Raw genomic sequence first — 55957 nt, forward strand, 5'->3', positions numbered from 1 at the left:
TTACATCTTTGATTTCTCGCGGAGTAACTTGTGATGCTGATAATCTGTTGACTAGCAGTCTGACTCCACAAGCACCCACACGAATTGCTTGATTCAGTTGTTAAAGAGCGGTTGGCTGAGCCTTTCGTCTCAACCGAGGCGCGCATTCTACAGCGCCCCGTGTATCTGTCAAGCGGTTATTTTCAGAAGTTTTCAAAGTTTCCTTTTCAACTTCAACCACTTGCGCTTCCGATCTCTCGTTAGCGGGAGGCGAATTCTACAGCGTTACTCGCTGCTGTCAACACCTCTTTTTCACCGCTTTCGACCGAGAGGATCGAACCGCATATAGAGCCAAACAACACTGCTCTACCTGCGCCTTCCGGGCTTCGATGAACTGAAGCCCCGCACCATCGAAACCTACTTAACTCATTGAATATCAAGGAGTTTTCCGTTTCGACTGCGCCGGAAGTGGGGCGAATTATAGACTTCCAGAATCTGCCGTCAACCCTTAATTTCGCTTTTCTATCAATAAGTTGCGCAGCACTGGTAAACCCTGTCGCTTTTGCCCTTTTACACGCTCCTTTATATAGAAGAGAAGACTCACAGCACCCCAGCCTCTCTGAACGCCATGACCTCAGCTTCGTCCAACCCCAACACTCGCTGCAGCACCTCCAACGTATGCTCCCCTAATAAAGGAGGCGCATGGCGATACTCCACCGGCGTCTCGGACAGTCGAATCGGACTGGCCACCTGCGGCACTTTACCGGCCAGCAGGTGAGGCAGCTCCATCGCCAGCCCACGTGCCTGCACCTGAGGATCGGCAAACACCTGGGCCAGGTCGTTGATAGGCCCACACGGCACACCGGCCTGCTCCAACTGGGTCACCCATTCGGCGGTGGTCTTGAACACCGTCGCCTGGCGAATCAACGGAATCAACACCGCCCGGTTCGCCACCCGCACCTTGTTAGTGGCAAAACGCGGATCATCAGCCCACTGCGGTTGACCGGCAACCTCAGCGAACTTTCGGAACTGGCCGTCATTACCCACCGTCAGGATAAAATCGCCATCAGCCGTAGGAAAATCCTGATAAGGCACGATGTTCGGATGAGCATTACCCAGCCGCTTCGGCGCGCTGCCCGTGGTCAGGTAGTTCATCGCCTGGTTGGCCAGGCAAGCCACTTGAACATCCAGCAGGGCCATATCGATGTGCTGCCCGCCGCCGGCATGATCACGATGGGCCAACGCCGCCAGAATGGCAGCGGTCGAATACAGCCCCGTGAGGATATCCGTCAACGCGACCCCTACCTTCACCGGCCCCGCACCCTCATCGCCTTCAGGGCGACCGGTCAGGCTCATCAAGCCCCCCAATCCCTGGATCATGAAGTCATACCCGGCGCGCTTGGCGTAAGGGCCGGTCTGGCCAAACCCGGTTATCGAGCAATAGATCAATTGCGGATTGATCGCCTTTAGCGAGTCATAATCCAAGCCATACGCCGCCAGGCCGCCCACCTTGAAGTTCTCGATCAGGATGTCGGACTTGGCCGCCAGCTCTCGCACCAGCCGCTGCCCCTCTGGTCGCGTGAAGTCGATGGTCACCGACTGTTTGTTGCGATTGGCTGAAAGATAATAAGCGGCTTCGGTCGTGTTCTCGCCTCGGGCATCCTTCAGGAAGGGCGGCCCCCAGGCGCGCGTATCGTCACCATTGCCGGGACGCTCGACCTTGATGACATCAGCCCCCAGGTCCGCCAGGATCTGTCCGGCCCACGGCCCGGCCAATACCCTCGATAAATCCAATACCCGCAGATGCGAAAGCGCGCCCATGACCGTTCTCCTATTAGTAGAACGCCTGGATACCGGTTTGCGCACGCCCCAAAATCAGCGCATGCACATCGTGCGTGCCTTCATAGGTGTTTACGACTTCCAGGTTCACCAGATGACGCGCGATGCCGAACTCATCGGAAATACCGTTGCCGCCCAGCATGTCCCGCGCCATGCGGGCGATATCTAGGGACTTGCCGCAGGAGTTGCGCTTCATGATCGAGGTAATCTCGACCGCCGCCGTGCCCTCGTCTTTCATACGCCCCAGACGCAGGCATCCCTGCAGGGCCAGCGTGATTTCAGTCTGCATATCGGCCAGTTTCTTCTGGATCAACTGATTCGCAGCGAGCGGGCGACCAAACTGCTGCCGGTCCAGCGTGTACTGGCGAGCGGTATGCCAGCAGAACTCAGCCGCCCCCAAGGCGCCCCAGGAGATGCCGTAGCGCGCCGAGTTCAGGCAAGTAAAGGGGCCCTTCAGGCCACGGACATCCGGGAAGATGTTCTCTTCTGGAACGAATACGTTATCCATGACGATTTCGCCAGTGATCGAGGCGCGCAGCCCGACCTTGCCATGGATGGCCGGCGCACTCAGCCCCTTCCAGCCTTTTTCGAGAACGAAGCCGCGGATGTCACCGGCGTCGTCCTTGCCCCAGACGACAAATACGTCAGCGATCGGGCTGTTGGTGATCCACATCTTGCTGCCCGTCAGGCTGTAGCCGCCTTCCACTTTGCGCGCACGAGTGATCATCGAACCCGGGTCGGAACCATGGTTCGGCTCAGTCAGACCAAAGCAGCCGATCCATTCACCCGACGCCAGCTTCGGCAAATACTTCTGTTTCTGCGCCTCAGTCCCGAATTCGTTGATCGGCACCATGACCAGCGAGGATTGCACGCTCATCATCGAGCGGTAACCGGAATCGACCCGCTCTACTTCACGAGCGATCAGGCCATAGCTGACGTAGTTCAACCCACTGCCGCCGTACTGTTCAGGAATGGTAGCCCCCAGTAGGCCGACTTCACCCATCTCGCGGAAAATCGCCGGGTCGGTTTTTTCATGACGGAACGCTTCCAGCACTCGTGGTGCGAGCTTCTGCTGGGCGAACTGCTCGGCAGTGTCGCGGATCATGCGTTCTTCTTCGGTGAGCTGCTGATCCAGCAACAACGGATCGATCCAGTTGAAGCTCGCTTTACCGGCCATGAAAGAGTCCTCGCAATTGAATGAAAATCGTGGATTGATCCTAGGCGCGGTTTCCTACAAGGGCAAACGAGGATTACGCACTAACCTGTGCTAATTTCTCACTCCGTAAACGCTAAGAACCCCATTTATATAGGTCTTGAGTGAGGCTTACGTACATGCGCCGTAAAATCCCCAGTACCGCCGCCCTGGTCAGTTTCGAGGCTGCCGCGCGCCATGAAAGCTTCACCAAGGCAGCGCAGGAGCTTTCTCTCACGCAAGGCGCTATCTGCCGACAGATCGCCAGCCTGGAGGACTTCCTCAGCGTGGAGCTTTTCCGACGCTCGCGCCGCGGCGTCAAACTGACCGAAGCCGGTCTTTCCTACAGCCGACGCGTTGCCACCCAACTGGATGCCGTCGAGCGCGACACACTTTCAGTGATGGGGCACACCGGTGCGAACGTGATCGAGCTGGCCGTGGTGCCGACCTTCGGCACCCAATGGTTACTGCCACGCCTCAAGGACTTCCAGCAGCAGCATCCGGAAGTCACCGTCAACCTGACCAACCGCACGCGTCCCTTTCTCTTTGCCGATACGGAGTTTGACGCCGCCATCTATTTTGGCGATGCGGACTGGTCCGGTACCGAATCCCACAAGCTGATGGGCGAAAACCCGATGCCGGTATGCAGCCCCGCCTTGCTAGACGGTCGCAAGGGCTTGACCGCAGAGGAGATTGCCGAACTGCCCTTGCTGCAGCAGACCACGCGTCCATATGCGTGGCGCCAGTGGTTCAACGCCCAGAACCTGAATATCGCACGAGACCTTACAGGACCGCGTTATGAACTATTCTCCATGCTCGCCCAAGCGGCTATGCACGACATGGGTATCGCGCTGATTCCGCCCTTTTTGATTCAACGCGAACTGGCAGAGAAACGACTGGTCGTGGCCAACCGTAACGCGCTGTTAAGCATCAAGGCCTACTACCTGATGATTCCGGAGCGAAAAGTCGAGTCCGCCTCCCTTCGAGCTTTTCGTGACTGGCTCGTGAACCAAGCAAATAATTATCTTATTGATTAATAAGGAAAAAATAAAAATAGACTCAGGTAGTAAACCAACAGAAGTCGCTACAGATATAAGTTTATGTCGCATTCAGTCAATCTGTTATCCAGCCCGTGCAGTAGTCTCCAAAGCGTCTAAATACATGGCTTCGAGCCATATCACCCAACACATCAGCGCTTATTCATCTGGCCGATGGGGAAAATTGTCAATTTGAACCTGAATCCTTGGAAAGCACGGCCCACAAGGGCTGCCGATCGATAATCGCGACATTCGGTCACAGGGTGACTTGTAGTTAATTTTCCGTCACCTGTCATAATCTCTTGAAGGGCTGAATTTTCGCCTGCAAAATGCCGCGCCCCGCCTGGTTTGGCGGGACCGTGCTGATCGGCCGCCCCAGCCGCACCATCCGAAGTGCCTGGGTTTACTCAATAAGATCACGCAGGAGATTTGACGTGCACATTGGTGTTCCCCTCGAAACCCAAACGGGTGAAACACGGGTTGCTGCTACCCCGGAAACCATCAAGAAGTTGATCGGCCAAGGCCATAAAGTCACTGTTCAAAGCGGCGCCGGTATCAAGGCCAGCGTTATCGACAGTGCCTATGAGGCAGCGGGCGCAACCATTGGCAGCGCCAGTGATGCATTCGGGGCCGAGCTGATCCTCAAGGTGGTGGCGCCCAGCGACAGCGAACTGACGCTGATCAAGAGCGGCACCGTTCTGGTGGGCATGCTCAATCCGTTCAACAACGAAACCATCGCCAAGCTGGCCGAGTGCGGCATTACCGCTTTCGCCCTTGAGGCCGCGCCACGTACTTCCCGAGCCCAGAGCCTGGATGTGCTGTCGTCTCAAGCGAACATCGCCGGTTACAAAGCCGTGTTGCTGGCCGCCCATTACTATCCGCGCTTCATGCCGATGCTGATGACTGCCGCGGGCACCGTGAAAGCGGCGCGCGTGCTGATTCTCGGCGCGGGCGTCGCCGGATTGCAGGCGATCGCCACGGCCAAGCGCCTGGGCGCGGTGATCGAGGCTTCGGATGTGCGCCCGGCGGTCAAGGAGCAAATCGAGTCCCTCGGCGCGAAGTTCGTCGATGTGCCTTACGAGACCGACGAAGAGCGTGAGTGCGCCGTCGGCGTCGGCGGTTATGCCCGGCCGATGCCGGCCAGCTGGATGCAGCGCCAGGCCCAAGCCGTGCACGAGCGCGCCAAACAGGCTGACATCGTCATCACCACCGCATTGATTCCGGGCCGCAAGGCACCGACGTTGCTGAGTGCCGAAACCGTCGCGCAGATGAAACCCGGCTCGGTGGTCATCGACCTCGCGGCAGCCCAGGGTGGTAACTGCCCGCTGACCGTGGCCGATCAGGTCGTGATCGAGAATGGTGTGACCATTTGCGGCCCGACCAACCTGGCCGGTGAAGTCGCGGCGGACGCTTCGGCGCTGTATGCCCGTAACCTGCTGGACTTCCTGAAGCTGGTCTTCACCAAGGAAGGTCAGTTCGACGTGAACCTGGAAGACGACATCGTCGCCGCGTGCCTGATGTGCCGCGACGGCCAAGTCATCCGCAAAAACGCCTAAGCAGGGATTCAGACAATGGAAGAGCTTATCTCCCCCGGTATCTACAACCTGATCATCTTCGTGCTGGCGATTTATGTCGGTTACCACGTGGTCTGGAACGTAACGCCCGCGCTGCACACACCGTTGATGGCGGTGACCAACGCCATTTCGGCGATCGTGATCGTCGGCGCCATGCTCGCCGCCGCGCTGACCGTGACTCCTTTGGGCAAGACCATGGGCACCCTCGCCGTGGCCCTGGCCGCGGTGAACGTCTTCGGTGGCTTCCTCGTGACGCGCCGCATGCTCGAGATGTTCAAGAAAAAAGCCCCGAAAGCCGTAAAAGAAGAGGCGCCCAAGTAATGAGCATGAACCTGGTAACGACGCTTTACCTGATCGCGTCGATCTGCTTCATCCAGGCCCTCAAAGGCCTGTCGCACCCCACCACCTCCCGCCGAGGCAACCTGTTCGGCATGCTCGGCATGGCATTGGCGGTGCTCACTACCGTAGGCCTCATTTATAAGCTCGGCGCTGAGCTGGCTACCGCCGGTATCGGCTACGTCATCGTCGGCCTGCTGGTTGGCGGTACCGCCGGCTCGATCATGGCCAAGCGCGTCGAAATGACCAAGATGCCGGAGCTGGTGGCGTTCATGCACAGCATGATCGGCCTGGCGGCGGTGTTCATTGCCATCGCGGCTGTCGTCGAGCCGCAATCCCTGGGCATCGTCAAGCAACTGGGGGATTCGATTCCGACCGGCAACCGTCTGGAGCTGTTCCTCGGCGCAGCCATTGGTGCAATCACCTTCTCCGGTTCGGTGATCGCGTTCGGCAAGCTTTCGGGCAAGTACAAGTTCCGCCTGTTCCAAGGCGCACCGGTACAGTTTGGTGGCCAGCACAAGCTCAACCTGATCCTGGGTCTGGCGACGCTGGGCCTGGGCCTGACCTTCATGTTCACCGGCAACCTCGGCGCGTTCGCCTTGATGCTGGCCCTGGCCTTTGTCCTGGGCGTGCTGATCATCATCCCGATCGGCGGCGCGGACATGCCGGTGGTGGTGTCGATGCTCAACAGTTATTCCGGTTGGGCCGCAGCGGGCATCGGCTTCTCGCTGAACAACTCGATGCTGATCATTGCCGGTTCGCTGGTGGGCTCGAGCGGTGCGATCCTCTCGTACATCATGTGCAAGGCGATGAACCGTTCGTTCTTCAACGTGCTGCTCGGCGGTTTCGGCAACAGCGCGGATGCGGCTGGCCCGGCCGGTTCGAAAGAAGCCCGCCCGGTGAAATCCGGCTCGGCTGACGACGCCACCTTCCTGCTGACCAACGCCGATACCGTGATCATCGTGCCGGGCTATGGCCTGGCGGTGGCCCGGGCGCAGCACGCGCTGAAAGAACTGACCGAGAAGCTGACCCACCACGGCGTGACCGTCAAATACGCGATCCACCCGGTGGCCGGTCGCATGCCCGGGCACATGAACGTCCTGCTGGCCGAAGCCGAAGTGCCTTACGACCAGGTGTTCGAAATGGAAGACATCAACTCCGAGTTCGGCCAGGCCGACGTGGTACTGGTGCTGGGCGCCAACGACGTGGTCAACCCGGCGGCGAAGAACGATCCGAAGTCGCCGATTGCCGGCATGCCGATCCTCGAAGCGTTCAAGGCCAAGACCATCATTGTCAACAAACGCTCAATGGCCAGCGGCTATGCGGGCCTGGACAACGAGCTGTTCTATCTCGACAAGACCATGATGGTGTTCGGTGACGCCAAGAAGGTCATCGAAGACATGGTCAAAGCGGTGGAATAACCCTCGCCGCTTTACCAAGACGCCCCGACCTGTCGGGGCGTTTTGATTTGTATCAAGGCAAAATATTACCGATCCGGTAATGATGTTTTGTCCGAAACGCCCGTAATAGACGCCTGAAATGCGACCTTTGTAGCGGGTCGGGCACAGCGCTAATTCACTAGACTGCGCATCTTGCTTTCCAGCCCGAGATAACCACCTATGTACCGTGATCGCATCCGCTTGCCTTCGTTATTGAATAAAGTGATGAGCGCTGCCGAAGCAGCCTTGTTGATTCAGGACGGCATGACCGTCGGCATGAGCGGCTTTACCCGCGCCGGAGAAGCGAAAGCGGTGCCCCACGCCCTGGCTGAACGCGCCAAGGTCACCCCGCTGAAAATCAGCCTGATGACCGGTGCGAGCCTGGGCAATGACCTCGACAAGGAGCTCACCGAAGCCGGTGTACTGGCGCGCCGCATGCCGTTCCAGGTCGACAGCACGCTGCGCAAGGCAATCAACGCAGGCGAGGTGATGTTCATTGATCAGCATCTCTCGGAAACTGTCGAGCAACTGCGCAACGGCCAGCTCAAGCTGCCCGATATTGCCGTGATCGAAGCCGTGGCCATTACCGAGCAAGGACATATCGTACCCACCACATCGGTGGGTAATTCAGCCAGCTTCGCCATTTTCGCCCGCCAAGTGATCGTCGAGATCAACCTGGCTCACAATCCGAATCTGGAAGGGCTGCACGACATCTATATCCCGACCTATCGCCCCACCCGTACACCCATCCCCCTGGTGAAAGTCGACGACCGTATTGGCAGCCCCGCCATTGTGATCCCGCCGGAAAAAATCGCCGCCATTGTTATTACCAACCAAGGCGACTCGCCTTCGACCGTCGCGTCACCGGACAGCGACACCCAGGCCATTGCCGATCACCTGATCGATTTCTTCAAGCAGGAGGTTTCGGCCGGACGCATGACCAACAAGCTCGGGCCGTTGCAGGCCGGGATCGGCAACATCGCCAATGCCGTGATGTGCGGGCTGATCGATTCCCCGTTCGAAGACCTGACCATGTATTCCGAGGTTTTGCAGGACTCGACATTTGACCTGATCGACGCCGGCAAGCTGAGTTTCGCCTCCGGCAGTTCGATCACGCTGTCGGGTCGACGTAATGCCGATGTGTTTGGAAACCTGGAAAGGTACAAGGACAAGCTGGTCCTGCGCCCACAAGAGATCTCCAACCATCCCGAGGTCGTACGTCGCCTGGGCATCATCGCTATCAACACCGCGCTGGAGTTCGACTTGTACGGCAACGTCAATTCCACCCATGTCTGCGGCACGCGGATGATGAATGGCATCGGCGGCTCAGGGGATTTCGCCCGCAATGCCCACCTGGCGATTTTCGTCACGAAATCGATTGCCAAAGGTGGGGCCATTTCCAGCGTCGTGCCGATGGTCAGCCATGTGGACCATACCGAACATGACGTCGACATCCTGGTGACCGAGATCGGCCTGGCCGACCTGCGGGGTCTGGCACCCAGGGAGCGCGCGCGAGTGATCATCGACAATTGCGTACACCCCAATTACCACCAGGCCTTGAACAAGTATTTCGACGCCGCGTGCGCCTTGGGCGGGCATACCCCGCATATCCTGCGCGATGCACTGAGTTGGCACCTGAACCTCGAAGAAACCGGACGCATGTTGGCCGTCTGATACAGCTGGATCACCGTTATCGCAAATACAGTTTTGGTTGAAGACCGTCATTCGAGCCATGACCGACAAAAACTGTACTGCTGTACCGGTGTTTTCTTACAGTCTTTTCCCATGAAACAACGACGAACGCACTAAATTGCACCAATATCGTGCAGATAGGTACAGTTGCCTCAATATCGACCAGTACACCACTCTTTAACAGTTAACTGGTCTCTCACAATACAGGTGAACTGTATCTAGAGAGACTGGCCAAACGAGAGGATCATGGGCACCAGTCAAACCACTACCTAATCCCGCCACAAGCGGAAGGATGTCAACCATGGAACGTACACTCAGTTCCGAGCTGTTTTTCGAAGACAAAGCTGAAAAAAACCAGGCTTCCCTGCCTCTTCGCGTTATCGCCAACCTGATGTTGTGGCAGCGCCGCATCGCCAGCCGTCACCAACTGGCTCGTCTGGATTCGCGCCTGCTGGCTGATGCCGGTATCAGCGAAGCACAACGCTACGAAGAGCTGAGCAAGCCGTTCTGGCGCTAACTCAGCGTCGCTGGCCCTGACCCACCGGGTCCACCGCCAGCACCGAATTGAACAAACAAGACCCGTCGCGGGTAACCGCGACGGGTCTTGTCGTTTCCGGGCCCGATTTGACAAAAGCGCTGGAGACATAACACTTTTAGAAATGTATAAAACACACCAGTACAGTAAGCCGCCCCTCTGCCGTCAATGACTGTCGCAAGGGCTGTCAGCCAACGCGTTCCTGTCCTAATATCGAGCCGAACGTGGCGAAGCGAGTCGAACATGCGTCTCCTCTTCCAGCTACACGCACCGGCATCACCTCATCATTCAAGGAGTTTCATCATGATCCGTCTTCGCCTGCTCAGCGCAGCTGCCCTGCTGGCCGTAGCCGCCCACTCCAACGCCAGCAGCTTCATCGTCACCACCGACTCCATCGTCGGAGCACTCAAGGCCACTTCCGACGCGACCTCCGATGCAACCTCATCCCTGCGTGACAACAAGATCGTTCAAGCCGCCCGTGATGACGCCGCCAGCTTCGTCGCCAGCGAAGGCGCCATCCGTGGTGTGAAACTGGAAAGCGCCCTGGATTACATCCGCCAGCAGGCCCCACAGCTCAACGCCACCGATGCGCAATTGGCCCAGGCCATCCTGGTGATCTGATGCAACATGAAACATCGGGCACCAAATGGTGTTCCGATGTTTCAGTGCTGGCTCTGGCCCGCGGGTTTGCGCTAGCCTTCAAACTCGCCATCAACCGTCGAGTCCCATGCGTTTCTACTCAGATCTGTTCATCGCGTCGTTCTTCATCGTTTCTTGCTGGTCTGTTCCGGCCCATGCCTTCGATGTGTCCACCCAGCAAGTGGTGGTCAGCGGCTATGCCACGAGCATGGTGACCTCTGCGCCCTTCGACCATAAACTGATCGTCGCCGCTCACGATGACGCTGCGGCATTCGTCGCCAGCGACGGGCAACTGCGAGGTGCACAACTGGAATCGGCCCTGGATTACCTGCGCCGGACCCAGCCAAAACTTCACGTCAGCGACCTTGAACTGGCACAGGCAATTCTCGTCCAATAGCTATCCTTATTTTTCCGGAGTCGTTCCATGCGTAGCCCGCTGATTGCTGCCGCCCTAGGCCTGCTGGTGTTGGCCGATGTGGCCCAGGCACATACCCTGGTAGCCACCAGTAACATCATCGTTCGCGCTTCCCAGCGCACGATCGATTTCACTTCCGACACCACCACGTCCATCCGTGATTCGAAAATCGTCCGCGAAGCCCATGACGATGCAGCCAGTTTTGTCGCCAGCAATGGTGAAATTCGTGGCGCTCATCTCGAGGCCGCCTTCGACACCTTGCGCACCCGCGTGCCGGAAGCCCGCGACGCCAGTGACCAGGTTCTCGCCGAAGCCATCCTCGCATTGTGAGGCGGTTCGCCGCCTGGCTGGCGGCCGGGGTCTTGCTGCTCACGGGCAGCATGGCCCAGGCCGGCCTGCGATTGCACCTCAACGTCGAAGGCCTGAGCCCGGCGCAACAGCAGGCCAGCCAGGCGCTGCTCGACGAAGCCATGCAGGCCCTGCCGCCGCGCTTCATCGAGAGGCTGGACCGGCGCATCGATGTCGGCTGGACCGACCAGATGCCCGTCAATGCCTACGGCCAGGCCTCGCTGGTGTCGCAACTGGACCTCAATAGCAACCTGCTTGACAGCCTTGTCGACGGCAGCGCCGCGACACAAAAGACCCATCGCCCCCACGGCACCGTGCGCCGGGAAATGCTCGCCACGGTCCTGCACGAACTGACCCACATCTATGACCGCTCGCGTCTATGGCCAGAGACCGAACGCGCACTGATCCAGCGTTGCACTCGACGCCACAGCAGCGCCGGGTTGATTGGTCTTCCCGATGAATGCCGGGGCCAGAACGACCGCCGTTTCACCCTCAGCGATGATCCTCGCTTGCTGGACCTCGCCGGCTGGCCACAATACGTCGGCCGTCGCGGTGAACGGGAACAGCACAACCGCCAGGTCGCCCGCAGCCCGGATCTCTATGAAACGAGCAGCCCCAAGGAGTTCGTCGCGGTCAACATGGAGTACTTTCTCCTGGACTCCAGCTATGCCTGCCGACGCCCCGCCCTGTATCGCTATTACCAGGAACACTTCGGTTGGGCCCCCGCCGCCAAGGACACCTGCGCCCAATCGTTCGCCTTCCTCAACGCCGGAAACGACTTCGCCAAGACACCGCTGGGCAAGGTCGATCCGGAACGGGTCTATGCCATCGATTACCTGCTGGCCGAGGCCAATCAGAATTGGGTGAGCCGCTGGGGCCACAGCATGCTCCGGCTGGTGATCTGCGCGCCGGGCCGCCCACGTGGCCCGGACTGCCGACTGGATCTGGACCAACACCTGGTGTTGTCATACCGCGCCTTCGTGGGCGATGTGCAGCTGTCGAGCTGGGACGGGCTCGTCGGCAAATACCCATCGCGCCTGTTCGTATTGCCATTGGCCCAGGTGATCGACGAATACACCAAGACCGAACTGCGCAGCCTGGCATCGGTGCCGCTGAACCTGTCGCGCACCGAGATCGAGGAAACGGTCGAGCACGCCGCCGAAATGCACTGGAGCTACGACGGCAACTATTACTTCCTGTCCAATAACTGCGCCGTGGAGAGCTTGAAGCTGTTGCGCAGCGGCAGCAATAACGAGCAACTCAAGGGCCTGGACAGCATCATGCCCAACGGCCTGCTGGAGGTACTCAAGGGCCGGGGCCTGGCGGATACCAGCGTGCTGGATGATCCCAAGGAAGCCCTGCGGATGGGCTACCGCTTCGACTCATTCCGCGAGCGATACCAGGCGATGTTCGAGGTGCTGAAGAAGTATTTGCCGATCAAGCAGCAAACGGTGGAAGACTGGCTGGCACTCGACGCCGCCGAACGCCGCGTCTGGTTCGAACAGGCCAACCTGCGCACCAGCGCGGCGTTATTGCTGCTGGAACAGGCCAGTTATCGCCGGCAATTGTTGTTGGCGCAGGATGAAGTCAAACAGCGCTACCTCGGCGCCCGTGAATTGCAGAACGGCGGTATGGAACGGGCCAATGCGACGCTGCAGCAGATCCTCGCCAACAGCGGTTTCCTGAGCCGTCCGGCCGAACTGTTGGGCAGCAGCGGCTACGGCTTGCCGCAACCCAGCGAGTGGCGACGCCTGGAATCGGAAAGCAGCTTACGGCAGAAACAACTGCAAACGCTGACAGGCGACCTGGACAAGGAAGTCCGGGCGCTGCTCGAGCCGAGCCGCGCAGCTGAAATTGCGGCGAGCGAGGCCAATGTGAAAGAAATTGGCGAGCATTTGCGCAAGCTGCACAAGGCCGGGGGCGGGTTGGAGTTGCCTTGACCCTGCAAAAAGCAGCGTCAAGACTGCTCCTGGTGGAATAAAAAAGGGTTCAGAACTCAGTTCTGAACCCTTTTTTCGTGGCTGTCAGTTGAATCAATCAGCTGAGACGCGCCTTGCGTACACCATCGGCCAGGGCGGCACACAAGCTCAACACCCCATCAATTGCCTGCTCCGATGTTTCGGCGCTGGCGATATGGTCGATCAGCGCCGAGCCCACCACCACCCCATCGGCCAATCGTGCGATGGCGGCAGCCTGCTCTGGCGTGCGAATGCCAAAACCAATGCTGATGGGCAGATCGGTATGGCGACGCAGTCGCGCCACGGCTTCTTCCACATGCTCCAGCGTCGCGGCACCGGCACCGGTCACGCCCGCCACCGACACGTAGTACACAAAACCCGAACTGCCATTGAGCACCGTCGGCAAACGCACATCGTCGGTGGTCGGCGTCGTCAGGCGGATGAAGTCCAGGCCAGCCGCCTGGGCCGGTTCGCACAGTTCGCTGTTGTGCTCGGGCGGCATGTCCACAACGATCAGGCCATCGACACCGCAATCCAGCGCTTCGCCAATGAAACGTTGCACGCCATAACGGTGGATCGGGTTGAAGTAGCCCATCAGCACCAGCGGCGTCTCGGTATTGTCCTTACGGAACTCGCGAACCATCTGCAGGGTTTTCGCCAGGTTCTGCTGGGCGCCCAAGGCACGAATATTCGCCAACTGGATCGCCGGGCCGTCGGCCATCGGGTCGGTGAACGGCATGCCCAACTCGATCACGTCGGCACCGGCCGCCGGCAGCCCCTTGAGAATCGCCAGCGACGTGTCGTAGTTCGGGTCGCCGGCCGTGACGAAAGTGACCAGGGCGGCGCGGTTCTGTTCCTTGAGTTCGGCAAAACGGGTTTGCAGGCGGCTCATCAGTGTTTCTCCTGCTGGGACTGTTCCATGTGGTGCATCACGGTTTGCATGTCTTTGTCACCACGGCCGGACAGGTTGACCACCATCAGGTGATCTTTCGGCAGGTTGGGTGCGCGCTTGAACACTTCCGCCAGGGCATGGGCGCTTTCCAGTGCAGGAATGATCCCTTCCAGGCGACAGCATTTGTGAAAGGCTTCCAGGGCTTCGGCGTCGGTCACCGAGGTGTACTGGACGCGACCGATGTCGTGCAACCAGGCATGTTCCGGGCCGATACCGGGGTAGTCGAGACCTGCGGAAATCGAATGGGCATCGATGATCTGGCCGTCGTCGTCCTGCAACAGGAAGGTGCGGTTGCCGTGCAGTACACCCGGAACGCCACCGTTCAGGCTCGCCGCATGCTTACCGGTCTCGATGCCATAACCGGCGGCTTCGACGCCGATGATCTCGACACTCTTGTCGTCCAGGAACGGGTGGAACAGGCCCATGGCGTTGGAGCCGCCGCCGATGCACGCCACCAGGCTATCCGGCAGGCGACCTTCCTGGGCTTGCAGTTGATCGCGGGTTTCCTTGCCGATCACGGCCTGGAAGTCGCGCACCATGGCCGGATACGGATGCGGGCCAGCCACGGTGCCGATCAGGTAGAACGTGCTGTCGACGTTGGTGACCCAGTCGCGCAGGGCCTCGTTCATTGCGTCCTTCAGGGTGCCGGTGCCGGCGACCACCGGGATCACTTCGGCCCCCAGCAGCTTCATGCGGAACACGTTGGCCTGCTGGCGCTCGATGTCGGTGGTGCCCATGTAGATCACGCAATCCAGCCCGAAACGCGCGGCCACGGTGGCGGTGGCCACGCCGTGCATGCCGGCGCCGGTCTCGGCGATGATGCGTTTTTTGCCCATGCGCCGCGCCAGCAGGATCTGGCCGATGCAGTTGTTGATCTTGTGCGCGCCGGTGTGGTTCAGCTCTTCGCGCTTGAGATAGATCTTGGCACCGCCGCAGTATTCGGTCAGGCGCTCGGCGAAGTAGAGCGGGCTCGGACGACCGACGTAGTCGCGCTGGAAGTAGGCCAATTCCTCAATGAAGGCCGGATCTTCCTTCGCCACTTCGTATTCACGGGCCAGATCAAGGATCAGCGGCATCAGGGTCTCGGCCACATAGCGGCCGCCGAATGCACCGAACAGGCCGTTGGCGTCGGGGCCGCTGCGCAGGTTGAAAGGGGTCGTAGGCTGGGTCATCGGGCGCTCCAGGCAAATGCGTTTAAAGACGATGAGGTTCACTCTACCCCTGACATCCCCCAGTGAAAACCGATAAGATCGCCACAACCTGTCAGGAAAACTCACAGATAAGATGAGCCACGATCTTCCTCCTCTCAACGCCTTGCGCGCCTTCGAGGCTACCGCCCGCCTGAACAGCGTAAGCCAGGCGGCCGAACAGCTGCATGTCACCCATGGGGCCGTGAGTCGACAGCTGAAGGTGCTGGAAGAGCATTTGGGCGTCAGCTTGTTCATCAAGGACGGGCGCGGCCTGAAACTCACAGATGCCGGCTTGCGCCTGCGGGACGTCAGCGCCGATGCGTTCGAGCGGTTGCGCGGTGTTTGCGCGGAGCTGATGCAAAGCACGGCAGATGCCCCGTTTGTCCTGGGCTGCTCGGGAAGCCTGCTGGCGCGCTGGTTCATTCCCCGCCTGGGCAGGCTCAACGCCGACCTGCCGGATTTGCGCCTGCACCTGTCCGCCGGCGAAGGCGACCTGGACCCCAGGCGACCGGGGCTGGATGCCTTGCTGGTATTCGCCGAGCCGCCATGGCCGGCCGACATGCAGGTGTACGAACTGGTGAGCGAGCGGATCGGCCCGGTGATGAGCCCCCACTACGCCGGATTCGCGCGCCTGCAAGCCGCACCGGCCAGCGCGCTGCTGAACGAGCCGTTACTGCACACCACGTCCCGCCCCCAGGCCTGGCCGACCTGGGCACGACAAAACGCCCTGGAACCCCAGGCACTGAAGTTCGGGCAAGGATTCGAGCATTTGTATTATTTGCTGGAGGCCGCCGTAGCGGGGTTAGGCGTGGCGATCGCGCCCGAGCCACTGGTGGCCGAGGACGTACGCGCCGGTCGCCTGGTCGCGCCATGGGGCTTCGATGAAACCGCGGCGCGACTGGCGTTGTGGCTGCCCAAGCGCGCCGCAGACGGGCGCGCCAGGCAATTGGCCCAGTGGCTCAGGCATGAGCTGAGCCTACCGACTCAGTCACCGCGCTTGCACAGCAGGTAAGCGGCCAGCAGACCCAGCGCACCGACTGCGACACCGGCCGTGGTCCATGGATGTTCCTGCGCGTAGTCGCGTGTGGCGATCCCGGTTTCACGGGTTTTCACCTTGACCTCTTCATAGGCATCGCTGAGCAGATGACGAGAATGTTTCAGCGCGTTCTCGGCATTGGCCTTGAGCGACTTGAGGGTCTTACGCGACTCGTCCGAAGCGTCGTCCTTCAGGCTTTCCAACGACTTGAGCAGACTCTCGATCTCCGCTTCCATGCTTTGCAACGAGGCTTTGCGTAACGAATTGCTGGCCATGGTGGCTCTCTCCTGCAGTGGTTGAGTGGCGTGTGTGAATTGGGACTCCAGTCGTTTCTGAAAGTGCAGTAAATCTGAACTTCAGCGCGCGAACGACGACACACGTAAGGCGAAAAATCGCTGCTAGGCTGTTAAACACAACCAAGGAGAATCCCCATGAGTGATCATCACACTTACAAGAAAGTCGAGCTGGTCGGCTCCTCTCCCACCAGCATTGAAGACGCCATCAACAATGCCTTGGCCGAGGCCAGCAAAAGCCTCAAGCATCTGGAATGGTTCGAAGTCACGGAAACCCGCGGCCACATCGAAAATGGCCGGGCCGCGCACTTTCAAGTGACCATCAAAGTCGGGTTCCGGATAGCCAATAGCTGAGGTTCTTTTGAACTTGCACGCTGGCGGAGTGCCATAGGGAGTGGCGATGCGCTATGGTTTGCGCATTACGTTTTTCCAATACCTGCCCTATTTGATCCGACCAAGGAGTGCGAGCGATGAAAAAGTTGATGGTGGCCCTGGGTTTGCTGAGCCTTGCCGGTGGTGCGTTTGCGGCCGGTAAGCCCTGCGAAGAGCTGAAAAGCGAGATCGCAGCGAAGCTGGACGCCAAGGGCGTGTCAGGTTATTCGCTGGAAATCGTCGATAAAGGCACAGCGACTGGCGGAAAAGTCGTCGGCAAATGTGAGGGCGGTGCGAAAGAAATCATCTATAAAAAATGATTCTTTTCGAACATCAAAGCCGACGCATTGCGTCGGCTTTTTCATGGGCGTCATTCAGCCTTTCATGACCTGCGCCAGCAACTCGTAAGAGTGCAAACGATCGGCATGTTCATACAGGTCACTGGTGAAAATCAGCTCATCGGCCTGGGTTTGCTCGATCAATACTTGCAGCTTGGCGCGAATCTTCTGTGGACCGCCGACCATGGCCAGGCCCAGGAAATCGCCAACCGCCTCTTTCTCATGGGGCAACCACAGACCGTTCATGGTTTCCACCGGCGGACGCTGCACCAGGCTCTGGCCACGCATCAACGCCAGGATCCGCTGGTACACCGACGTTGCCAGGTAATCGGCCTGTTCATCGGTATCCGCCGCGACCAGCGGTACACCGAGCATCACATAAGGCTTGTCGAGCACCGCCGACGGTTTGAAGTGGTTACGGTAGATGCGAATCGCCTCGTGCATGAAGCGTGGTGCGAAATGGGAGGCGAATGCGTAGGGCAAACCGCGCTCACCGGCCAATTGCGCACTGAACAGGCTCGAACCCAGCAGCCATACCGGCACGTTGGTCCCGGTGCCGGGCATGGCGATGATGCGTTGATCCGGGGTGCGCGGGCCGAGATAGCGCATCAGTTCGGCCACGTCCTCGGGGAAATCGTCCGCGCTGCCGGAACGCTCGCGACGCAACGCCCGCGCGGTCATCTGGTCGGAACCTGGCGCACGTCCCAGGCCCAAATCGATACGACCCGGGTAGAGGCTTTCCAGCGTGCCGAACTGTTCGGCAATGATCAACGGCGCGTGATTGGGCAGCATGACGCCGCCGGAGCCGACGCGAATGGTCGAAGTGCCCCCCGCCAGATAGCCCAGCAGCACTGCCGTCGCCGAACTGGCGATACCGTCCATGTTGTGGTGTTCGGCCACCCAGAAGCGGGTGTAGCCGTATTTTTCCACGTGCTGCGCCAGGTCCAGCGAGTTGCGCAGGGACTGGGCGGCATTGCCATCGGCGCGGACAGGCACCAGGTCGAGGGTTGAGAATTTCACGTCGGACAGCTGTTTCATGGGCCGGGATCTCCAACGGCGTTCCGGGCTTTTCCTACGGGCAAAAGCCTGCCGTTTCTATAGGTGTGTTCCATGCAATGTGGGCATATACCCGAGTTTCAATAGCAGAGACGAAATTTCCTACTAAATTCGTCGGCTAATCGACAGGGTGAACTTTTACGGGCGGTCTATCCTCACAACCCAGACAGTTAAAAAACACCCAGGCGCGGCTTTCGCGCCGAATCTTCAGGAGGCAGACATGGCTATCATCAAGAAAGCATCGGCTCATTGGGAAGGTGACCTGAAAACCGGCATCGGCTCCATCTCCACGGAAACCGGTGTGTTGCGCGAAGCGCCCTATGGCTTCAAGGCACGATTCGAAGGTGGCAAGGGTACCAACCCCGAGGAGTTGATCGGCGCGGCCCATGCCGGCTGCTTTTCCATGGCCTTTTCGATGATCCTCGGCGATGCCGGGCTCAAGGCCGACAGCATCGACACCAACGCCGAAGTGACCCTGGACCAGGTCGAGGGCGGTTTTGCGATCACAGCGGTCAAGCTGGTGCTCAAGGCGAAAATCCCCGGTGCCAGCCAGGCGCAATTCGATGAGCTGAGCAAGAAGGCCAAGGAAGGGTGCCCGGTTTCCAAGGTGCTGAACGCCAACATCACCCTGGATGCGACGCTGGTGAGCTGACGCATGAAAGGATCGCAGCCTTTGCCGACGCTGGCGAAGGCTGCGATTTATTGAATGCGGTCGAGCTGTTTACCCCGGCGCAATTATGGTCGAATGAAGCCTGCAGTTTCAGCGCACAGGCAGTGCGCGCTGCCATGAGGAATTCGAACATGAAACGATCAGCCCTGGTGGTCATCGGCTGTGCATTCGCGACATCAGCCCTTGCCGCACCCAAATCCTGTGAAGAGCTGAAAGCGGAAATCGAAGCGAAGATCCAGGCCAATAACGTATCGTCCTACACGCTGGAAATCGTCACGAATGATGAAGTCCACGACCAGAACATGGTGGTGGGCACTTGCGAAAACGGCACGAAGAAAATCATCTACCAGAAGAACGACCGCTAAGAGGTCCTATGGCATGCAGCGGGCTTGTCGGTCTTCGGCAACGACTTCTCGCTTGGCGTCATAAAGCCGGGCGCTTGGGGTGTATGCCAGGTTACGCGCCTCCAGGCGATAGCGCTGGCCGGCCATGAAATGATCGTATCGCACGGTCAGATAACACAGTCGTTCTTGCGGCTCGCTCATCAAACCCAGCCCACCGCCACCAAATACCTCGAAGTCGAAGCGTACTTCCAATTCATGGCTACCCGGCGAAACCTGGAAGAAGCGCCCGTCTCGCAGCCGCTGGCCATCCAGCTTTTCAGCCATCAGTACCTTGCCACCCGGCGTAGGCGTCGCGAAATCGACCCAGGCCATGTTCGGATCGACCGATGGCAGCGGGGTCGCTGTGCAACCGCCCATGGCAACGGAGACCAGTAACAGCATGTGAAGGCGCATGGTGAGTTTCCTGAATAATCAGGTCTTGAGCATAACGCCGATCAACTTTGCTGGCAGCCCGCCGGTGTACCCTGCCCCACCACTTTGCGCTGCTGATCGTAAAGCTTGGCCCACGGTCGGAAACCAATGCTGCCGGCCTGTAGCTGGTAACGTTGGCCGGCATTGAAGTCCTTGAATGTCAGGTTCAACCGGCAATCGCGCCACAGCGGCTCGGCATCGGGGCCGATGTTGCCGGGCTCGACGGCAAATTGATAACGCACCGTCAGCTCGTGGCTGCCGGGTTGCACTTCGAAATAACGCCGGTCAATGGACATCTTGTCATCGACTTCCAGCGCTTGTAGCGCGGTGTCCTGCTGGTTTCCCAGGTCGATCCACGCCTGGGAGGGATCAGGATCAGGCAAACCGGCGCAACCGGTCAGCAGCAACAGGCCACTCGTCAGCATCAACACGCGCATAGCGAAGCTCCAGGCAAGCGAGATAGTCTGTGGGCAGACTTCCCAGGGTGATTCCAATTGATCAGGCCGCGTTCAAGCCATCGGTTACTCGACCGTGTTTTCCAGATTTTGTTTCCAGGCCTCCTGCTTTTGTTACTGAACGGTTGCAGTAGCGTCGGTTACTACAGCCAGCTCGTCGGCGGACAGCTGCGGTTGTTACAAGCCCGAGAGCCTATCGACCAAGTCATCGCCGACCCCGCTCGTGATACCCAACTCAAGGCACACCTGGCCAAGGCGCGCGAGGCACGGACGTTTGCCAGCGACCACCTGCATTTACCGGACAATCGAAGCTATCGCCTGTATGCGGATATAGGCCGGCCATTCGTAGTCTGGAATGTCTTTGCCACGCCAGAATTTTCCCTGGCGCCGCAGAATCATTGTTTCCCCATTGCCGGTTGCGTGGCTTATCGCGGTTATTACAGCCAGGGCGCCGCCCGTGGCGAGGCCGCGTTGCAGCGCTTGCAGGGCATGGACGTGGCGATTGGCGGTGTAGAGGCCTATTCGACGCTGGGCTGGTTCAACGATCCGATCCTGAGCTCGATGATGCACTGGGGCGACGAACGCCTGGCGACGCTGATCTTTCATGAACTGGCGCACCAGCGGTTTTATGTAAAGGACGACACCGAATTCAATGAATCCTTCGCCACCTTCGTTGAACAGGAAGGCACCCGGCAATGGCGTGCCAGTCGTGGGCTGGCGCCGGGCAATGGCAAGCAGGTGCGCCAGCGCGACCAGTTCATCCAACTGATCCTCGACACCCGCCAGCGCCTGGAAACCCTCTACGCCCAGCCCCTGACAGTCGAACAGATGCGCCAACGCAAAGCGGCGGAATTCGAGCGCCTGCGTGCCGACTATGTGCAAATGCGCGACACCCAGTGGGCGGGCGACAAACGCTACGACGCCTGGGTCTACGCGCCCCTGAACAATGCGCGACTATTGCCGTTCGGGCTGTACGACCAGTGGGTGCCGGCGTTTGCGGCGCTATTCAGGCGCGAGGGCGGTGATTGGGTTGCCTTTTATGCGGCGGTGGAAAAGCTGGGCGAATTGCCGATCGAAGCGCGCAAGGCGGCCTTGAAGGGCTTGGCGCAGCCGAAGACTTCCGCTGACTAGGCGGACGTCATCGCGAGCAAGCTCGCTCCCACATTGGATCTGCGTCAAGCCTGATGGCATGCATAGCGACGAACACGTGTGGGAGCGAGCTTGCTCGCGATGACGACAGTACCGACACCATTGAAGCAAGCTGACCCACCGCTATCGCGAGCAAGCTCCATACACTGGATGCCTGGCCACAGCCAGCAACCCCGCACAAAAAAGGGCATACCGACTCATCGATATGCCCTTTTGATTGCCGCTTTCTTTCCCCCGGCCGAGGTACTCGTAGCAATTATGGGTTGACGCTTTCTTTCAAGGACTTGCCTGGTTTGAAGGCAACGGTGTTGCTGGCCTTGATCTTCACCGGTTCACCGGTCTGTGGGTTTTTGCCAGTGCGGGCGCCGCGGTGGCGTTGCAGGAAAGTGCCGAAGCCCACCAGGGTAACGCTGTCCTTGCGGTGCAGGGCGCCGGTGATTTCTTCCAGGACGGCGTTGAGGACGCGGTTGGCTTGTTCTTTGGTGAGGTCTGCTTTTTCCGCAATAGCGGCGGCGAGTTCTGGTTTACGCATGGAATGAAGCCCCTTTGACGGTTTTTTTGTTGTTATGTCCGTGCTGCTCTCTTTGGAACAGCCCCTAAGGCGCCGCAGGCTCTACTCTGCGGCAGACGGGAGTGAGGATGGCACGGTGCCGAAAACGGCGCCAGTGTCCGGGCGACCTTTGTGGGACCAAAAGTAGGGTTTTTGCGACAGAACGACCAGTATTTACGCCAGCAGGGCTGGAAGCTCCTTGTTCAGCGCCAGTTTCTCCATCACCGCCGTGCCTGTCAGGGCATAGCCCAACAGGTTGCCTTGAGCGTCGCGGCACAGCGCCTTGATGTCCGCCCCCTGCCCTTCGATGCTCCACACGCCCTCGCGGCCTCGCGGCGGCGGCGACACCACCAAGGGGCACACCGGGGTCTTCACGGTAATCGGCATGGGGCCGTAGCTGACGGCAGTCGGGTTGCCGGCCAGGGTTTGGGCCAGGGCCCGGGCGCAGCTCATCAGCGGCATGACATACAGCAGGTTCAAGCCGTCGACCTCGGCGCAGTCGCCCAGGGCGTAGATATTGGCGTGAGAGGTCTTCAAGTGACGGTCGACCACGACGCCGCGATTGACCACCAGGCCGGCCGCGGCTGCCAAGTCGATACGGGGACGCAGGCCGATGGCCGAGACCACCAGGTCGCAGGCGATCACCTGGCCGTCGGACAGATGCGCCTCCAGACCGTCGGCGACCTTCTGCAAGCGGTTGAGCACAGGACCCAAGTGGAAGCGTGCACCGAGGCTTTCCAGCCCGGCCTGGACCGCTGCCGCGGCGGCCGGGTGCAACAGCGTCGGCATGACTTGCTCGCACGGCGCCACCAGTTGTACTTCGTAGCCACCCAGGCTCAGGTCGTTGGCGAACTCGCAGCCAATCAGGCCGGCACCCAGCAGCAACACCCGGCGCTTGCCGGCCGCCGCGGCCCTGAAGCGTGCGTAGTCTTCCAGGTCGTTGATGGGGAAGATCAGGTCCGCCCCGTCGCCCTGTACCGGCACGCGCACGGTTTCGGCGCCCCAGGCCAGGATCAGGTCGCGGTAGTTCACCGCCTCTTCGCCGAACCACAGCCGTTTATGACCCGGATCGATGCCGCTGATGCGGGTATGGGTGCGCACTTCGGCCTTGAGTTGCTCGGCCATGGCCCCCGGCTCGGCCATGCTCAGGCCGTCGGCGTCTTTGTTCTTGCCAAAGCCTGTGGAGAGCATTGGCTTGGAATACGAGCGACCGTCGTCCGCAGTGATCAGCAGCAACGGGGTTTCGCTGTCGAGCTTGCGAAACTCCCGGGCCAGGTTATAACCGGCCAGGCCTGTACCGACGATGACGACAGGTGCGCTCATGTTGCTCTCCATTTGATGAAACGATCAGTTGATTTCGATCATTTCGAAATCCATTTTGCCGACGCCGCAGTCCGGGCACAGCCAGTCTGCCGGTACGTCCTCCCAGCGGGTGCCGGGCGCGATGCCATCGTCAGGCCAGCCGTCAGCTTCGTTGTAGATCAGGCCGCAGACAATACATTGCCACTTCTTCATTCCAATACTTCCTCAAGATGTCAGGCCTTGGCCGGTATTTTCCGGCTCAGGGCCGTTTTGTACTGATCGGTTGCGACAGATGCAAGCACGATCGGCAGGGCAGCCGGCCGGGCCCGTCAAAACCGGCGACCGACATGGTAAGCTCGCGGCCTCATTTGCTGCCATTCAAGACCTCTGTGCCGCATACAAATTCGATATTTCCTACACTCCAATGGCTGCCTCAGCACCTGCTGTCGCCCCGCCCCGATGCGGGTGTACTCGATTGGCTGTTCGACGAAGGCTCCCTGACCCGGCGCCTCACGCGCCTGTCGGACGGCCATTTCAGCGTGACGCCGCTGTTCGAAGGCTGGCAGCCGTTGCGCGCCGACGAATGTGCCGCCCTGGACCTGGCCGAGGGCAGCGAGGGCTGGGTACGCGAAGTGTATCTGCGCGGCCGCGACCAGCCTTGGGTGTTCGCCCGCAGTGTGGCGGCGCGCAGCGCCTTGCAGGGTGACGGCTTGCAGATGGACGAACTGGGCAGTCGCTCCCTGGGCGAATTGCTGTTTTGCGACCAGGCGTTCCAGCGCCGGGCCATCGAGGTTTGCCATTACCCCGAGGCCGGGTTGCCGCAAGACGTCCGCGCCAGCGGGCTGTGGGGCCGCCGTTCACGTTTCGATCGCGGTGCATTGAGCGTCCTGGTGGCGGAAATCTTCCTGCCACGCCTGTGGACCGTCGCCCGCGCCTATTCGGAGAATGCTTGATGTACGTGCAACTGCTCAAATCCTTGAATCGCCTGAATCCACGGGCGTGGGACTTCGTGCAACTGACCCGTATGGACAAGCCCATCGGCATCTACCTGCTGTTGTGGCCGACGCTGTGGGCGTTGTGGATTGCCGGCGAAGGTTCGCCGTCCATCGCCAACGTGGTGATTTTCGTCCTCGGCGTGGTGCTGACCCGCGCTGGCGGCTGTGTGATCAATGACTGGGCCGACCGCAAGGTCGACGGCCACGTCAAACGCACCGAGCAGCGCCCGCTGGTGAGCGGCAAGATCAGTTCGAAAGAAGCGCTGGTGTTCTTCGCCGTGCTGATGAGCGTGAGCTTCCTGCTGGTGCTGTGCACCAATGCACCGACCATCCTGTTGTCCCTCGGGGGGCTGGCGCTGGCGTTCAGCTACCCGTTCATGAAGCGCTATACCTACTACCCGCAAGTGGTGCTGGGCGCGGCGTTCTCCTGGGGCATGCCGATGGCGTTCACTGCCGAAACCGGGCATCTGCCGGCGGCCGCGTGGTTGCTGTACATCGCCAACCTGCTGTGGACGGTGGGCTACGACACCTATTACGCAATGACCGACCGGGACGATGACCTGCGCATCGGCGTGAAATCCACGGCGATCCTGTTTGGCGATGCCGACCGGGTGATCATCCTGACGCTGCAAGGCCTGGCCTTGGGCTGCCTGCTGCTGGCCGGATCGAAATTCCAGCTGGGTGGCTGGTTCCACCTGGGGCTGGTGGCCGCTGCCGCGTGCTTCGCCTGGGAGTTCTGGTACACCCGAGGCAGGGACCGGATGCGTTGCTTCCAGGCGTTCCTGCACAACCACTGGGCCGGGCTGGCGATTTTCGTGGGGATTGTGCTGGATTACGCGTTGCGCTGAGGCCGCTGACCCAACACTGAACCTTGGCTCATGAAAGGCTTTGTGGCGAGGGAGCTTGCTCCCGCTCGGTTGCGCAGCGACCGCAAGATTTTGGGGCCGCTTCGCAGCCCAGCGGAAGCAAGCTCCCTCGCCACAAAAGCGTTCGGGGTGGTCAGTCGGGCTTGGCGACCTTCCAGGCGCCGTCCATTTTACCGTCACCGGTCATGTCCCCCGCCTTCTTGTCCATGACGAAGGTGTACAACGGCTTGCCATCGTAGGCCCACTGCTTCGTACCGTCGTCACGGTTGATCACCGTCCATTCGCCCATGGACTTGTCGTCGCTTTCAGCCTTGAGCGGCGGCCAGTTGGCGGCGCATTTGTCGTTGCACATCGACTTGCCGCCCGAGTCTTTGGCAAACGTATACAGCGTCATGCCTTTGTGATCGGTGAACATGCCGTCTTTTTCCATCGCCGGTTCAGCCGCGAATGCCCATGCCGGCAGCGCCAGTGCAGCCGTGACTGCCAGAACCTTGATGGATTGGGTGAAGTAAGTCATGGAAACCTTCTTTTGTGGTTGTCAGGATTCGGACTGAAAAGCTTAGTCCAGGATCCTCCTTGCTGCAGGACCAGGAAATAACTGTCACACGACTGCAATAATTCCGTTATCTAATGCGGCGCAAGACAGTTAAATGACAAGAGGATTACCCCATGGTTGGCAGGAGCATTCTGATCGTCGACGACGAGGCACCCATCCGCGAGATGATCGCCGTTGCGTTGGAGATGGCCGGCTATGACTGCATGGAAGCAGAAAACTCTCAACAGGCCCATGCCATCATCGTCGACCGCAAGCCCGACCTGATCCTGCTGGACTGGATGCTTCCCGGCACGTCAGGCATCGAACTGGCGCGACGCCTCAAGCGCGACGAGCTGACCGGGGATATCCCGATCATCATGCTCACCGCCAAGGGCGAAGAGGACAACAAGATCCAGGGCCTGGAAGTCGGCGCCGACGACTACATCACCAAGCCGTTTTCCCCACGGGAACTGGTGGCGCGCCTGAAAGCCGTGCTGCGCCGCGCCGGGCCGACCGATGGCGAAGCGCCGATTGAAGTCGGTGGCCTGCTGCTCGACCCGATCAGCCACCGCGTGACCATCGACGGCAAACCCGCCGAGATGGGGCCGACCGAATACCGCCTGCTGCAATTCTTCATGACTCACCAGGAACGTGCCTACACCCGCGGCCAATTGTTGGACCAGGTCTGGGGCGGCAACGTCTACGTCGAGGAACGCACCGTGGACGTGCACATCCGGCGCCTGCGCAAGGCCCTCGGCGATGCTTATGAAAATCTGGTACAAACCGTGCGCGGCACCGGTTATCGTTTTTCGACCAAGGCCTGATCCGAGCCCTTACCGCCCGACAAGCTGACAAGGACGCGCGTCACGTGAATCAAAACTGGCATGGCACCCTGATTCGCCACATGTTGTTGCTGGTGACCGGTTGTTTGCTGATCGGCCTGATCAGCGGTTATTACGGCTGGAGCCTGGCCGCCGGGCTGGGGCTTTACCTGGCCTGGACCCTCAAGCAATTGCTGCGTCTGCACGAATGGCTGCGCCTGCACCAACCCGACGAAGCCCCGCCCGACGGCTATGGCCTGTGGGGTGAGGTGTTCGACAGCATCTACCACCTGCAACGGCGCGACCAGCGCGTTCGCGGTCGCCTGCAGGCGGTGATCGACCGGGTCCAGGAGTCCACCGCCGCGCTGAAAGACGCGGTGATCATGCTCGACAGCGACGGCAACCTGGAGTGGTGGAACCGCGCCGCCGAGACCCTGCTGGGCCTCAAGACGCCCCAGGACAGCGGCCAGCCAGTGACCAACCTGGTGCGTCATCCGCGCTTCAAGGAATATTTCGAGCAAGCCAACTACGCCGAGCCGCTGGAAATCCCTTCGCCCACCAACGATCGGTTGCGCATCCAGTTGTACATCACCCGCTACGGCAACAACGAGCACTTGATGCTGGTACGCGATGTCACGCGGATCCATCAGCTGGAACAGATGCGCAAGGATTTCATCGCCAACGTTTCCCACGAGCTGCGCACGCCGTTGACAGTGATCTGCGGTTACCTGGAAACCCTGCTCGACAACGTCGAGGAGGTGAACCCGCGCTGGACCCGGGCCTTGCAGCAGATGCACCAGCAAAGCGGGCGCATGCAGACCCTGCTCAACGACTTGTTGCTGCTGGCGAAGCTGGAAGCCACCGACTACCCGTCGGACAACCAGCCAGTGCCCATCGACGACCTGCTGCAAACCATTGCCGAAGATGCGCAGGAACTGTCCGGCCCCAAGCAGCAGACCATTACCCTGGAAGCCGACCCGGCCGTGCAGCTCAAAGGCAGCGAGGCGGAACTGCGCAGTGCGTTTTCCAACCTGGTGTTCAACGCGGTCAAGTACACACCGGAGCAAGGCCGGATCCATGTGCGCTGGTGGGGCGATGAACAAGGCGCGCACCTGAGCGTGCGCGATTCGGGCATCGGTATCGACAGCAAGCACCTGCCACGCCTGACCGAACGCTTCTACCGCGTCGACTCCAGCCGCAACTCCAACACGGGGGGCACCGGGCTGGGCCTGGCCATCGTCAAACACGTCCTGCTGCGCCATCGCGCCCGCATGGAAATCAGCAGCGTACCCGGCCATGGCAGCACCTTTACCTGCCATTTCGCCCCGGCCCAGGTGGTTCGCGCACGCCTCGACCGCCCCGCTGATTGAGCACGCCCCCTAGGCAATCGCCGAGTCAGCCGCTACATTGACTGACTTGCGCCTGCCTTTTCGGGCGCCCATTTCCAATTCCCACGACTATTCGGAACCCGCAAAACCCCATCATGGACCCTTCCCCTGGCTTGTCCCTCGTCACACTCTTCGCCGAATTCGGCATGATTCTTTTCGCTCTGATCCTGGTTTTGCTCAACGGCTTTTTCGTTGCGGCCGAATTCGCCATGGTCAAGCTGCGCTCGACCCGGGTCGAAGCCATTGCCGAGCAGAACGGCTGGCGCGGGCACATCCTGCGCACCGTCCACAGCCAGCTCGACGCCTACCTGTCTGCGTGCCAACTGGGTATCACCCTGGCGTCCCTGGGCCTGGGCTGGGTCGGCGAGCCGGCGTTCGCCCACATCCTCGAGCCGTTGCTGGGCGCGGTCGGCGTACAGTCGCCGGAAGTGATCAAGGGCGTGTCGTTCTTCACCGCATTCTTCATCATTTCGTACCTGCACATCGTGGTCGGTGAACTGGCGCCCAAATCCTGGGCCATTCGCAAACCCGAGCTGCTGTCGCTGTGGACCGCCGTGCCGCTGTACCTGTTCTACTGGGCCATGTACCCGGCGATCTACCTGCTCAACGCCAGTGCCAACGCCATCTTGCGCATCGCCGGCCAAGGCGAGCCCGGCCCGCACCATGAACACCATTACAGCCGCGAAGAGCTGAAACTGATCCTGCACTCCAGCCGTGGCCAGGACCCCAGCGACCAGGGCATGCGCGTGCTGGCCTCGGCCGTGGAGATGGGCGAGCTGGAAGTGGTGGACTGGGCCAACTCCCGGGAAGACCTGGTGACGCTGGAATTCAACGCGCCGCTCAAGGAAATCCTGGCGATGTTCCGTCGCCACAAGTTCAGCCGTTACCCGGTGTACGACAGCGAGCGCCAGGAGTTCGTCGGCCTGTTGCACATCAAGGACCTGCTGCTGGAACTGGCGGCCCTGGATCACATTCCCGAGTCGTTCAACCTGGCCGAACTGACCCGGCCGCTGGAGCGGGTGTCGCGGCACATGCCGCTGTCGCAGTTGCTGGAGCAGTTCCGCAAGGGCGGCTCGCACTTCGCCTTGGTCGAGGAGGCCGACGGCAACATCATCGGCTACCTGACCATGGAAGACGTGCTGGAAGTGCTGGTGGGCGACATCCAGGACGAACACCGCAAGGCCGAACGCGGCATCCTGGCCTACCAGCCGGGCAAGCTGCTGGTACGCGGCGACACACCACTGTTCAAGGTCGAGCGCCTGCTGGGGATCGACCTGGACCACATCGAAGCCGAAACCCTGGCCGGCCTGGTCTATGAAACCCTCAAGCGCGTGCCGGAAGAGGAAGAAGTGCTGGAAGTCGAAGGCCTGCGGATCATCATCAAGAAGATGAAAGGACCGAAGATCATCCTGGCGAAGGTATTGATGCTCGATTGAGTCGTTGACTGAAGGTCGGCGGTGCTGCCTTCGCGAGCAAGCTCGCTCCCACAGGGGATCGCATTTCGGCCTGGAGCAGCCAGCCTCTGTGGCGAGGGAGCTTGCTCCCGCTGGGTCTGTAGGAGCTGACGAGCGAAGCGAGGCTGCGATCTTTCCACTGCCCGTTGAGTCTGGAGCGAAAGATCAAAAGATCGCAGGCTTCGCCAGCTCCTACAAAGCCGAGCGGGAGCAAGCTCCCTCGCCACAAAAGCTCCTTCGCTTTTGCAGAGGCTACTGCTTGCCCAACGCAAAGTTGGGCAAGTCGCCCACCGGCTGATTGAACTGGTAGGGAATCGACACCAGCCCCAACCCGGTGTTGCGCTGCACCACGAAATGCAGGTGCGGGCCTGAGCTGTTGCCGGTATTGCCCGACAATGCCAGCGGCGTGCCCACCCCGACCCGCTGCCCTTCCCGTACGCTCACCGAGCCCTTCTGCAGGTGCAGGTAGACACCCATGGTGCCGTCATCGTGCAGCACTCGCACGAAGTTGCCCGCAGGGTCATCCCCGCGGCCGGTCTGCTCGTTTTCGGTCTTGATGACCACGCCGCCCCGCGCGGCGATGATCGGCGTGCCCACAGGCATGGCGATGTCCATGGCGTAGCGGTTCTTCGGGCCGTAATGGCTGTATTGGCCGTTGGCCCCCTGGCTCAGCCGGAACGGCCCGCCGCGCCAAGGCAACGGGTACCGATAGGCCTCGGCGGCGCCTGCAGGGTCGCCCAGGGAATATTCGAACCTTGGGGTATACACCAGCGGCCTGCCGGGCCGGGTGGCCGTGAGCAGTGCCAGGCGCAGGTTGCTGCGCGCCGGCAGCACCCGACGAATCGGCCGGCTCGGCGCCCCGCTGACGTTGCGCAGCCCGGCGAAACTCAACTCGATCTCCACCGGCGCGTACAAGTCGTTGCGCACGAACACCGCATCCGCGCCGTTCTGTTTCTTGATATCGAGAAACACCTGCCGCTCCAGGCGTTCGACCATGCGGTCGCGGAACACGAACACCTGGGCGCCCTTGCTGGGGCGGTCGCTATAGGACACCACGCCATTGGCATCGGTGGATTTGTAGATCGTCATGGCCACGGCCGAGGTGGAGGCCAGGACAAGACCACAGGCAAACAGCAGGGGCACGAGCATGGGCAAAGGTTCTGTCGAAAATGAAGGCCTGCACAGCAGCCTAGCAGCTGGGATGGACCAGCGTAGTCGACGGATGTTTCAAAATTGGATCAGCGATCAGTGTTGGATCTTATGGCCCCATCGCGAGCAAGCCCGCTCCCACACTCGATCCAGTGAACACTGAAGATCCCCTGTGGGAGCGAGCTTGCTCGCGATAGCGGACTCGAAGGCGCCGCCGAATCAGGCGCCCGGCACGAAGTGTTTCTGCGCGGTGCCGCGGGCGATCAGGCGGGAAATGTAATCGAGTTTCTGCGGGTCTTTGTCGACGAAGCGGAACGTCAGTTGCAGCCATTCGCTGTCGGGGGTCTGCTCATGGGCGACGATGGCGTGCAGGTAGCCGTTGAGACGAGCAGTTTCGGCGTTGTCGCCCTGCTCCATGTCCAGCACTGCGCTTTCGAGCACTTGTGGCAGGGTATCGGTGCGCTTGACCACCAGCAGCGCTTCCTTGAGGCTCAGGGCCTTGATCACGCATTGCTGGGTGCCGCTGGACAGGCGCAACTGGCCTTGGCCACGGTTGGTCGTCGAAGCGGCGGCTACCGGCGCCTTGACCGGTGGGCTGTTGAGCAGTCCACGGGCCGGGGCAGCAGCGGCTGCGGGAGCGACGGCCGGCTTGGCCAACGGATTCGCCGCAGGCGCCGAAGCAACAGCCGCTACCGGCGCCTTATTGCCCGTCAGGGCGTTGAGGGAATCATTACCGAATGCCGAGTTCATCTTGGTCGGGGCACTGTTCATCAGCGTGTCGAGCTTGCCGACCTTGTGCAGGGCCTGCTTGACCTTGGTCAGCAACTGTTCGTTGGTGAACGGCTTGCTGACGTAGCCGGAAACGCCGGCCTGGATCGCCTGGACCACGTTTTCCTTGTCGCCGCGGCTGGTGACCATCACGAAGGGCATGCCCTTGAGGGTGTCCTGCTGGCGGCACCAGGTCAGCAGTTCGAGGCCGGACATTTCCGGCATTTCCCAATCGCACAGCACCAGATCGAATGCCTCGCGAGCCAGCAGGGCCTGGGCTTTCTTGCCGTTCACCGCGTCTTCGATACGCACGCCCGGGAAGTAGTTGCGCAGGCACTTCTTCACCAGGTCACGAATGAACGAAGCATCGTCCACGACCAACACACTGACCTTACTCATCCAGATACACCTCTAAAAAATCCCGGCAAGCATACCGCTTTTACTGATGGCATATTGCCAAAAAAACCGTCAGTCACGCCGGGACTTTTCGTTCGCGGGGTGCTGCTTTGGATTAAAAAAAATCCAAAAAAAAGCCCGACCAGAAGGCCGGGCGCTTTTCTTGGCAATCTTACTTATCGTCAGTTTCGCCCGGAACATTAGCGGTTTCGGACGGGGTGCCCTGAACTTCTTCCTTCATCCGCTTGAGCCCCAGATGGCGCACGTCGGTACCGCGCACCAGATAGATGACAAGTTCCGAGATGTTGCGCGCATGATCGCCGATACGCTCCAGGGAACGCAGCACCCAGATAATGCTCAACACCCGGGAAATGGAACGCGGGTCTTCCATCATGTAGGTCGCCAGCTCGCGCAGGGCGGTCTTGTATTCGCGGTCGATGATCTTGTCGTACTGGGCCACCGACAACGCCAGGTCGGCGTCGAAGCGGGCGAAGGCGTCCAGTGCGTCGCGGACCATGTTGCGCACCTGGTCGCCGATGTGGCGAACCTCGACGTAGCCGCGGGGTGCCTCGCCTTCTTCGCACAACTGAATGGCACGACGGGCGATCTTGGTGGCTTCGTCGCCGATCCGCTCAAGATCGATCACCGACTTGGAGATGCTGATGATCAGGCGCAGGTCGGACGCAGCCGGCTGACGACGGGCCAGGATGCGCAGGCACTCCTCGTCGATGTTGCGTTCCATCTGGTTGATCTGGTCATCGATTTCGCGCACCTGCTGGGCCAGGCCGGAGTCGGCCTCGATCAGTGCGGTCACCGCGTCGTTGACCTGCTTTTCCACCAGCCCGCCCATGGCCAGCAAGTGACTGCGCACTTCCTCCAGCTCGGCGTTGAACTGTGCGGAAATGTGGTGAGTAAGGCCTTCCTTCGAAATCATCTTGTTCGCTCCGCGAAAGTTGCAAGCTTCAAGCTGCAAGCTTCAAGCAGTTAAATGTTGATCCTGATAGCGCAGTGCGGCTATGCAGTTGCCTCGACTAGCCGTAACGACCGGTGATGTAGTCTTCGGTCTGTTTCTTCGCCGGATTGGTGAACAGCGTATCGGTATCGCCGAATTCCACCAGTTTGCCCATGTACATGAACGCGGTGTAGTCGGAAACCCGCGCCGCCTGTTGCATGTTGTGGGTCACGATGACGATGGTGAACTTGGACTTGAGCTCGTAGATCAGCTCTTCGACTTTCAGCGTCGAGATCGGGTCGAGGGCCGAGCAGGGTTCGTCGAGCAGCAGCACTTCCGGTTCCACGGCGATGGTGCGGGCGATCACCAGACGTTGCTGCTGGCCACCGGACAGGCCGAGGGCCGATTCATGCAGACGATCCTTGACCTCGTCCCACAGCGCTGCGCCCTTGAGGGCCCATTCCACGGCTTCGTCGAGGATGCGCTTCTTGTTGATGCCCTGGATGCGCAAGCCGTAGACCACGTTCTCGTAGATGGTTTTCGGGAACGGGTTCGGCTTCTGGAACACCATGCCGACGCGACGGCGCAGCTCGGCCACGTCTTCGCCCTTGCGGTAGATGTTGTTGCCGTAGAGGTTGATTTCACCTTCGACGCGGCAGCCGTCCACCAGGTCGTTCATGCGGTTGAAGGTGCGCAGCAAGGTTGACTTGCCGCAGCCCGACGGACCGATGAACGCGGTGACGCGCTGTTTCGGGATATTCAGGCTGACGTCATACAGGGCCTGCTTCTCGCCGTAGAACAGGCTCAGGCCGGGTACTTCGATGGCGACGGTTTCCTGCGCCAGATCCAGGCTCTGCTTGTCGCGGCCCAGGGCCGACATGTTGATGCCGTGTGTATGTGCTTCGTGTTGCATGGGAGGCTCCCTGTGCTAACAAATTCGGTTCGGAACGCCTGTGTGGCGGCCCCATGAAATTCCAGTGAACGCCGATCAGCGTGGGAGCGAGCTTGCTCGCGAAGGGGCCCTCGAGGCCGCCAGAAGCTTCGCGAGCAAGCTCGCTCCCACAGACCATCAACTATCCAGTGCCTTGTACTTCTCGCGCAGGTGGTTACGGATCCACACGGCCGACAGGTTGAGCGTGGCGATCACCAGCACCAGCAGCAGCGCCGTGGCATAGACCAGCGGTCGCGCCGCTTCGACGTTCGGGCTCTGGAAACCGACGTCATAGATATGGAAGCCCAGGTGCATGATCTTCTGGTCCAGGTGCAGGTACGGGTAGTTACCGTCCAGCGGCAGCGACGGGGCCAGTTTCACCACGCCCACCAGCATCAACGGTGCCACTTCACCGGCGGCACGAGCCACGGCGAGGATCATCCCGGTCATCATCGCCGGGCTGGCCATGGGCAGGACGATTTTCCACAGGGTCTCGGCCTTGGTCGCACCGAGGGCCAGGGAGCCTTCGCGCACGGTACGCGGGATCCGCGCCAGGCCTTCTTCGGTGGCCACGATCACCACCGGCACCGCCAGCAGCGCCAGGGTCAGGGATGCCCAGAGCAGGCCCGGGGTGCCGAAGGTCGGCGCCGGCAAGGCCTCGGGGAAGAACAAGCGATCGACCGAACCACCCAGCACGTAGACGAAGAAGCCCAGGCCGAACACGCCGTAAACAATGGCCGGAACGCCCGCGAGGTTGTTCACCGCGATGCGGATCAGGCGGGTCATCGGGCCCTGGCGGGCGTATTCACGCAGGTAGACCGCCGCCAGCACGCCGAACGGCGTCACGATCATCGCCATGATCAGGGTCATCATCACGGTGCCGAAAATCGCCGGGAAGATACCGCCTTCGGTGTTGGCTTCACGGGGGTCGTCGCTGAGGAATTCCCAGACCTTGCTGAAGTAGAAACCCAGCTTGGTGAACGTGCCCATGCCGTTTGGCTGGTAGGCGTGCACCACTTTGCCGATTTCGATCTCCACTTCCTTGCCGTTGGCATCGCGGGCGGTCAGGCTGTCACGGTTGAACTGCGCGTGCAGGTCGGCCAGGCGCACTTCGATGTCCTTGTAGCGAGCGTTGAGTTCGGCACGCTCGCTTTCCAGGTCGGCCTGGGCCGAAGCGTCGAGCTTGCCGTCCAGCTCCAGCTTGCGACCGTGCAGGCGGATACGCTCCAGACCGGCGTTGATGGCGCCGATGTCGACTTTTTCCAGGGTCTTGAGCTCGGCGGCCAACTGGTTGACCCGCTGTACGCGAGCCTGCAGTTGCGGCCAGGCCGCTTCGCCCTCGGCGATGACCTTGCCGCCTTCCTTGACGTTGACCAGGTAACCGTAGAAGTTGCCCCACTCACGACGCTCGATGGCCATCAGTTCCGGCGGCGTGGTCTGGTTGGTCAGCCAATCGCCGACGATCCAGGTGAAGTCAGTGCCGTTCAGGTCTCGGTTGCCGACCTTGATCAGTTCGCGGGTCATGAACTCGGGGCCTTCGTCCGGCACCGGCAGGCCGGCGCTTTTCAGGCGCTCGCGGGGCACTTCTTCTTTCTGCACGACTTCGCCGACCACCAGGTGCGCAGGCATGCCCGGCACGTTGTAGTTGGCGTGGATCAGGTCCGCCGGCCAGAAGTGGCCCAGGCCGCGCACAGCGATCACCGCCAGCAGGCCAATGGTCATGATGACCGCGATGGACACCGCGCCACCGCTGATCCAGACGCCGGGGGCGCCGCTCTTGAACCATCCTTTCAGGGAGTTCTGTTTCACAGACTTCTACCTTTCTTAAAGCGACGAATATTTCTTGCGCAGACGCTGACGGATCAGCTCGGCGAGGGTGTTCATGACGAAGGTGAACAACAGCAACACCAGGGCCGACAGGAACAGCACGCGGTAATGGCTGCCGCCGACTTCCGACTCAGGCATCTCCACCGCCACGTTGGCCGCCAGGGTGCGCAGGCCTTCGAACAGGTTCATTTCCATGACCGGCGTGTTACCGGTGGCCATCAGCACGATCATGGTCTCGCCCACCGCACGGCCCATGCCGATCATCAGCGCCGAGAAGATGCCCGGGCTGGCGGTGAGGATTACCACGCGGGTCATGGTCTGCCACGGCGTGGCACCGAGCGCCAGGGAGCCCAGGGTCAGGCCGCGCGGCACGCTGAACACGGCGTCTTCGGCGATGGAATAGATGTTCGGGATCACCGCGAAGCCCATCGCCAGGCCTACCACCAGGGCGTTGCGCTGGTCGTAGGTGATGCCCAGGTCATGGGAGATCCACATGCGCATGTCGCCGCCGAAGAACCAGGCTTCCATGTACGGGCTCATGTACAGCGAGAGCCAGCCTACGAACAGGATGACCGGGATCAGCATGGCGCTTTCCCAGCCGTCCGGCACTTTCAAGCGAATGGATTCCGGCAGGCGGCTGAAGGCGAAACCGGCGACCAGGATGCCGATCGGCAGCAACATCAACAGGCTGAAGATACCCGGCAGATGCCCTTCGACATACGGCGCCAGGAACAGGCCGGCGAAGAAACCGAGGATCACCGTCGGCATCGCCTCCATCAACTCGATCACCGGCTTGACCTTGCGGCGCATGCCCGGGGCCATGAAGTAGGCGGTGTAGATCGCTGCGGCGACCGCCAGCGGCGCGGCCAGCAGCATCGCGTAGAACGCCGCCTTCAGGGTACCGAAGGTCAGCGGCGAGAGGCTCAGCTTGGGTTCGAAGTCGGTGTTGGCGGCGGTCGATTGCCAGACATATTTAGGTTCGTCGTAGTTTTCGTACCAGACCTTGCTCCACAACGCGCTCCACGACACTTCCGGGTGCGGGTTGTCCAGCGTCAACGGTTGCAACTTGCCGCCCTGTTCGACGATCAGGCGGTTGGCCCGTGGCGACATGCCGAACAGACCTTGGCCGTCAACCACCTGGTCCACCAGCAGGGTGCGGTGGGCGGTGCTGTGGAACACGCCCAGCTTGCCGGCGGCGTCGAGCGCCACGAAACCTTTGCGGCGTTCTTCGGCGCTGATCTCGACGATAGGCGCGCTGCCCATCTGGAAGGTTCGAATCTGTTTGAAGCGCAGCTCACCGTCCGGATCCCGGGCCATGAACCATTGGGCCAGGCCGCCCTTGGAGTCGCCGATGATCAGCGAGATCCCGCCCACCAACTGGGTGGCGGCGGTGACTTGGGCATCGGCGTTTTCCAGCAGTTTGTAACGGCCGTTGAGGCTCTTGTCCCGCAGGCTGAACACATCGGCCTGGGCACGTCCGTTGACCACATACAGCCACTGCTGGCGCGGGTCGACGAAGATGTTTTTCACCGGCTCGGTCATCTGCGGCAGGTCGATACGCGTCCGCTCGCTGGTGATTTCACCGGTCATCATGTTTTCTTCGCTGGTGAGCGACAGCACTTGCAGCTGGGCGCCGCTGGAGCCGGCCAACAGCAGGGTCGAATCCGTAGCGTTGAGGCTCACATGCTCCAGGGCCGCGCCCTGTTCGTTCAAGGCGATCGGCGTCTCGCCGTAAGGGTATTCGACGGCGGGCGAGATGGTTTTCTTGCCGTCCGGGTAGGTGACCTTATAAGTGTGGCGGAACACCAGGGCCTGGCCGTTGGACAGACCGATCGCCACCAATGGGCTGCCGGGCTGGTCCTCGCCAATGGCGGTCACGCTGGCGCCGGCCGGGATCGGCAGGTCGACGCGGCGCAGTTCGGCGCCACTGCTGACGTCGAAAAACAGCGCCTGGCCCTTGTCGGAAACCCGCATGGCGACCTGGTTCTGTTCTTCGATGGAGATCATCAGCGGTTTGCCGGCGTCTTGCATCCAGGCCGGGGTGATGGAGTCCTTGGCGGTCAGGTCCGCGCCCTGGAACAGGGGCAGCACCACGTAGGCCAGGAAGAAGAAAATCAGCGTAATGGCCGCCAGGACGGCGAGGCCGCCGACCAGCACGTACCAGCGGGTCAGGCGATCCTTGAGCGCGCGGATGCGACGCTTGCGTTGCAACTCAGGCGTATTGAAATCAATGCGCTTGGGAGGGGAAGTCGTAGTCATTGTGGAGTTGGCCAGATCATTCATGCGCACACCCTAGCGATCCTGTATGACAGAAAGATGACAGTGAAGTGACGCAACAAATCCGCCGCCAGCTAGAAGCGGCAGCGGACGGAAAATTCGTGTCTGTGGGAGCGGGCTTGCTCGCGAAGGGGCCAACCCATTCGACATGGATGCCGACTGATCCACCGCATTCGCGAGCAAGCCCGCCCCCACAGAGAGCCCGGGCGTTGGCCCGGGCTCAGGTATTACTGCTTGGCGACGTTGCCGCCTTCCTGCAGACCCAGGTCAGCCAGTGCCTTGGCGGCGACTTTGGCAGGTACCGGGATGTAACCGTCCTTGACCACGACTTCCTGGCCTTGCTTGGACAGGACCAGCTTCACGAACTCGGCTTCCAGCGGGGCCAGAGGCTTGTTCGGCGCCTTGTTGACGTAGACGTAGAGGAAACGCGACAGCGGGTACTTGCCGTTCAGGGCGTTTTCTTCGGTGTCTTCGATGAAGTCAGTGCTGCCTTTCTTGGCCAGGGCCACGGTCTTCACGCTGGCGGTCTTGTAGCCGATGCCCGAGTAACCGATGCCGTTCAGCGAAGAGCTGATCGACTGCACGACCGAAGCCGAGCCTGGTTGTTCGTTGACGTTTGGCTTGTAGTCGCCTTTGCACAGGGCTTCTTCCTTGAAGTAGCCGTAGGTGCCGGATACCGAGTTACGACCGAACAACTGCACTGGTTTGTTGGCCAGGTCACCGGTCACACCCAAGTCACCCCAGGTTTTCACATCGGCTTTGGCGCCGCACAGACGAGTGGACGAGAAGATCGCGTCGACCTGTTCCATGGTCAGGTGCTGGATCGGGTTGTCCTTGTGCACGAATACGGCCAGGGCGTCCACGGCAACCGGAATAGCGGTTGGCTTGTAGCCGTACTTCTGTTCGAAGGCCTGCAGTTCGTTGTCCTTCATCTTGCGGCTCATCGGGCCCAGGTTGGCGGTGCCTTCGGTGAGCGCGGGCGGCGCGGTGGAGGAACCGGCGGCCTGAATCTGGATGTTTACGTTCGGGTATTCTTTCTTGTAGTTCTCGGCCCACAAGGTCATCAGGTTGGCCAGGGTATCGGAGCCGACGCTGGAGAGGTTACCCGACACACCAGTGGTCTTGGTGTAGCTCGGGATCGCAGGGTCAACAGCGGCAACCGCATTGGCAGTCGCGACGCCAGCAGCGACAAAAGTCATTGCCGCCATCAAACGCTTCAGTTTCATGCCTTACTCCTAGCAGATAGGTGTGTTAAGTCGGCCAAGTATTGGTAAGCCGTGTGAACACTCTATGGCTGAAATATGACAATTGGATGAAAGGCCAGCATTGAGTTTTACAGGATGATTCATGCCGCCCCAATCGCGAGCAAGCTCGCTCCCACAGGGGATTTGCGCTGAACGCAGCACTCTGTGGGAGCGAGCTTGCTCGCGATGAAGCCCGTGCAGTCAGCGAAAGATTCGGACCTAGCGCCCCTTCTTCCAGAGATAACCGCCCACCACAATCCCTATCCCGCAAATGATCGCCACGTAATACGCCGGTCCCATCGGGCTCTCTTTCAACAGCAAGGTCACGATCATCGGCGTCAACCCGCCGAAGATCGCGTAGGCCAGGTTGTAGGAGAACGACAGGCCGCTGAAGCGCACCACGGCCGGGAACGCCTTGACCATGACGTAAGGCACCGCGCCGATGGTGCCCACCAGCAGGCCGCTCAGCGCATAGAGCGGGAATAGCCAGTCGGGATGGTCGAACAGGCTGTGATAAAAGGTCCAAGAGGTGATCAGCAGCAACCCGCTACCAAAGACAAATACCCGCCCGGCGCCGAAGCGGTCGGCCAGCACGCCGGAGCCGATGCAACCAAAGCTCAGGAACACGATCGCCAGGCTGTTGGCCTGCAACGCGGTGGTCGGGCTGAAGTGGTAAACGGTCTGCAACACCGTCGGGGTCATCAGGATGATCACAATGATGCCGGCCGACAGCAGCCAGGTCAGCAGCATCGAAATCGCGATGGCGCCGCGATGATCGCGCAGCACGGCCCGCAGCGGTATTTCCTCGGCCAGGGCCTTGCGCAGTTGCAGCTCGGCGAACACCGGGGTTTCGTGGAGCCAGCGGCGCAGGTACACCGAAAACAGACCGAACACACCGCCCAGCAGGAACGGGATCCGCCAGGCGTAATCCGCCACTTCCACCGGCGTATAAAGGCTGTTGATGGCCGTGGCGACCAGCGAACCCAACAGAATCCCCGCCGTCAGGCCGCAGGTCAGGGTGCCGCAGGCATAGCCGATGTGGCGCGCCGGAACGTGTTCGGAAACGAATACCCAGGCCCCCGGCACTTCCCCGCCGATGGCCGCGCCCTGGATCACTCGCATCAGCAACAGCAGGATGGGCGCCCACATGCCGATCTGCGCATAGGTGGGCAACAGGCCCATGATCAGGGTCGGCACAGCCATCATGAAAATGCTCAGGGTGAACATTTTCTTGCGCCCCAGCAGGTCGCCGAAGTGGGCCATGATGATCCCGCCCAGCGGCCGGGCCAGGTAACCGGCGGCAAAAATGCCGAAGGTCTGCATCAGGCGCAGCCACTCAGGCATTTCGGCAGGGAAGAACAATTTGCCGACCACGGTGGCAAAGAACACGAAGATGATGAAATCGTAGAACTCCAGCGCACCGCCCAAAGCTGAGAGCGACAGGGTCTTGTAATCGTTGCGGGTCAGTGGACGTGCTGGTTGTGCGGGCGTCGCCGTGCTCGAAGGCGCAGTGGTCATGGCAAGGGCTTCTCTTATAGTCGATTCTGCAACCCTGGCAATACGGGTTGGGGCCTGGGCAGGTCCGGCACGATAGCAAATTGTTCGAAAAAGCACATAGAGGCGCGTATTTGATAGTCGAAATCAGAACCGAGTGGTCGTCTCGACGTCTATCGCCCGATATACTCGCAACCTTGCAGTACTCTGTAAGGGGTTGCTGTGCGAAAACGTCGTTGGTGGCGTAGTACCAGAACCAGCCGGTTTCGCAGAGTTTCCCTTTGGCACGCCTTTACGAAAAACGTGACGAACGCAGTATGTTCGGGCTGAATCGTTTTTTTCAAAGACGGCTATTCACCTGAAGTACCAGACAGCGTTACGGGTCAGAGGCCCCCCGGCATGATAGAGCTCGAACAAGAAGATCCAATCCCGCAAGGCGACCTGGCCCTGCAAATCACCGCACTCCCTCGCGAGACCAACGGCTTCGGCGATATTTTCGGTGGCTGGCTGGTGTCCCAGATGGACCTGGCCGGCACCGCCATGGCCAGCAAGGTGGCCGGCGGACGCGTGGCCACCGTGGCGATCGATCGCATGGCGTTCCTGGTGCCGGTGGCGGTGGGTGCGCAGCTTTCCTTTTATACCCAGGCGCTGGAAATCGGCCGCAGCTCGATCCAGATGATGGTCGAAGTCTGGAGCGACGACCCGCTGTCCAGTGAATGGCGCAAGGTGACCGAGGCGGTCTTTGTCTTTGTCGCCATCGACGGCAGCGGTCGTACCCGCTCGGTTCCGCCGCGCGCCCGTTAAACACGGCGGCCGTTTTGCGGTCCATTGCAGTCCCTGTTCCCGAGCGAGATTTGCAACATGCCTACGCCCAACGTCGAAGCGGTCAAACTGGATGAACTGAACGCCTGGCGCATCCGTCACGGTCAGGCCGAGCTGCTGGTGGCCCAGCAAGGCGCGCACATCCTCAGTTATCAAGTGGACGGCCAGCCGCCACTGATCTGGCTCAACGACCAGGCCACGTTCAAGGCCGGCAAGAGCATCCGCGCGGGCGTGCCGGTGTGCTGGCCGTGGTTCGGCAACCTGACGCGCAACCCCGACAGCGTACAGGCCATGCGCGTGAGCAACGACCCGGCCACGGCCCACGGTCTGGTGCGGGCGATGGATTGGGAATTGAAGGGCATCGAAACCGAACGCGAGAGCCTCAAGGTGGAATTCGTGCTGCCCTACCCTGAAAACGGCCTCTCGGGCTGGCCTCATCAGGTAGACCTGACGCTGACCATCGTGATGGACGAGCAACTGCACATCCGCCTCACCAGCCATAACCGTGGCAGCAAAACCGTCAGCCTCAGCCAGGCGCTGCACAGCTACTTCGCCGTGAGCGACGTGCGCAACGTGCGGGTCGAAGGGGTGGATGGCTTGAGCTACATCGAGACCCTGGACGACTGGAATACCCACACCCAGGCCGGCGACCTGACATTTGCCAGCGAGACCGACCGCATCTACCTCGATACCCCGCCGACGCTGAGCATCATTGACCCGCACTGGGAACGACGGATCGAACTGACCAGCAGCGGTTCGCGCTCGGCGGTGATCTGGAACCCCTGGACCGAACGCGCCAAGGCCTTCAGCGACATGGCCGACGATGGCTGGCAGCGCATGTTGTGCATCGAGACGGCGAATGTGATGGACGACGTGGTGACGTTGTTGCCCAAGGCCAGCCATACCCTTGGCGTGAGCATCTGCAGCAAGCCGCTCTAAACCCCACCAAAAATCCCCTTGTGGGAGCGAGCCTGCTCGCGATAGCGGTCTATCAGTCAATGCAGATGTTGACTGTCAGTCCGCTATCGCGAGCAGGCTCGCTCCCACAGTGGATCTACGCCAAATTTACTGGCACCTACAAATCCGCCTCCTGCACCACCCTCACCTTGTCCGCGTCCAGCGCATACGCCGCGCTCGCCAGGTCGTTGTCGACCTTTTCGATCTTCAGCGTGCCCGTCACCCAGAGCGGCGTGTAGATGTCGTCCAGCTTCAGGCCCTTGGGATAGCGCACCAGCACCAGTTGGTTAGGCGGCGGTGGCGGGACGTGGATGCAGGCGCCTGGGTAGGGCACCAGGAAAAACAGCGTGCTGCGGCCTTTGGCGTCGGTTTCCAGCGGCACCGGGTACCCGCCGATGCGGATGTGCTTGTCGTTCATCGCCGCGACGGTCTTGGTCGAATACATCACCGCCGGCAAGCCCTTGCTTTGCTTCAGGCCGCCTTTTTCAGTGAAGGTGCCGTTGGCTTCCGGGGAGTTGTGGTCGATCTCGGGCATGGCCTCGAGGGCTTTCTGGTCCGACTTGGGCATCAGTTCGAGCCAGTCGGTTTCCGGCAGCTCGGCAGCATGGGCCAGGCCACTGCCCAGCAGAAGAAGGGTCAATACTAGACGGCGCATGAAAGGGCTCGGCAATGAATGGAAAGTGAAACGCCGAGCATTCTAGCCCCCTCTGCTCGCCACGCGGAGAGGGCCTTGCTGCATTTGGATCAGTTTCTTTTGATCAGGCCGTAGATCACCAGCAACACGATCGCGCCCACCAGGGCACCGATGAAACCTGCGCCTTGGCCGGCCTGGTAGATGCCCAGGGCCTGGCCGCCGTAAGTGGCCGCCAACGAACCGCCGATACCGAGCAGGATGGTCATGATCCAGCCCATGCTGTCATCGCCCGGTTTCAGGAAGCGCGCCAGCAGGCCAACGATCAAGCCGATAAAGATGGTTCCGATGATTCCCATGGCATTTCCCCTCTCATTGAGTCGCTAAGCCAAAGCCCGGTCAGGCCTTGGCACTTAGCCATGAGAAAGATTAGCCGACGAATGGTTCCACCGCCGTTCCAGATTATTGTTCGGCGATCAGCGCCTCGACCTTGATGATCTGCTGGGCCAGTGTGGCCCGGTCAGCGCAGCGCAGGTTGGCGTGACCGACCTTGCGCCCGACCTTGAACGCCTTGCCATAGTGGTGCAAATGGCAGTCGGCAATCGCCAGGACCTTGTCGCTGTCCGGAACCTTGCCGATGAAATTGAGCATCGCGCTTTCACCGACCTTGGCGGTCGACCCCAGTGGCAGCCCGGCCACCGCCCGCAGGTGGTTTTCGAACTGGCTGCACTCGGCGCCTTCGGTGGTCCAGTGCCCGGAGTTGTGTACCCGTGGTGCGATTTCGTTGGCCTTGAGGCCGCCGTCCACTTCGAAGAACTCGAACGCCATCACGCCGACATAGTCCAGTTGCTTGAGCACCCGGCTGGAGTAGTCCTCGGCCAGGGCCTGCAACGGATGATCGGTGCTGGCGACGGACAGCTTGAGGATGCCGTCCTTGTGGGTGTTGTGCACCAGCGGATAGAAGCGGATTTCACCATCGCGGGCGCGCACGGCGATCAGCGAGACTTCCCCGGTGAACGGCACGAAACCTTCCAGCAGGCAGGCCACGCTGCCAAGCTCGGCAAACGTACCGACCACGTCTTCAGGCTTGCGCAGGACTTTCTGGCCCTTGCCGTCGTAACCCAGGGTACGGGTCTTGAGCACGGCGGGCAGGCCGATGGCGGCGACAGCGGCGTCCAGGTCGGCCTGGGACTGAATGTCGGCGAAGGCCGGCGTGGGGATGCCCAGGTCCTTGAACATGTTCTTTTCGAACCAGCGGTCACGGGCGATCCGCAGGGCTTCGGCGCTCGGGTAGACCGGAACGAACTGGGACAGGAAGGCCACGGTTTCGGCCGGGACGCTTTCGAATTCGAAGGTCACCAGATCGACTTCATCGGCCAATTGGCGCAGGTGATCCTGGTCGCCGTAGTCGGCCCGCAGGTGTTCACCCAGCGCCGCGGCACAGGCGTCCGGCGCCGGGTCCAGGAAAGCGAAGTTCATCCCCAGCGGCGTACCTGCCAGGGCCAACATGCGGCCCAACTGGCCGCCACCGATTACACCGATCTTCATTCGTCAACAACCTCAGGCAATGCGTGGGTCTGGATTGTCCAGGACGCTGTCTGTCTGCTCAGCGCGGAATTTTTTCAGCACGGTATGAAACTGTGGATGCTTGGCGCCCAGGATGCTCGCCGACAGCAGGGCCGCGTTGATCGCGCCGGCCTTGCCGATGGCCAGGGTCGCGACCGGGATACCGGCCGGCATCTGCACGATCGACAGCAACGAGTCGACGCCCGAGAGCATCGACGACTGGACCGGCACGCCCAGCACCGGCAGGTGGGTCTTGGCCGCGCACATGCCCGGCAAGTGAGCCGCGCCACCGGCACCGGCGATGATCACCTCGATGCCACGTGCCTCGGCCTCTTCGGCGTACTGGAACAGCAGGTCCGGGGTACGGTGGGCGGAGACCACTTTTACCTCGTAAGGGATGCCGAGCTTTTCCAGCATATCGGCGGTGTGGCTAAGGGTGGACCAATCGGACTTGGAGCCCATGATCACGCCAACCAGTGCACTCATCGTCGTGCCTCTTCTCTCTGGGCGCCCGCAGGCGCGTCAAAAAACAACAAGCCACGCAGGAAACCGGCGTGGCTTGTTGTACGAATTATGGCCGGGCGAACCGACCGAAGGCCGGGCAGTATACCGAAAATGGTGCGTTAAACGCACTTTCGCCGACCATCTGTCATTTGGGGTGAAGTGGCGGTTTTATTGACTCGAAGGTCAGCGAGGGGACAGCATAAATCCCCTGTGGGAGCGGGCTTGCTCGCGATAGCGGCAGGTCAGTCTATGCACGGTGAATGTCAGGTCGTCATCGCGAGCGAGCTCGCTCCCACAAGGGGGGCCGCGTTGTTTTCAGGAGCCGATGGCGCTCTGCGCCGCACCGCCCTCGAGCTTGCGCCACAGCAACCGCACATTGGCCTTGCGCACCAGGGCGCAGCGGTACAGGCGGATCTCCAGGGGCACGTGCCATTGTGTGCCACCGCAGATCACCAGTTCGCCCCGGGCCAGTTCGGCGCGTACGCTCAGGTGCGGCACCCAGGCGATGCCCAGGCCTTCCAGGGCCATGCTTTTCAGGCTGTCGGCCATGGCCGTCTCGTAGATCGTGGTGAACCGCAGCGCCCGCTGGCGCAACAACTGGTTGACCGAACGCCCCAGGAACGCCCCGGCGCTGTAGGCCAGCAGCGGCACGCTGGACTCGCCCTCAAGATCGAACAGCGGGTTGCCATTGGCATCGGCGGCGCATACCGGGAGCATTTCGGTCTGGCCCAGGTGCAGCGACGGGAAGATCTCCGGGTCCATCTGCATGGCCGAATCCGGATCGTAGAAGGCCAGCATCAAATCGCAGCCACCTTCACGCAGGGCGTGGACGGCGTCGCCGACATTGGTCGCCACCAGCCGAGTGGCGATGTTCATCCCTTCGTTGCGCAGTTGCGCGATCCAGCGTGGGAAGAAGCCCAGCGCCAGGGAGTGGGCGGCGGCCACCTGGATGACTTCGCCCTGCCCGCCTTCCAGGTGATGCAAATGGCGCAGCACTTCGCCCAATTGCTCCACCACCGTGCGCGCCGTCACCAAGAACAACTGCCCCGCCGCCGTCAGCTCGACGGGCGTACGGGAACGGTTGACCAGGGTCAGCCCCAGCGCAGCCTCAAGGCTGCGAATTCGCCGGCTGAATGCCGGTTGCGTCACGAAACGCCGCTCGGCCGCCTGGGAGAAACTGCGGGTCGCGGCCAGGGCACTGAAGTCCTCGAGCCACTTGCTTTCAAGATTCATCACGTCCTCCCCTACACGCACCAAAACAGGTCACACGTTCGCCGCACCGTCGGCGTCACACCGACATTATGCCGAATATGCATAGGCCAGTGTTTAACAGCATTGGCCGTATTTTTTCCCAGAGCCTAGGATCCACAGCGTTCCGGCTCAGACCGGGTCCTTATCGAGATGATTTCCGTCATGTCCTCCGCTGCATCATTCCGCACAGAAAAAGACCTGCTTGGCGTACTCGAAGTACCAGCGCAAGCGTATTACGGCATCCAGACCCTACGAGCGGTAAACAACTTCCGTCTCTCCGGCGTCCCGATCTCGCATTACCCCAAGCTGGTGGTCGGTCTGGCAATGGTCAAACAGGCCGCCGCTGACGCCAACCGCGAACTGGGGCAGCTCAGCGAAGCCAAGCACGCCGCCATCAGCGAAGCCTGTGCACGATTGATCCGCGGCGACTTCCACGAAGAATTCGTGGTGGACATGATCCAGGGCGGCGCCGGCACGTCGACCAACATGAATGCCAACGAAGTCATCGCCAACATCGCGCTGGAGGCCATGGGCCACCAGAAAGGCGAGTACCAGTACCTGCACCCCAACAACGACGTGAACATGGCGCAGTCCACCAACGACGCCTACCCGACCGCGATCCGCCTGGGTCTGCTGCTGGGTCACGACGCGTTGCTGGCCAGCCTCGACAGCCTGATCCAGGCGTTCGCGGCCAAGGGCGAAGAATTCAGCCACGTCCTGAAAATGGGCCGCACCCAGCTGCAGGATGCCGTGCCGATGACCCTCGGCCAGGAATTCCGCGCCTTCGCCACCACCCTGAGCGAAGACCTGGCACGCTTGAAAACCCTGGCGCCTGAACTGCTCACCGAAGTGAACCTGGGCGGCACCGCCATCGGCACCGGCATCAACGCCGACCCGCGCTACCAGGCCCTGGCCGTGCAGCGCCTGGCGACCATCAGCGGCCAGCCGCTGGTGCCGGCCGCCGACCTGATCGAAGCCACCTCCGACATGGGCGCCTTCGTGCTGTTCTCCGGCATGCTCAAGCGCACCGCGGTCAAGCTGTCGAAGATCTGCAACGACCTGCGCCTGCTGTCCAGCGGCCCACGCACCGGCATCAACGAAATCAACCTGCCGGCCCGCCAGCCAGGCAGCTCGATCATGCCCGGCAAGGTCAACCCGGTGATCCCGGAAGCGGTCAACCAGGTGGCATTCCAAATCATCGGCAACGACCTGGCCCTGACCATCGCGGCCGAAGGCGGCCAACTGCAACTGAACGTGATGGAGCCGCTGATCGCCTTCAAGATCTTCGACTCGATCCGCCTGCTGCAACGGGCCATGGACATGCTGCGCGAGCACTGCATCGTCGGCATCACCGCCAACGAAGCGCGCTGCCGCGAACTGGTCGAGCACTCGATCGGCCTGGTCACCGCCCTGAACCCGTACATCGGCTATGAAAACGCCACCCGCATCGCCCGTGTTGCCCTGGAAAGTGGCCGCGGCGTGCTGGAACTGGTGCGCGAAGAAGGCTTGCTCGACGACGCCATGCTCGACGACATCCTGCGCCCGGAAAACATGATTGCTCCGCGCCTGGTCCCGCTCAAAGCGTGATCGACACGGCCACCGCTCACCAGGTCGAGGGACTAGACACCTCTCACCTTTTGAGGGCTTGGGGATCTTCCCCAAGCCCTTTTTTTAATTGATAGCAGCCAGGGATGACCGAACCTGTGGGAAGGAACCTGCTCGCGATAAACGACGACACGCTGCCCGTTGTAAACCGTGTCGCCAGCCAACGCGAGCAGGCTCGCCCCCACAAGAACCTGACCGTAAGGCCAGGTGTTCCAAAGGGTCCGTTTCGTCGGACGCACCACAACTGTGCAGACGGGCACCGCACTGATAGGTATAGTGCCGCCCCTCTTCGCATGAGCGGTCGTCCGCAACGAGACCCTTAAACATGCGAAAACCGAACTAATAACAAACCCGCGAAAATGGACCGGGACGAAACTTCGCCTCATCTGTCGGGCCGCGCGCCGACCGGTGTAACGCGATATTTCCAAAGGGCCAGCATTTGCTTAAACAAAAAACAGCGAGGAATACTCATGCTCGAAGTCATCAACGACTTCCTATCAGGGAAAGTGCTGATCGTGCTCATTGTCGGGCTCGGTGGCTACTTCACGATCCGCTCGCGTTTCGTCCAGTTCCGTCACTTCTTCCACATGTTCACGGTGTTCCGTGAAAGCCTGAAAAGCAGCACTGACCAGCTCAGTTCCTTCCAGGCCCTGATGCTCAGCCTGGCCGGCCGTGTCGGCGCGGGCAACATCGCCGGTGTCGGCATCGCCGTGACCCTCGGCGGCCCTGGTGCGGTGTTCTGGATGTGGGTAACCGCCCTGGTCGGTATGTCCAGCAGCTTCTTCGAGTGCTCACTCGGCCAGCTCTACAAGCGCTGCGACTCCGAAGGCCAGTACCGTGGCGGCCCGTCCTATTACATCCAGCACGGCCTGCAGAAACGCTGGTTGGGCATGATCATGGCATTCCTGCTGCTGGTCACCTTCGGCTTCGCCTTCAACGGCCTGCAAGCCCACGCCGTGACCCACTCCCTGAACAACGCTTTCGGCTTTGACACCACCTACACCGGCCTCGGCCTGGCGGTGCTGCTGGGCCTGGTATTCATCGGCGGCATCAAGCGCATCGCCAAGGTTGCCGACCTGCTGGTACCGGTCAAGACCTTGGCGTATATCGCCGTGACCCTCTACGTGATCGTGCTGCAGTTCGAACATGTACCGGGCATGCTGGCGACCATCGTCAAGAGCGCCTTCGGTCTGGACCAGGCGTTCGGCGGCCTGATCGGCAGCGCCATCGTCATGGGCGTCAAGCGTGGCGTGTTCGCCAACGAAGCCGGCCTGGGCAGTGCGCCTAACGTCGCCGCCGTCGCGTCGGTCGAGCACCCGGTCGCCCAGGGCGTGGTCCAGGCATTCAGCGTATTCCTGGACACCTTCGTGATCTGCACCTGCACCGCGCTGCTGATCCTGCTGTCGGGCTTCTACACCCCGGGTTTCGAAGGCGACGGCATTGCCTTGACCCAGAACTCCCTGGCAGCCGTCGTGGGTGACTGGGGCCGGATATTCATCTCCGTGGCCCTGTCGTTGTTCGTGTTCACCTCGATCCTCTACAACTACTACCTGGGCGAGAACAACCTGCGCTTCATGATCGGTGACAATCGCAAGGTCCTGATGGGCTACCGCGCGCTGGTCCTGGTCCTGATTTTCTGGGGCGCCATCGAAAACCTCGGCACCGTGTTCGCGTTCGCCGACATCACCATGACCCTGCTGGCGTTCGTGAACCTGATCGCGCTGTTCCTGCTGTTCAAGGTCGGCATGCGCATCCTGCGTGACTACGATGACCAGCGTTCGGCCGGCATCAAGGTTCCGGTGTTCGACTCCAGCAAGTTCCCGGACCTGGACCTGGACCGCAAGGCGTGGCCAGCCACCCCGTCGGCACCGGTTGCCAAGCCTGACGCCGCGACTGCTGGCGTGGCCGCAGCGCAACGCTGATCGGCAGGCCGATTGTAAAAAACCGGGCGCATCCCCTGCGCCCGGCGTGACACAGCGTAGGGTCGGCGTCATGCTCGGCCCTATGTTGCGGCAGCGAAGTAAAGCTGCCGTTTTCGTCCTCGGAGAACAACCATGAATTCCTCGACCTACCCTGCCGCCCAGCACGTCATGGTGCTCTACACCGGCGGCACCATCGGCATGCAGGCCAGCGCCCACGGCCTGGCCCCGGCATCCGGTTTCGAAGCGCGGATGCGCGATTACCTGCACAGCCAACCCGAACTCGTCGTGCCGCAATGGCGCTTCCGGGAGATGTCGCCATTGATCGACAGCGCCAACATGACCCCGGCCTATTGGCAGCAACTGCGCGAAGCGGTGGTCGATGCCGTGGACGTGCAGGGCTGCGACAGCGTACTGATTTTGCACGGCACCGACACCCTGGCCTACAGCGCGGCGGCGATGAGCTTCCAACTGCTGGGCCTGCATGCGCGGGTCTGCTTCACCGGCTCGATGCTGCCCGCCGGCGTGACCGACAGCGACGCCTGGGAAAACCTCAGCGGCGCCCTGGTCGCCCTCGGCCAGGGCCTGGCGCCGGGCGTGCACTTGTACTTCCACGGTGAGCTGCTGGCACCGACCCGTTGCGCGAAGGTGCGCAGCTTCGGTCGCCACCCGTTCAAGCGCCTGGAACGCCAGGGCGGCGGCACCCCGGCGCCGACCCTGCCAGCGCAGTTGAACTACAACCAGCCCAAGCGACTGGCGAACATCGCGGCGCTGCCGCTGTTTCCCGGCATCAGTGCGCAGATCCTCGATGGCCTGCTGGGCAGCGGTATCCAGGGCCTGGTGCTGGAATGCTACGGCAGCGGCACCGGGCCGAGCGACAACCCGGCCTTCCTCGCCAGCCTCGAGCGGGCGCGGGACAGCGGCGTGGTGGTCGTGGCGGTGACCCAATGCCACGAAGGTGGCGTCGAGCTGGACGTGTATGAAGCCGGTAGCCGCTTGCGCGGTGTCGGCGTGCTGTCCGGCGGCGGCATGACCCGCGAGGCCGCGCTCGGCAAGTTACAGGCGTTGATTGGCGCCGGCCTGCCGGTGGAAGAAGTTCGGCGGCTGATAGAGCTGGACCTATGCGGCGAGCTTATCTGACACCTGGCAAACCATGTGGGAGCGAGCTTGCTCGCGATAGCGGGCTGACAGTCAACTTCAGCGGCGACTGACACACCGCCATCGCGAGCAAGCTCGCTCCCACATTGGGTGTTGTGTCGAGCTTCCGATTTTCATCCGGCATATAACTTGCTCCGTTTCCAGCTTCCCCAGGCTGGAAACGGACATGCTTCATTCCCACCTCACCACCCTCAACGCCGTCTCGCTGGTACTGAGCACCTTCAAAAGCGAAGGCTTGCCCAGCGATGCCTTGTTGGCCGGCAGCGGCATCAGCGCGGCGGACCTGAGCCGGGCCGATACGCGCATCACCACCAACCAGGAAATGCAGGTCTGCGCCAACGCCGTGGCCCTCAAGCGCGACATCGGCCTGGAATTGGGCCTGCGCATGCATGTTTCATCCTACGGCATGCTCGGCTATGCCCTGCTCACCAGTGCCACCTTAGGTGACGCTTTGCGCCTGGCACTGCGCTATCCGGCGCTGTTGGGAACACTCTTCGAGCTGAATCTGGACGACGATGGCGAGCACATCTGGTTCAGCGCCAACGATTATCGGGAGAGCCCGGCCCTGGCGGTGTTCAACGCCGAGTTCTGCATGGTTTCGCTAAAGGTGATCTGCAACGACCTCCTCGGCCATGCATTGCCGTTGCACGCCGCGCGCTTCGAACACCCGGCGCCCGACTACCAGGCGCGCTACACCGCACTCTTCGACTGCCCGGTGCGCTTCGACAGCACCGATAACGCTTTCGCCTTCGACCGTCACTGGCTCGACCAACCCTTGCCCCTGGCCGACCCCATCACCCATCACGCCATGGCCGAACGCTGTCGCCGGCAGAACACCGAATTCACCGGACGCCAAGCCTGGCTGGGACGGATCCGCCAGTTGCTCGACACCCAACTGGACGCCGCCCCCGGCCTGGAGGGCCTGGCCGAACAGATGAACTGCTCGGCGCGCACCTTGCGCCGCCACCTCAAGGACCTGGGCTGCAGCTACCAGGAGCTGCTGGACGAACTGCGCTTCGAGCGGGCCAAGCAGATGCTCTGCGAGGACCAATTGCCGATCTATCGAATCGCCGAACGACTGGGCTTCAGCGAAACCGCCAGCTTCCGCCATGCCTTCGTGCGCTGGAGCGGCGTGGCGCCCAGCCAGTTCAGGGCCTGAATCACCGCTACACCTTGAGGCCGGGGGGTGTGTGGGCTGCCGCCATCGCGAGCAAGCTCGCTCCCACTGAGGATTGCCACTGTCCACAAATGTTGCGAGCAGCCCCACCCCCTGTGGGAGCGAGCTTGCTCGCGATGACGACCCAGTCAGCGCCGCAAAAACGCCTGATGCAACGCCTCCACCGTCTGGAAGTGATACGCCGGGCGCTCGGTGCTCAGTTCTGCGTGGCTGCCAAACCCATACCCGACCGCTGCCGCATCCAGGCCATTGCTGTGGGCGCCGATCAGGTCGTGTTTGCGGTCGCCGATCATCAGGGTGCTGGCCGGATCGAGGCCTTCTTCGGCCAGCAGGTGGGCGATCAGCTCGACCTTGTTGGTACGGGTGCCGTCCAGTTCGCTGCCGTAGATCACCTTGAAATGCCGGGCGAAGTCGAAGTGGCGGGCGATTTCCCGGGCGAAGAGCCAGGGTTTGGACGTGGCGATGTACAACTGGCGCCCTTGGCCGCCCAAGGTTTCCAGCAGCGGCATCACACCGTCGAAGACACGGTTCTCATAAAGGCCGGTGACCTTGAAGCGCTCACGATAGAAATTCACCGCCTCCCAGGCCTTCGCTTCGTCGAAGTCATAGAACTGCATGAAGGCCTGCAACAGCGGCGGGCCGATGAAGTGCTCGAGGCGGGTGAGGTCGGGCTCGTCGATGCCCAATTTGCTCAGGGCGAACTGGATCGAACGGGTGATGCCCTCGCGCGGGTCGGTGAGGGTGCCGTCGAGGTCGAAGAGTACGGTTTGGTAATGCATGAAATTTCCTGGGCAATGGCGGGACGATTCAGGCCTGGTCGTAGCCTTCGGCCAGATGCAGGTCCTTGAGCTTCACGTAGTTCGCCGCGCTGTAGGTGAAAAACGCGCGCTCCTTGTCTGTCAGCGGCCGGACCTGTTTCACCGGGCTGCCCACGTACAAAAAGCCGCTTTCCAGGCGCTTGCCCGGCGGTACCAGGCTGCCGGCACCGATGATCACGTCGTCTTCGACCACCGCGCCATCCATCACGATGCTGCCCATGCCGATCAGCACACGGCTGCCCACCGAGCAACCATGGAGCATGACCTTGTGGGCGATGGTCACGTCGTCGCCGACCAGCAACGGGAAGCCATCCGGGTTGAAGGGCCCGGCGTGGGTGATGTGCAACACACAACCATCCTGGACACTGGTACGCGCACCGATACGGATGCGGTGCATGTCGCCGCGAATGACCGTCAGCGGCCAGACGGAGCTGTCTTCGCCGATTTCGACGTCGCCGATCACCACCGCGGTGCTGTCGACAAAAGCGCCACGGGCTAGCCGCGGGCTGTGGTTCTGGTACGTGCGAAGGGTCACGATAGGCTCTCTCTTGTCCGGTGATAGGCGCTGCTAGCTGCGGTGAGCGCCGATTGTAATTAAGATGGGCCGATGTTTCTTCCAGCCAAGGTGTCGACCGTGAGCGTGAACAACCCTCTTTTGCAGCCCTATGACCTGCCGCCATTCTCGGCGATCCGTGCCGAACACGTGCAACCGGCCATCGAGCAGATCCTGGCTGATAACCGTGCGGCCATTGCCGAAATCCTCAAGACCCAAGTCCAGCAGCCTACCTGGGCCGGCCTGGTTTTGGCGATGGACGAGCTCAATGATCGCCTGGGCGCCGCCTGGAGCCCCGTCAGTCATTTGAACGCCGTGCGCAACAGCCCGGAACTGCGCGAAGCCTACGAGGCCTGCCTGCCGGCGCTGAGTGCCTACTCCACCGAACTGGGCCAGAACCGCGAACTGTTCCAGGCCTTCGAAGCCCTGGCGAACAGCCCGGAAGCCGCCGGTTTCGACGTGGCGCAGAAAACCATTCTGGAACATTCCCTGCGTGATTTCCGCCTGTCGGGCATCGACCTGCCGCCCGAGCAGCAGAAGCGCTACGCCGAGGTGCAGAGCAAACTGTCCGAGCTGGGCAGCCGCTTCTCCAATCAACTGCTGGACGCGACCCAGGCCTGGACCAAGCACGTCACCGACGAAGCCGCCCTCGCCGGCCTGACCGACTCGGCCAAGGCGCAAATGGCCGCCGCTGCCCAGGCCAAGGAGCTGGACGGCTGGCTGATCAACCTGGAATTCCCCAGCTATTACGCGGTGATGACCTACGCCGAAGACCGCGCCCTGCGCGAAGAGGTCTACGCCGCCTACTGCACCCGCGCCTCGGACCAAGGCCCGAATGCCGGCCAGAACGACAACGGCCCGGTGATGGAACAGATCCTCGACCTGCGCCAGGAACTGGCCCAATTGCTCGGTTTCGCCAACTTCGCCGAGTTGAGCCTGGCGACCAAGATGGCCGAATCCAGCGACCAGGTCCTCAGTTTCCTGCGTGACCTGGCCAAGCGCAGCAAGCCGTTCGCGGCCCAGGACCTGGAACAGCTCAAGGCCTATGCCGCCGAACAGGGCTGCCCCGACCTGCAAAGCTGGGACAGCGGTTTCTACGGTGAAAAACTGCGCCAGCAGCGGTACAGCGTGGCCCAGGAAGCCCTGCGCGCCTACTTCCCGATCGACAAGGTCCTGAGCGGCCTGTTCGCCATCGTCCAGCGTCTCTACGGCATCGAGATCGCCGAACTGAAAGGCTTCGACAGCTGGCACCCGGACGTGCGCCTGTTCGAAATCAAGGAAAACGGCCAGCATGTCGGCCGCTTCTTCTTCGACCTCTATGCCCGCGCCAACAAGCGTGGCGGCGCCTGGATGGACGGCGCCCGCGACCGTCGTCGCACCTTCGAAGGCGTCCTGCAAAGCCCGGTGGCCAACCTGGTGTGCAACTTCACCCCGGCCGATAGCGGCAAGCCGGCGCTGCTGACCCACGATGAAGTCACCACCCTGTTCCACGAGTTCGGCCATGGCCTGCATCACCTGCTGACCCGCGTCGAACACGCTGGCGTGTCCGGCATCAACGGCGTGGCCTGGGATGCGGTGGAGCTGCCGAGCCAGTTCATGGAGAACTGGTGCTGGGAACCCGAAGGCCTGGCGCTGATTTCCGGCCATTACGAAACCGGCGAACCGCTGCCCCAGGACCTGCTGGAAAAAATGCTCGCGGCGAAAAACTTCCAGTCCGGCCTGATGATGGTCCGTCAGTTGGAGTTCTCGCTGTTCGACTTCGAGCTGCATGCCACCCATGGCGATGGCCGCAGCGTGCTGCAAGTGCTCGAAGGCGTACGCGACGAGGTGTCGGTCATGCGTCCGCCGGCCTACAACCGCTTCCCCAACAGCTTCGCCCACATCTTCGCCGGCGGTTATGCGGCGGGCTACTACAGCTACAAGTGGGCGGAAGTGCTGTCGGCCGATGCGTTCTCCAAGTTCGAAGAGGACGGCGTGCTCAACGCCGACACCGGACGAGCCTTTCGCGAGGCGATCCTGGCCCGTGGTGGCTCCCAGGAACCGATGGTGCTGTTCGTCGACTTCCGTGGCCGTGAGCCATCGATTGACGCACTCTTGCGCCATAGCGGCCTGACCGAGGACGCGGCAGCATGAGCGAGGGGCCTGTGATTACCAAACGACGCTTCATCGCCGGGGCGGTCTGCCCGGCGTGCAGTGAGCCGGACAAGTTGATGATGTGGAACGAAGACGGCGTGCCGCACCGCGAATGCGTGGCCTGCGGCTATTCCGACACCCTCAACGAGCAAGGCCTGTCGGTGCCCAAGGAATTGGGCACCCGTGTGAACACCCCGGCGCCCAAGGTGCCGGATGCCAAGGTCCAGGCGGTGCAGTTTTTCCCCAACCCCAAGTTGAAGAAAAAGACCGACTGACATCTGCGGCATCACCTTCCGGGCCGCCCGGCCCGGAAGCGATACATATTTACCGCCGCCCCCGGGCCCTTCCTTTACAGACTGTCCAGCCAGTACAGACTGACAGGAAGGTTCCCATGCTCGACGCTGACAATCCGCTGTTGCAGGCCTATGACCTGCCCCCGTTTGCCCACATCCAGGCCCGGCATTTCTCCCCGGCCCTGGACCGGATCCTGGTGGAAAGTCGCGCTCAAGTGGCCGACATCATCAAGACTCAGACACCCTTTCCCACCTGGGATGACCTGGTGCTGGCCATGGACGAAATCCATGGGCGCCTGGAGAGTTTCGGCT

At 61.3% G+C, this 55957-nt stretch carries 57 protein-coding genes (1 of these 57 cut by a window edge); 30 read left to right on the plus strand and 27 right to left on the minus strand.

Going from position 1 to position 55957, the window contains the following annotated elements:
• Positions 1-579: 579 nt before the first annotated feature.
• Together BLU85_RS27565 and BLU85_RS27570 are read right to left on the minus strand one after the other, a co-directional pair.
• Positions 580-1800, minus strand: coding sequence for a CaiB/BaiF CoA transferase family protein (locus BLU85_RS27565; protein WP_092204907.1), 1221 nt, complete (start codon positions 1798-1800; stop codon positions 580-582).
• 13 nt (positions 1801-1813) lie between these two features.
• Entirely contained in the window at positions 1814-2995 is a 1182-nt protein-coding gene (locus BLU85_RS27570; protein WP_092204906.1) for an acyl-CoA dehydrogenase, read from the minus strand.
• A gap of 155 nt (positions 2996-3150) precedes the next feature.
• Here BLU85_RS27570 and BLU85_RS27575 point away from each other — a divergent pair, with 155 nt between their 5' ends.
• From BLU85_RS27575 to BLU85_RS27620, 10 genes are all read left to right on the plus strand, one after another.
• A complete protein-coding gene (locus tag BLU85_RS27575) occupies positions 3151-4047 on the plus strand; it encodes a LysR family transcriptional regulator (protein WP_092204905.1) in 897 nt (298 codons plus the stop codon).
• Between the two features lie 434 nt (positions 4048-4481).
• On the plus strand, positions 4482-5603 hold the full coding sequence (locus tag BLU85_RS27580) for a Re/Si-specific NAD(P)(+) transhydrogenase subunit alpha (RefSeq protein ID WP_060739788.1): 1122 nt from the start codon (positions 4482-4484) through the stop codon (positions 5601-5603).
• Positions 5604-5618: 15 nt separating this feature from the next.
• The gene (locus BLU85_RS27585; protein ID WP_003187010.1) at positions 5619-5942 is read left to right on the plus strand and encodes an NAD(P) transhydrogenase subunit alpha part 2; all 324 of its coding nucleotides are present in this window, start codon (positions 5619-5621) and stop codon (positions 5940-5942) included.
• A complete protein-coding gene (locus tag BLU85_RS27590) occupies positions 5942-7378 on the plus strand; it encodes an NAD(P)(+) transhydrogenase (Re/Si-specific) subunit beta (RefSeq protein ID WP_092204904.1) in 1437 nt (478 codons plus the stop codon). Before BLU85_RS27585 ends, BLU85_RS27590 begins: the two co-directional genes overlap by 1 nt.
• Positions 7379-7576: 198 nt before the next feature.
• A complete protein-coding gene (locus tag BLU85_RS27595) occupies positions 7577-9070 on the plus strand; it encodes an acetyl-CoA hydrolase/transferase family protein (protein ID WP_092204903.1) in 1494 nt (497 codons plus the stop codon).
• Positions 9071-9389: 319 nt separating this feature from the next.
• Positions 9390-9605 (plus strand): DUF1127 domain-containing protein, encoded by a 216-nt coding sequence (locus BLU85_RS27600; protein WP_003187014.1) that lies wholly within the window; start codon positions 9390-9392, stop codon positions 9603-9605.
• Positions 9606-9926: 321 nt separating this feature from the next.
• Positions 9927-10244: a DUF2388 domain-containing protein gene (locus BLU85_RS27605; protein WP_092204902.1), complete on the plus strand. Its 318-nt coding sequence runs from the start codon at positions 9927-9929 to the stop codon at positions 10242-10244.
• A gap of 106 nt (positions 10245-10350) precedes the next feature.
• On the plus strand, positions 10351-10659 hold the full coding sequence (locus BLU85_RS27610; protein WP_092204901.1) for a DUF2388 domain-containing protein: 309 nt from the start codon (positions 10351-10353) through the stop codon (positions 10657-10659).
• Between the two features lie 27 nt (positions 10660-10686).
• A complete protein-coding gene (locus BLU85_RS27615; protein ID WP_003187020.1) occupies positions 10687-11007 on the plus strand; it encodes a DUF2388 domain-containing protein in 321 nt (106 codons plus the stop codon).
• Positions 11004-12965: a DUF7844 domain-containing protein gene (locus tag BLU85_RS27620; RefSeq protein ID WP_092204900.1), complete on the plus strand. Its 1962-nt coding sequence runs from the start codon at positions 11004-11006 to the stop codon at positions 12963-12965. Before BLU85_RS27615 ends, BLU85_RS27620 begins: the two co-directional genes overlap by 4 nt.
• Positions 12966-13062: 97 nt before the next feature.
• Here the strand turns inward: BLU85_RS27620 and trpA are convergent, their stop codons facing one another.
• Positions 13063-13875, minus strand: coding sequence for a tryptophan synthase subunit alpha (gene trpA, locus BLU85_RS27625; protein WP_092204899.1), 813 nt, complete (start codon positions 13873-13875; stop codon positions 13063-13065).
• Positions 13875-15107, minus strand: a complete 1233-nt coding sequence (gene trpB, locus BLU85_RS27630; protein WP_053127073.1) for a tryptophan synthase subunit beta — start codon at positions 15105-15107, stop codon at positions 13875-13877. Before trpB ends, trpA begins: the two co-directional genes overlap by 1 nt.
• 112 nt (positions 15108-15219) lie before the next feature.
• Between trpB and BLU85_RS27635 the strand changes: the two genes are divergently transcribed.
• Positions 15220-16137 carry a LysR family transcriptional regulator gene (locus BLU85_RS27635; protein WP_092204898.1) on the plus strand — a complete coding sequence of 306 codons (918 nt, stop codon included), beginning with the start codon at positions 15220-15222 and terminating at the stop codon, positions 16135-16137.
• Here the strand turns inward: BLU85_RS27635 and BLU85_RS27640 are convergent.
• Entirely contained in the window at positions 16110-16436 is a 327-nt protein-coding gene (locus BLU85_RS27640) for an ElaB/YgaM/YqjD family protein (protein ID WP_003196426.1), read from the minus strand. The two genes, BLU85_RS27635 and BLU85_RS27640, sit on opposite strands and share 28 nt — an antisense overlap.
• Before the next feature lie 156 nt (positions 16437-16592).
• On the opposite strand from BLU85_RS27640, the gene BLU85_RS27645 reads away from it, so the two are divergent.
• A complete protein-coding gene (locus BLU85_RS27645; RefSeq protein WP_003177209.1) occupies positions 16593-16808 on the plus strand; it encodes a dodecin in 216 nt (71 codons plus the stop codon).
• 116 nt (positions 16809-16924) lie between these two features.
• The gene (locus BLU85_RS27650) at positions 16925-17146 is read left to right on the plus strand and encodes a DUF1161 domain-containing protein (RefSeq protein ID WP_092204897.1); all 222 of its coding nucleotides are present in this window, start codon (positions 16925-16927) and stop codon (positions 17144-17146) included.
• A gap of 54 nt (positions 17147-17200) precedes the next feature.
• Here BLU85_RS27650 and BLU85_RS27655 read toward each other — a convergent pair whose 3' ends face one another.
• The gene (locus BLU85_RS27655) at positions 17201-18202 is read right to left on the minus strand and encodes an LLM class flavin-dependent oxidoreductase (protein ID WP_092167650.1); all 1002 of its coding nucleotides are present in this window, start codon (positions 18200-18202) and stop codon (positions 17201-17203) included.
• A gap of 238 nt (positions 18203-18440) precedes the next feature.
• Here BLU85_RS27655 and BLU85_RS27660 point away from each other — a divergent pair, with 238 nt between their 5' ends.
• Both BLU85_RS27660 and BLU85_RS27665 read left to right on the plus strand, forming a co-directional pair.
• Positions 18441-18872 (plus strand): OsmC family protein, encoded by a 432-nt coding sequence (locus BLU85_RS27660; RefSeq protein WP_060739797.1) that lies wholly within the window; start codon positions 18441-18443, stop codon positions 18870-18872.
• Positions 18873-19021: 149 nt separating this feature from the next.
• Positions 19022-19255, plus strand: coding sequence for a DUF1161 domain-containing protein (locus BLU85_RS27665; RefSeq protein WP_060739798.1), 234 nt, complete (start codon positions 19022-19024; stop codon positions 19253-19255).
• Positions 19256-19261: 6 nt separating this feature from the next.
• Here BLU85_RS27665 and BLU85_RS27670 read toward each other — a convergent pair whose 3' ends face one another.
• Both BLU85_RS27670 and BLU85_RS27675 read right to left on the minus strand, forming a co-directional pair.
• On the minus strand, positions 19262-19687 hold the full coding sequence (locus BLU85_RS27670; protein ID WP_092204896.1) for a PA0061/PA0062 family lipoprotein: 426 nt from the start codon (positions 19685-19687) through the stop codon (positions 19262-19264).
• 41 nt (positions 19688-19728) lie between these two features.
• Positions 19729-20142: a PA0061/PA0062 family lipoprotein gene (locus BLU85_RS27675; RefSeq protein WP_092204895.1), complete on the minus strand. Its 414-nt coding sequence runs from the start codon at positions 20140-20142 to the stop codon at positions 19729-19731.
• 57 nt (positions 20143-20199) lie between these two features.
• Between BLU85_RS27675 and BLU85_RS27680 the strand changes: the two genes are divergently transcribed.
• A complete protein-coding gene (locus tag BLU85_RS27680; RefSeq protein ID WP_092204894.1) occupies positions 20200-21291 on the plus strand; it encodes an aminopeptidase in 1092 nt (363 codons plus the stop codon).
• Positions 21292-21565: 274 nt separating this feature from the next.
• On the opposite strand, the gene BLU85_RS27685 is transcribed toward BLU85_RS27680, so the two are convergent.
• The 3 genes from BLU85_RS27685 to BLU85_RS27695 all read right to left on the minus strand — a co-directional run bounded on the left by BLU85_RS27685 (position 21566) and on the right by BLU85_RS27695 (position 23374).
• Positions 21566-21841, minus strand: a complete 276-nt coding sequence (locus BLU85_RS27685; RefSeq protein ID WP_060739802.1) for an HU family DNA-binding protein — start codon at positions 21839-21841, stop codon at positions 21566-21568.
• 192 nt (positions 21842-22033) lie between these two features.
• Positions 22034-23182, minus strand: a complete 1149-nt coding sequence (locus BLU85_RS27690) for an NAD(P)/FAD-dependent oxidoreductase (protein ID WP_092204893.1) — start codon at positions 23180-23182, stop codon at positions 22034-22036.
• A gap of 24 nt (positions 23183-23206) precedes the next feature.
• Positions 23207-23374: a rubredoxin gene (locus BLU85_RS27695; protein ID WP_003177199.1), complete on the minus strand. Its 168-nt coding sequence runs from the start codon at positions 23372-23374 to the stop codon at positions 23207-23209.
• A gap of 176 nt (positions 23375-23550) precedes the next feature.
• Between BLU85_RS27695 and BLU85_RS27700 the strand changes: the two genes are divergently transcribed.
• Positions 23551-24114: a chorismate--pyruvate lyase family protein gene (locus BLU85_RS27700; RefSeq protein ID WP_092204910.1), complete on the plus strand. Its 564-nt coding sequence runs from the start codon at positions 23551-23553 to the stop codon at positions 24112-24114.
• Positions 24114-25004: a 4-hydroxybenzoate octaprenyltransferase gene (ubiA, locus tag BLU85_RS27705; RefSeq protein ID WP_014335898.1), complete on the plus strand. Its 891-nt coding sequence runs from the start codon at positions 24114-24116 to the stop codon at positions 25002-25004. Before BLU85_RS27700 ends, ubiA begins: the two co-directional genes overlap by 1 nt.
• A 151-nt stretch (positions 25005-25155) precedes the next feature.
• Here the strand turns inward: ubiA and BLU85_RS27710 are convergent, their stop codons facing one another.
• Positions 25156-25539: a COG4315 family predicted lipoprotein gene (locus BLU85_RS27710; protein WP_092204892.1), complete on the minus strand. Its 384-nt coding sequence runs from the start codon at positions 25537-25539 to the stop codon at positions 25156-25158.
• A gap of 152 nt (positions 25540-25691) precedes the next feature.
• Here BLU85_RS27710 and phoB point away from each other — a divergent pair, with 152 nt between their 5' ends.
• The 3 genes from phoB (at position 25692) to BLU85_RS27725 (ending at position 29202) form a co-directional block, all read left to right on the plus strand.
• Entirely contained in the window at positions 25692-26381 is a 690-nt protein-coding gene (gene phoB / locus BLU85_RS27715; RefSeq protein ID WP_003177195.1) for a phosphate regulon transcriptional regulator PhoB, read from the plus strand.
• An 80-nt stretch (positions 26382-26461) separates the two neighbouring features.
• Entirely contained in the window at positions 26462-27748 is a 1287-nt protein-coding gene (gene phoR, locus BLU85_RS27720; RefSeq protein ID WP_256326652.1) for a phosphate regulon sensor histidine kinase PhoR, read from the plus strand.
• Between the two features lie 113 nt (positions 27749-27861).
• Positions 27862-29202 (plus strand): hemolysin family protein, encoded by a 1341-nt coding sequence (locus BLU85_RS27725; RefSeq protein WP_014335895.1) that lies wholly within the window; start codon positions 27862-27864, stop codon positions 29200-29202.
• Between the two features lie 270 nt (positions 29203-29472).
• Here BLU85_RS27725 and BLU85_RS27730 read toward each other — a convergent pair whose 3' ends face one another.
• The 8 genes from BLU85_RS27730 to BLU85_RS27765 all read right to left on the minus strand — a co-directional run bounded on the left by BLU85_RS27730 (position 29473) and on the right by BLU85_RS27765 (position 40282).
• Positions 29473-30369, minus strand: a complete 897-nt coding sequence (locus BLU85_RS27730; protein WP_060739807.1) for a peptidoglycan DD-metalloendopeptidase family protein — start codon at positions 30367-30369, stop codon at positions 29473-29475.
• A 219-nt stretch (positions 30370-30588) separates the two neighbouring features.
• Positions 30589-31536, minus strand: a complete 948-nt coding sequence (locus BLU85_RS27735) for a response regulator (RefSeq protein ID WP_092204890.1) — start codon at positions 31534-31536, stop codon at positions 30589-30591.
• Positions 31537-31705: 169 nt separating this feature from the next.
• Complete coding sequence (gene phoU, locus BLU85_RS27740; RefSeq protein ID WP_060739809.1) at positions 31706-32467, minus strand: phosphate signaling complex protein PhoU; 762 nt, start codon at positions 32465-32467, stop codon at positions 31706-31708.
• Between the two features lie 97 nt (positions 32468-32564).
• Positions 32565-33398: a phosphate ABC transporter ATP-binding protein PstB gene (pstB, locus tag BLU85_RS27745; protein WP_058544183.1), complete on the minus strand. Its 834-nt coding sequence runs from the start codon at positions 33396-33398 to the stop codon at positions 32565-32567.
• A gap of 156 nt (positions 33399-33554) precedes the next feature.
• Positions 33555-35225: a phosphate ABC transporter permease PstA gene (pstA, locus tag BLU85_RS27750; protein WP_092204889.1), complete on the minus strand. Its 1671-nt coding sequence runs from the start codon at positions 35223-35225 to the stop codon at positions 33555-33557.
• A 15-nt stretch (positions 35226-35240) separates the two neighbouring features.
• A complete protein-coding gene (locus BLU85_RS27755; protein ID WP_170847660.1) occupies positions 35241-37274 on the minus strand; it encodes an ABC transporter permease subunit in 2034 nt (677 codons plus the stop codon).
• 473 nt (positions 37275-37747) lie between these two features.
• On the minus strand, positions 37748-38746 hold the full coding sequence (locus tag BLU85_RS27760) for a phosphate ABC transporter substrate-binding protein PstS (RefSeq protein ID WP_092204887.1): 999 nt from the start codon (positions 38744-38746) through the stop codon (positions 37748-37750).
• Between the two features lie 237 nt (positions 38747-38983).
• Positions 38984-40282 carry an MFS transporter gene (locus BLU85_RS27765; protein WP_092204886.1) on the minus strand — a complete coding sequence of 433 codons (1299 nt, stop codon included), beginning with the start codon at positions 40280-40282 and terminating at the stop codon, positions 38984-38986.
• Positions 40283-40657: 375 nt separating this feature from the next.
• Between BLU85_RS27765 and BLU85_RS27770 the strand changes: the two genes are divergently transcribed.
• Together BLU85_RS27770 and BLU85_RS27775 are read left to right on the plus strand one after the other, a co-directional pair.
• A complete protein-coding gene (locus BLU85_RS27770; RefSeq protein WP_003177184.1) occupies positions 40658-41062 on the plus strand; it encodes an acyl-CoA thioesterase in 405 nt (134 codons plus the stop codon).
• A gap of 57 nt (positions 41063-41119) precedes the next feature.
• Positions 41120-42019, plus strand: a complete 900-nt coding sequence (locus BLU85_RS27775) for a D-hexose-6-phosphate mutarotase (protein ID WP_092204885.1) — start codon at positions 41120-41122, stop codon at positions 42017-42019.
• Between the two features lie 136 nt (positions 42020-42155).
• Here the strand turns inward: BLU85_RS27775 and BLU85_RS27780 are convergent, their stop codons facing one another.
• From BLU85_RS27780 to BLU85_RS27800, 5 genes are all read right to left on the minus strand, one after another.
• Positions 42156-42692 carry a DUF3299 domain-containing protein gene (locus BLU85_RS27780; RefSeq protein WP_092204884.1) on the minus strand — a complete coding sequence of 179 codons (537 nt, stop codon included), beginning with the start codon at positions 42690-42692 and terminating at the stop codon, positions 42156-42158.
• Positions 42693-42781: 89 nt separating this feature from the next.
• The gene (locus tag BLU85_RS27785) at positions 42782-43027 is read right to left on the minus strand and encodes a GlsB/YeaQ/YmgE family stress response membrane protein (RefSeq protein WP_003187057.1); all 246 of its coding nucleotides are present in this window, start codon (positions 43025-43027) and stop codon (positions 42782-42784) included.
• Positions 43028-43130: 103 nt separating this feature from the next.
• Positions 43131-44216 (minus strand): 5-(carboxyamino)imidazole ribonucleotide synthase, encoded by a 1086-nt coding sequence (locus BLU85_RS27790; protein ID WP_092167679.1) that lies wholly within the window; start codon positions 44214-44216, stop codon positions 43131-43133.
• Between the two features lie 12 nt (positions 44217-44228).
• Positions 44229-44720, minus strand: a complete 492-nt coding sequence (purE, locus tag BLU85_RS27795; RefSeq protein ID WP_003196369.1) for a 5-(carboxyamino)imidazole ribonucleotide mutase — start codon at positions 44718-44720, stop codon at positions 44229-44231.
• A gap of 333 nt (positions 44721-45053) precedes the next feature.
• Positions 45054-45971 carry a LysR substrate-binding domain-containing protein gene (locus tag BLU85_RS27800; protein WP_092204883.1) on the minus strand — a complete coding sequence of 306 codons (918 nt, stop codon included), beginning with the start codon at positions 45969-45971 and terminating at the stop codon, positions 45054-45056.
• Positions 45972-46151: 180 nt separating this feature from the next.
• Here BLU85_RS27800 and aspA point away from each other — a divergent pair, with 180 nt between their 5' ends.
• The 4 genes from aspA to BLU85_RS27820 all read left to right on the plus strand — a co-directional run bounded on the left by aspA (position 46152) and on the right by BLU85_RS27820 (position 51830).
• Positions 46152-47576, plus strand: a complete 1425-nt coding sequence (gene aspA / locus BLU85_RS27805) for an aspartate ammonia-lyase (protein ID WP_003196363.1) — start codon at positions 46152-46154, stop codon at positions 47574-47576.
• A 488-nt stretch (positions 47577-48064) separates the two neighbouring features.
• Positions 48065-49516 (plus strand): alanine/glycine:cation symporter family protein, encoded by a 1452-nt coding sequence (locus BLU85_RS27810; protein ID WP_092204882.1) that lies wholly within the window; start codon positions 48065-48067, stop codon positions 49514-49516.
• A 132-nt stretch (positions 49517-49648) separates the two neighbouring features.
• Positions 49649-50653 carry an asparaginase gene (locus BLU85_RS27815; RefSeq protein WP_092204881.1) on the plus strand — a complete coding sequence of 335 codons (1005 nt, stop codon included), beginning with the start codon at positions 49649-49651 and terminating at the stop codon, positions 50651-50653.
• Positions 50654-50837: 184 nt separating this feature from the next.
• Positions 50838-51830 carry an AraC family transcriptional regulator gene (locus BLU85_RS27820; RefSeq protein WP_092204880.1) on the plus strand — a complete coding sequence of 331 codons (993 nt, stop codon included), beginning with the start codon at positions 50838-50840 and terminating at the stop codon, positions 51828-51830.
• A 146-nt stretch (positions 51831-51976) separates the two neighbouring features.
• Here BLU85_RS27820 and BLU85_RS27825 read toward each other — a convergent pair whose 3' ends face one another.
• Positions 51977-52627 carry an HAD family hydrolase gene (locus BLU85_RS27825; RefSeq protein WP_092204879.1) on the minus strand — a complete coding sequence of 217 codons (651 nt, stop codon included), beginning with the start codon at positions 52625-52627 and terminating at the stop codon, positions 51977-51979.
• A gap of 28 nt (positions 52628-52655) precedes the next feature.
• A complete protein-coding gene (locus BLU85_RS27830) occupies positions 52656-53201 on the minus strand; it encodes a gamma carbonic anhydrase family protein (protein ID WP_092204878.1) in 546 nt (181 codons plus the stop codon).
• Positions 53202-53273: 72 nt separating this feature from the next.
• Here BLU85_RS27830 and prlC point away from each other — a divergent pair, with 72 nt between their 5' ends.
• The 3 genes from prlC to BLU85_RS27845 all read left to right on the plus strand — a co-directional run.
• Entirely contained in the window at positions 53274-55352 is a 2079-nt protein-coding gene (gene prlC / locus BLU85_RS27835) for an oligopeptidase A (RefSeq protein WP_170847659.1), read from the plus strand.
• A complete protein-coding gene (locus tag BLU85_RS27840) occupies positions 55349-55627 on the plus strand; it encodes a YheV family putative zinc ribbon protein (protein ID WP_092204877.1) in 279 nt (92 codons plus the stop codon). The genes prlC and BLU85_RS27840 overlap by 4 nt, the downstream gene beginning before the upstream one ends.
• A gap of 116 nt (positions 55628-55743) precedes the next feature.
• Positions 55744-55957, plus strand: the 5' portion of a protein-coding gene (locus BLU85_RS27845; protein WP_092204876.1) for a M3 family metallopeptidase. The gene runs 1838 nt beyond the window's last position; the window shows 214 of its 2052 coding nt (coding positions 1-214); it begins with the start codon at positions 55744-55746; its stop codon lies off the right edge, out of view.

It is taken from the genome of Pseudomonas sp. NFACC14 (assembly GCF_900106885.1).
Lineage (GTDB): Bacteria > Pseudomonadota > Gammaproteobacteria > Pseudomonadales > Pseudomonadaceae > Aquipseudomonas > Aquipseudomonas fluorescens_AA.

Coding starts and splice junctions, on each gene's coding strand:
- BLU85_RS27565 (WP_092204907.1), bottom strand. CDS start 1,800: ATGGGCGCGCTTTCGCATCTGCGGGTATTGGATTTATCGAGGGTATTG.
- BLU85_RS27570 (WP_092204906.1), bottom strand. CDS start 2,995: ATGGCCGGTAAAGCGAGCTTCAACTGGATCGATCCGTTGTTGCTGGAT.
- BLU85_RS27575 (WP_092204905.1), top strand. CDS start 3,151: ATGCGCCGTAAAATCCCCAGTACCGCCGCCCTGGTCAGTTTCGAGGCT.
- BLU85_RS27585 (WP_003187010.1), top strand. CDS start 5,619: ATGGAAGAGCTTATCTCCCCCGGTATCTACAACCTGATCATCTTCGTG.
- BLU85_RS27590 (WP_092204904.1), top strand. CDS start 5,942: ATGAGCATGAACCTGGTAACGACGCTTTACCTGATCGCGTCGATCTGC.
- BLU85_RS27595 (WP_092204903.1), top strand. CDS start 7,577: ATGTACCGTGATCGCATCCGCTTGCCTTCGTTATTGAATAAAGTGATG.
- BLU85_RS27600 (WP_003187014.1), top strand. CDS start 9,390: ATGGAACGTACACTCAGTTCCGAGCTGTTTTTCGAAGACAAAGCTGAA.
- BLU85_RS27605 (WP_092204902.1), top strand. CDS start 9,927: ATGATCCGTCTTCGCCTGCTCAGCGCAGCTGCCCTGCTGGCCGTAGCC.
- BLU85_RS27610 (WP_092204901.1), top strand. CDS start 10,351: ATGCGTTTCTACTCAGATCTGTTCATCGCGTCGTTCTTCATCGTTTCT.
- BLU85_RS27615 (WP_003187020.1), top strand. CDS start 10,687: ATGCGTAGCCCGCTGATTGCTGCCGCCCTAGGCCTGCTGGTGTTGGCC.
- trpA (WP_092204899.1), bottom strand. CDS start 13,875: ATGAGCCGCCTGCAAACCCGTTTTGCCGAACTCAAGGAACAGAACCGC.
- trpB (WP_053127073.1), bottom strand. CDS start 15,107: ATGACCCAGCCTACGACCCCTTTCAACCTGCGCAGCGGCCCCGACGCC.
- BLU85_RS27635 (WP_092204898.1), top strand. CDS start 15,220: ATGAGCCACGATCTTCCTCCTCTCAACGCCTTGCGCGCCTTCGAGGCT.
- BLU85_RS27640 (WP_003196426.1), bottom strand. CDS start 16,436: ATGGCCAGCAATTCGTTACGCAAAGCCTCGTTGCAAAGCATGGAAGCG.
- BLU85_RS27645 (WP_003177209.1), top strand. CDS start 16,593: ATGAGTGATCATCACACTTACAAGAAAGTCGAGCTGGTCGGCTCCTCT.
- BLU85_RS27650 (WP_092204897.1), top strand. CDS start 16,925: ATGAAAAAGTTGATGGTGGCCCTGGGTTTGCTGAGCCTTGCCGGTGGT.
- BLU85_RS27655 (WP_092167650.1), bottom strand. CDS start 18,202: ATGAAACAGCTGTCCGACGTGAAATTCTCAACCCTCGACCTGGTGCCT.
- BLU85_RS27660 (WP_060739797.1), top strand. CDS start 18,441: ATGGCTATCATCAAGAAAGCATCGGCTCATTGGGAAGGTGACCTGAAA.
- BLU85_RS27665 (WP_060739798.1), top strand. CDS start 19,022: ATGAAACGATCAGCCCTGGTGGTCATCGGCTGTGCATTCGCGACATCA.
- BLU85_RS27670 (WP_092204896.1), bottom strand. CDS start 19,687: ATGCGCCTTCACATGCTGTTACTGGTCTCCGTTGCCATGGGCGGTTGC.
- BLU85_RS27675 (WP_092204895.1), bottom strand. CDS start 20,142: ATGCGCGTGTTGATGCTGACGAGTGGCCTGTTGCTGCTGACCGGTTGC.
- BLU85_RS27685 (WP_060739802.1), bottom strand. CDS start 21,841: ATGCGTAAACCAGAACTCGCCGCCGCTATTGCGGAAAAAGCAGACCTC.
- BLU85_RS27690 (WP_092204893.1), bottom strand. CDS start 23,182: ATGAGCGCACCTGTCGTCATCGTCGGTACAGGCCTGGCCGGTTATAAC.
- BLU85_RS27695 (WP_003177199.1), bottom strand. CDS start 23,374: ATGAAGAAGTGGCAATGTATTGTCTGCGGCCTGATCTACAACGAAGCT.
- ubiA (WP_014335898.1), top strand. CDS start 24,114: ATGTACGTGCAACTGCTCAAATCCTTGAATCGCCTGAATCCACGGGCG.
- BLU85_RS27710 (WP_092204892.1), bottom strand. CDS start 25,539: ATGACTTACTTCACCCAATCCATCAAGGTTCTGGCAGTCACGGCTGCA.
- phoB (WP_003177195.1), top strand. CDS start 25,692: ATGGTTGGCAGGAGCATTCTGATCGTCGACGACGAGGCACCCATCCGC.
- phoR (WP_256326652.1), top strand. CDS start 26,462: ATGTTGTTGCTGGTGACCGGTTGTTTGCTGATCGGCCTGATCAGCGGT.
- BLU85_RS27725 (WP_014335895.1), top strand. CDS start 27,862: ATGGACCCTTCCCCTGGCTTGTCCCTCGTCACACTCTTCGCCGAATTC.
- BLU85_RS27730 (WP_060739807.1), bottom strand. CDS start 30,369: ATGCTCGTGCCCCTGCTGTTTGCCTGTGGTCTTGTCCTGGCCTCCACC.
- BLU85_RS27735 (WP_092204890.1), bottom strand. CDS start 31,536: ATGAGTAAGGTCAGTGTGTTGGTCGTGGACGATGCTTCGTTCATTCGT.
- phoU (WP_060739809.1), bottom strand. CDS start 32,467: ATGATTTCGAAGGAAGGCCTTACTCACCACATTTCCGCACAGTTCAAC.
- pstB (WP_058544183.1), bottom strand. CDS start 33,398: ATGCAACACGAAGCACATACACACGGCATCAACATGTCGGCCCTGGGC.
- BLU85_RS27755 (WP_170847660.1), bottom strand. CDS start 37,274: ATGCAAGACGCCGGCAAACCGCTGATGATCTCCATCGAAGAACAGAAC.
- BLU85_RS27760 (WP_092204887.1), bottom strand. CDS start 38,746: ATGAAACTGAAGCGTTTGATGGCGGCAATGACTTTTGTCGCTGCTGGC.
- BLU85_RS27765 (WP_092204886.1), bottom strand. CDS start 40,282: ATGACCACTGCGCCTTCGAGCACGGCGACGCCCGCACAACCAGCACGT.
- BLU85_RS27770 (WP_003177184.1), top strand. CDS start 40,658: ATGATAGAGCTCGAACAAGAAGATCCAATCCCGCAAGGCGACCTGGCC.
- BLU85_RS27775 (WP_092204885.1), top strand. CDS start 41,120: ATGCCTACGCCCAACGTCGAAGCGGTCAAACTGGATGAACTGAACGCC.
- BLU85_RS27780 (WP_092204884.1), bottom strand. CDS start 42,692: ATGCGCCGTCTAGTATTGACCCTTCTTCTGCTGGGCAGTGGCCTGGCC.
- BLU85_RS27785 (WP_003187057.1), bottom strand. CDS start 43,027: ATGGGAATCATCGGAACCATCTTTATCGGCTTGATCGTTGGCCTGCTG.
- BLU85_RS27790 (WP_092167679.1), bottom strand. CDS start 44,216: ATGAAGATCGGTGTAATCGGTGGCGGCCAGTTGGGCCGCATGTTGGCC.
- purE (WP_003196369.1), bottom strand. CDS start 44,720: ATGAGTGCACTGGTTGGCGTGATCATGGGCTCCAAGTCCGATTGGTCC.
- BLU85_RS27800 (WP_092204883.1), bottom strand. CDS start 45,971: ATGAATCTTGAAAGCAAGTGGCTCGAGGACTTCAGTGCCCTGGCCGCG.
- aspA (WP_003196363.1), top strand. CDS start 46,152: ATGTCCTCCGCTGCATCATTCCGCACAGAAAAAGACCTGCTTGGCGTA.
- BLU85_RS27810 (WP_092204882.1), top strand. CDS start 48,065: ATGCTCGAAGTCATCAACGACTTCCTATCAGGGAAAGTGCTGATCGTG.
- BLU85_RS27815 (WP_092204881.1), top strand. CDS start 49,649: ATGAATTCCTCGACCTACCCTGCCGCCCAGCACGTCATGGTGCTCTAC.
- BLU85_RS27820 (WP_092204880.1), top strand. CDS start 50,838: ATGCTTCATTCCCACCTCACCACCCTCAACGCCGTCTCGCTGGTACTG.
- BLU85_RS27825 (WP_092204879.1), bottom strand. CDS start 52,627: ATGCATTACCAAACCGTACTCTTCGACCTCGACGGCACCCTCACCGAC.
- prlC (WP_170847659.1), top strand. CDS start 53,274: ATGTTTCTTCCAGCCAAGGTGTCGACCGTGAGCGTGAACAACCCTCTT.
- BLU85_RS27840 (WP_092204877.1), top strand. CDS start 55,349: ATGAGCGAGGGGCCTGTGATTACCAAACGACGCTTCATCGCCGGGGCG.